The 54901-nt window shown below is 69.4% G+C and carries 60 protein-coding genes (2 of these 60 only partly in view); 42 read left to right on the forward strand and 18 right to left on the reverse strand.

The features are described 5' to 3' along the window. A protein-coding gene (locus FKR81_RS43715) for a hypothetical protein (RefSeq protein WP_186763150.1) crosses the window boundary here: on the forward strand, window positions 1–81 show its 3' portion. The gene continues 93 nt to the left of window position 1, outside the view; only the last 81 of its 174 coding nucleotides appear in the window; its start codon lies beyond the left edge, outside the window; it ends in the stop codon at window positions 79–81. A gap of 9 nt (window positions 82–90) precedes the next feature. Here FKR81_RS43715 and FKR81_RS24505 read toward each other — a convergent pair whose 3' ends face one another. Continuing rightward, entirely contained in the window at window positions 91–372 is a 282-nt protein-coding gene (locus FKR81_RS24505) for a DUF4190 domain-containing protein (RefSeq protein ID WP_146354784.1), read from the reverse strand. A 124-nt stretch (window positions 373–496) separates the two neighbouring features. Between FKR81_RS24505 and FKR81_RS24510 the strand changes: the two genes are divergently transcribed. Both FKR81_RS24510 and FKR81_RS24515 read left to right on the forward strand, forming a co-directional pair. After that, window positions 497–1693, forward strand: a complete 1197-nt coding sequence (locus FKR81_RS24510; RefSeq protein WP_146354786.1) for an acyl-CoA dehydrogenase family protein — start codon at window positions 497–499, stop codon at window positions 1691–1693. Between the two features lie 105 nt (window positions 1694–1798). Beyond that, entirely contained in the window at window positions 1799–2644 is an 846-nt protein-coding gene (locus FKR81_RS24515) for a hypothetical protein (RefSeq protein WP_146354788.1), read from the forward strand. On the opposite strand, the gene ribA is transcribed toward FKR81_RS24515, so the two are convergent. Next, window positions 2633–3280, reverse strand: a complete 648-nt coding sequence (gene ribA / locus FKR81_RS24520) for a GTP cyclohydrolase II (protein ID WP_146354789.1) — start codon at window positions 3278–3280, stop codon at window positions 2633–2635. The two genes, FKR81_RS24515 and ribA, sit on opposite strands and share 12 nt — an antisense overlap. A gap of 88 nt (window positions 3281–3368) precedes the next feature. On the opposite strand from ribA, the gene FKR81_RS24525 reads away from it, so the two are divergent. From FKR81_RS24525 to FKR81_RS24540, 4 genes are read left to right on the forward strand one after another with little or no spacing between them, the layout of a single operon-like run. Then, window positions 3369–3767: a 6-pyruvoyl trahydropterin synthase family protein gene (locus FKR81_RS24525; RefSeq protein WP_146354791.1), complete on the forward strand. Its 399-nt coding sequence runs from the start codon at window positions 3369–3371 to the stop codon at window positions 3765–3767. After that, on the forward strand, window positions 3764–4792 hold the full coding sequence (locus FKR81_RS24530) for a glycosyltransferase family 4 protein (RefSeq protein WP_146354793.1): 1029 nt from the start codon (window positions 3764–3766) through the stop codon (window positions 4790–4792). Before FKR81_RS24525 ends, FKR81_RS24530 begins: the two co-directional genes overlap by 4 nt. Beyond that, window positions 4789–5577 carry a class I SAM-dependent methyltransferase gene (locus FKR81_RS24535; protein WP_146354795.1) on the forward strand — a complete coding sequence of 263 codons (789 nt, stop codon included), beginning with the start codon at window positions 4789–4791 and terminating at the stop codon, window positions 5575–5577. Before FKR81_RS24530 ends, FKR81_RS24535 begins: the two co-directional genes overlap by 4 nt. Then, window positions 5577–6548, forward strand: coding sequence for a lysylphosphatidylglycerol synthase transmembrane domain-containing protein (locus FKR81_RS24540; RefSeq protein ID WP_146354797.1), 972 nt, complete (start codon window positions 5577–5579; stop codon window positions 6546–6548). Before FKR81_RS24535 ends, FKR81_RS24540 begins: the two co-directional genes overlap by 1 nt. Here the strand turns inward: FKR81_RS24540 and FKR81_RS24545 are convergent. Both FKR81_RS24545 and FKR81_RS24550 read right to left on the reverse strand, forming a co-directional pair. Further along, window positions 6471–7166, reverse strand: coding sequence for a creatininase family protein (locus FKR81_RS24545; RefSeq protein WP_146354799.1), 696 nt, complete (start codon window positions 7164–7166; stop codon window positions 6471–6473). The genes FKR81_RS24540 and FKR81_RS24545 overlap by 78 nt on opposite strands. Then, window positions 7163–8137, reverse strand: coding sequence for a zinc-dependent alcohol dehydrogenase (locus FKR81_RS24550; RefSeq protein WP_146354801.1), 975 nt, complete (start codon window positions 8135–8137; stop codon window positions 7163–7165). The genes FKR81_RS24545 and FKR81_RS24550 overlap by 4 nt, the downstream gene beginning before the upstream one ends. 43 nt (window positions 8138–8180) lie before the next feature. On the opposite strand from FKR81_RS24550, the gene FKR81_RS24555 reads away from it, so the two are divergent. Further along, complete coding sequence (locus FKR81_RS24555; RefSeq protein WP_146354803.1) at window positions 8181–8921, forward strand: CDP-alcohol phosphatidyltransferase family protein; 741 nt, start codon at window positions 8181–8183, stop codon at window positions 8919–8921. Further along, a complete protein-coding gene (locus FKR81_RS24560) occupies window positions 8914–9315 on the forward strand; it encodes a DoxX family protein (protein ID WP_146354805.1) in 402 nt (133 codons plus the stop codon). Before FKR81_RS24555 ends, FKR81_RS24560 begins: the two co-directional genes overlap by 8 nt. 13 nt (window positions 9316–9328) lie before the next feature. Here FKR81_RS24560 and FKR81_RS24565 read toward each other — a convergent pair whose 3' ends face one another. Then, a complete protein-coding gene (locus FKR81_RS24565) occupies window positions 9329–12589 on the reverse strand; it encodes a S8 family peptidase (protein ID WP_146354807.1) in 3261 nt (1086 codons plus the stop codon). A gap of 72 nt (window positions 12590–12661) precedes the next feature. Between FKR81_RS24565 and FKR81_RS24570 the strand changes: the two genes are divergently transcribed. The 9 genes from FKR81_RS24570 to FKR81_RS24610 all read left to right on the forward strand — a co-directional run bounded on the left by FKR81_RS24570 (window position 12662) and on the right by FKR81_RS24610 (window position 21452). Then, window positions 12662–13189 carry a general stress protein gene (locus FKR81_RS24570; protein ID WP_186763151.1) on the forward strand — a complete coding sequence of 176 codons (528 nt, stop codon included), beginning with the start codon at window positions 12662–12664 and terminating at the stop codon, window positions 13187–13189. Window positions 13190–13436: 247 nt separating this feature from the next. Next, window positions 13437–14693 carry an ABC transporter substrate-binding protein gene (locus FKR81_RS24575; RefSeq protein ID WP_146354811.1) on the forward strand — a complete coding sequence of 419 codons (1257 nt, stop codon included), beginning with the start codon at window positions 13437–13439 and terminating at the stop codon, window positions 14691–14693. Then, the gene (locus tag FKR81_RS24580) at window positions 14690–15640 is read left to right on the forward strand and encodes a carbohydrate ABC transporter permease (RefSeq protein WP_407936548.1); all 951 of its coding nucleotides are present in this window, start codon (window positions 14690–14692) and stop codon (window positions 15638–15640) included. Before FKR81_RS24575 ends, FKR81_RS24580 begins: the two co-directional genes overlap by 4 nt. Continuing rightward, window positions 15640–16485 carry a carbohydrate ABC transporter permease gene (locus tag FKR81_RS24585; RefSeq protein WP_146354813.1) on the forward strand — a complete coding sequence of 282 codons (846 nt, stop codon included), beginning with the start codon at window positions 15640–15642 and terminating at the stop codon, window positions 16483–16485. Before FKR81_RS24580 ends, FKR81_RS24585 begins: the two co-directional genes overlap by 1 nt. Window positions 16486–16492: 7 nt before the next feature. Continuing rightward, the gene (locus FKR81_RS24590; RefSeq protein WP_146354815.1) at window positions 16493–17674 is read left to right on the forward strand and encodes an ABC transporter ATP-binding protein; all 1182 of its coding nucleotides are present in this window, start codon (window positions 16493–16495) and stop codon (window positions 17672–17674) included. 273 nt (window positions 17675–17947) lie between these two features. Then, window positions 17948–18835 carry an SDR family NAD(P)-dependent oxidoreductase gene (locus FKR81_RS24595; RefSeq protein ID WP_146354817.1) on the forward strand — a complete coding sequence of 296 codons (888 nt, stop codon included), beginning with the start codon at window positions 17948–17950 and terminating at the stop codon, window positions 18833–18835. A gap of 51 nt (window positions 18836–18886) precedes the next feature. After that, complete coding sequence (locus FKR81_RS24600) at window positions 18887–19471, forward strand: type IV toxin-antitoxin system AbiEi family antitoxin domain-containing protein (protein ID WP_146354819.1); 585 nt, start codon at window positions 18887–18889, stop codon at window positions 19469–19471. Continuing rightward, the gene (locus tag FKR81_RS24605; RefSeq protein WP_146354821.1) at window positions 19468–20370 is read left to right on the forward strand and encodes a nucleotidyl transferase AbiEii/AbiGii toxin family protein; all 903 of its coding nucleotides are present in this window, start codon (window positions 19468–19470) and stop codon (window positions 20368–20370) included. The genes FKR81_RS24600 and FKR81_RS24605 overlap by 4 nt, the downstream gene beginning before the upstream one ends. Window positions 20371–20468: 98 nt before the next feature. Further along, on the forward strand, window positions 20469–21452 hold the full coding sequence (locus FKR81_RS24610) for a hypothetical protein (protein WP_146354823.1): 984 nt from the start codon (window positions 20469–20471) through the stop codon (window positions 21450–21452). 159 nt (window positions 21453–21611) lie between these two features. On the opposite strand, the gene FKR81_RS24615 is transcribed toward FKR81_RS24610, so the two are convergent. From FKR81_RS24615 to FKR81_RS24625, 3 genes are all read right to left on the reverse strand, one after another. Beyond that, entirely contained in the window at window positions 21612–22019 is a 408-nt protein-coding gene (locus FKR81_RS24615) for a hypothetical protein (protein WP_146354825.1), read from the reverse strand. A gap of 744 nt (window positions 22020–22763) precedes the next feature. Continuing rightward, window positions 22764–23606, reverse strand: a complete 843-nt coding sequence (locus FKR81_RS24620) for a ParB N-terminal domain-containing protein (protein WP_146354827.1) — start codon at window positions 23604–23606, stop codon at window positions 22764–22766. After that, entirely contained in the window at window positions 23599–24273 is a 675-nt protein-coding gene (locus FKR81_RS24625) for a metallophosphoesterase family protein (protein ID WP_146354829.1), read from the reverse strand. Before FKR81_RS24625 ends, FKR81_RS24620 begins: the two co-directional genes overlap by 8 nt. Before the next feature lie 293 nt (window positions 24274–24566). Here FKR81_RS24625 and FKR81_RS24630 point away from each other — a divergent pair, with 293 nt between their 5' ends. Genes FKR81_RS24630 through FKR81_RS24640 form a run of 3 tightly spaced genes read left to right on the forward strand, consistent with a single transcriptional unit; the run spans window position 24567 to window position 26626 of the window. Further along, window positions 24567–25028, forward strand: a complete 462-nt coding sequence (locus tag FKR81_RS24630; protein ID WP_146354831.1) for a hypothetical protein — start codon at window positions 24567–24569, stop codon at window positions 25026–25028. Window positions 25029–25061: 33 nt separating this feature from the next. Next, window positions 25062–26150 (forward strand): DUF2332 domain-containing protein, encoded by a 1089-nt coding sequence (locus FKR81_RS24635; RefSeq protein ID WP_146354833.1) that lies wholly within the window; start codon window positions 25062–25064, stop codon window positions 26148–26150. Continuing rightward, a complete protein-coding gene (locus tag FKR81_RS24640) occupies window positions 26147–26626 on the forward strand; it encodes a nitroreductase family deazaflavin-dependent oxidoreductase (RefSeq protein WP_146354835.1) in 480 nt (159 codons plus the stop codon). Before FKR81_RS24635 ends, FKR81_RS24640 begins: the two co-directional genes overlap by 4 nt. On the opposite strand, the gene FKR81_RS24645 is transcribed toward FKR81_RS24640, so the two are convergent. Both FKR81_RS24645 and corA read right to left on the reverse strand, forming a co-directional pair. Further along, complete coding sequence (locus tag FKR81_RS24645; protein WP_146354837.1) at window positions 26604–26978, reverse strand: hypothetical protein; 375 nt, start codon at window positions 26976–26978, stop codon at window positions 26604–26606. The genes FKR81_RS24640 and FKR81_RS24645 overlap by 23 nt on opposite strands. A 133-nt stretch (window positions 26979–27111) precedes the next feature. After that, complete coding sequence (corA, locus tag FKR81_RS24650; protein ID WP_146354839.1) at window positions 27112–28179, reverse strand: magnesium/cobalt transporter CorA; 1068 nt, start codon at window positions 28177–28179, stop codon at window positions 27112–27114. Between the two features lie 273 nt (window positions 28180–28452). Here corA and FKR81_RS24655 point away from each other — a divergent pair, with 273 nt between their 5' ends. Together FKR81_RS24655 and FKR81_RS24660 are read left to right on the forward strand one after the other, a co-directional pair. Continuing rightward, window positions 28453–28956 carry a MaoC family dehydratase gene (locus tag FKR81_RS24655; protein ID WP_146354841.1) on the forward strand — a complete coding sequence of 168 codons (504 nt, stop codon included), beginning with the start codon at window positions 28453–28455 and terminating at the stop codon, window positions 28954–28956. 1 nt (window position 28957) lies between these two features. Then, a complete protein-coding gene (locus FKR81_RS24660; RefSeq protein ID WP_146354843.1) occupies window positions 28958–29974 on the forward strand; it encodes a DUF2332 domain-containing protein in 1017 nt (338 codons plus the stop codon). A gap of 11 nt (window positions 29975–29985) precedes the next feature. On the opposite strand, the gene FKR81_RS24665 is transcribed toward FKR81_RS24660, so the two are convergent. Then, window positions 29986–30399: an NUDIX hydrolase gene (locus FKR81_RS24665; protein ID WP_146354845.1), complete on the reverse strand. Its 414-nt coding sequence runs from the start codon at window positions 30397–30399 to the stop codon at window positions 29986–29988. Window positions 30400–30541: 142 nt separating this feature from the next. Here FKR81_RS24665 and FKR81_RS43720 point away from each other — a divergent pair, with 142 nt between their 5' ends. Genes FKR81_RS43720 through FKR81_RS24680 form a run of 4 tightly spaced genes read left to right on the forward strand, consistent with a single transcriptional unit; the run spans window position 30542 to window position 32828 of the window. After that, window positions 30542–30712 (forward strand): hypothetical protein, encoded by a 171-nt coding sequence (locus FKR81_RS43720; protein WP_186763152.1) that lies wholly within the window; start codon window positions 30542–30544, stop codon window positions 30710–30712. Window positions 30713–30745: 33 nt separating this feature from the next. Continuing rightward, the gene (locus tag FKR81_RS24670; protein WP_146354847.1) at window positions 30746–31306 is read left to right on the forward strand and encodes a PH domain-containing protein; all 561 of its coding nucleotides are present in this window, start codon (window positions 30746–30748) and stop codon (window positions 31304–31306) included. 36 nt (window positions 31307–31342) lie between these two features. Beyond that, window positions 31343–32200, forward strand: a complete 858-nt coding sequence (locus FKR81_RS24675; protein WP_186763153.1) for a PHP domain-containing protein — start codon at window positions 31343–31345, stop codon at window positions 32198–32200. A 10-nt stretch (window positions 32201–32210) separates the two neighbouring features. Then, window positions 32211–32828, forward strand: coding sequence for a MarC family protein (locus FKR81_RS24680; protein WP_146354851.1), 618 nt, complete (start codon window positions 32211–32213; stop codon window positions 32826–32828). Here the strand turns inward: FKR81_RS24680 and FKR81_RS24685 are convergent. Continuing rightward, window positions 32825–33148: an arsenate reductase family protein gene (locus FKR81_RS24685; protein ID WP_407936549.1), complete on the reverse strand. Its 324-nt coding sequence runs from the start codon at window positions 33146–33148 to the stop codon at window positions 32825–32827. The genes FKR81_RS24680 and FKR81_RS24685 overlap by 4 nt on opposite strands. A 37-nt stretch (window positions 33149–33185) precedes the next feature. Here FKR81_RS24685 and FKR81_RS24690 point away from each other — a divergent pair, with 37 nt between their 5' ends. After that, entirely contained in the window at window positions 33186–34022 is an 837-nt protein-coding gene (locus tag FKR81_RS24690; protein WP_146354853.1) for a RecB family exonuclease, read from the forward strand. Between the two features lie 204 nt (window positions 34023–34226). Next, window positions 34227–34517, forward strand: a complete 291-nt coding sequence (locus FKR81_RS24695) for a hypothetical protein (protein ID WP_146354855.1) — start codon at window positions 34227–34229, stop codon at window positions 34515–34517. Between the two features lie 19 nt (window positions 34518–34536). On the opposite strand, the gene FKR81_RS24700 is transcribed toward FKR81_RS24695, so the two are convergent. From FKR81_RS24700 to FKR81_RS24710, 3 genes are read right to left on the reverse strand one after another with little or no spacing between them, the layout of a single operon-like run. Beyond that, window positions 34537–35409, reverse strand: coding sequence for an alpha/beta fold hydrolase (locus tag FKR81_RS24700; RefSeq protein WP_146354857.1), 873 nt, complete (start codon window positions 35407–35409; stop codon window positions 34537–34539). A gap of 7 nt (window positions 35410–35416) precedes the next feature. Then, complete coding sequence (locus FKR81_RS24705) at window positions 35417–36700, reverse strand: Rv3212 family protein (protein WP_146354859.1); 1284 nt, start codon at window positions 36698–36700, stop codon at window positions 35417–35419. 5 nt (window positions 36701–36705) lie between these two features. After that, window positions 36706–38337 (reverse strand): DEAD/DEAH box helicase, encoded by a 1632-nt coding sequence (locus FKR81_RS24710; protein WP_146354861.1) that lies wholly within the window; start codon window positions 38335–38337, stop codon window positions 36706–36708. A gap of 181 nt (window positions 38338–38518) precedes the next feature. Between FKR81_RS24710 and FKR81_RS24715 the strand changes: the two genes are divergently transcribed. Further along, window positions 38519–39160: a ferritin-like fold-containing protein gene (locus tag FKR81_RS24715; RefSeq protein ID WP_146354863.1), complete on the forward strand. Its 642-nt coding sequence runs from the start codon at window positions 38519–38521 to the stop codon at window positions 39158–39160. A 55-nt stretch (window positions 39161–39215) separates the two neighbouring features. Further along, a complete protein-coding gene (locus FKR81_RS24720; RefSeq protein WP_146354865.1) occupies window positions 39216–39440 on the forward strand; it encodes a DUF3107 domain-containing protein in 225 nt (74 codons plus the stop codon). 37 nt (window positions 39441–39477) lie between these two features. Here the strand turns inward: FKR81_RS24720 and FKR81_RS24725 are convergent, their stop codons facing one another. Continuing rightward, window positions 39478–39783 (reverse strand): DUF4873 domain-containing protein, encoded by a 306-nt coding sequence (locus tag FKR81_RS24725; protein ID WP_146354867.1) that lies wholly within the window; start codon window positions 39781–39783, stop codon window positions 39478–39480. Then, window positions 39780–40466: a TetR/AcrR family transcriptional regulator gene (locus FKR81_RS24730; protein ID WP_146354869.1), complete on the reverse strand. Its 687-nt coding sequence runs from the start codon at window positions 40464–40466 to the stop codon at window positions 39780–39782. Before FKR81_RS24730 ends, FKR81_RS24725 begins: the two co-directional genes overlap by 4 nt. 63 nt (window positions 40467–40529) lie before the next feature. Here FKR81_RS24730 and FKR81_RS24735 point away from each other — a divergent pair, with 63 nt between their 5' ends. Both FKR81_RS24735 and FKR81_RS24740 read left to right on the forward strand, forming a co-directional pair. Then, entirely contained in the window at window positions 40530–41417 is an 888-nt protein-coding gene (locus tag FKR81_RS24735) for an AurF N-oxygenase family protein (RefSeq protein WP_146354871.1), read from the forward strand. Then, window positions 41390–42184: an alpha/beta fold hydrolase gene (locus tag FKR81_RS24740; RefSeq protein ID WP_146354873.1), complete on the forward strand. Its 795-nt coding sequence runs from the start codon at window positions 41390–41392 to the stop codon at window positions 42182–42184. The genes FKR81_RS24735 and FKR81_RS24740 overlap by 28 nt, the downstream gene beginning before the upstream one ends. A gap of 67 nt (window positions 42185–42251) precedes the next feature. Here the strand turns inward: FKR81_RS24740 and FKR81_RS24745 are convergent, their stop codons facing one another. Beyond that, window positions 42252–42884 carry a TetR/AcrR family transcriptional regulator gene (locus FKR81_RS24745; protein ID WP_146354875.1) on the reverse strand — a complete coding sequence of 211 codons (633 nt, stop codon included), beginning with the start codon at window positions 42882–42884 and terminating at the stop codon, window positions 42252–42254. Between the two features lie 125 nt (window positions 42885–43009). On the opposite strand from FKR81_RS24745, the gene FKR81_RS24750 reads away from it, so the two are divergent. The 9 genes from FKR81_RS24750 to nirD form a co-directional block, all read left to right on the forward strand. Next, window positions 43010–43963 carry an alpha/beta fold hydrolase gene (locus tag FKR81_RS24750; protein ID WP_235921745.1) on the forward strand — a complete coding sequence of 318 codons (954 nt, stop codon included), beginning with the start codon at window positions 43010–43012 and terminating at the stop codon, window positions 43961–43963. 40 nt (window positions 43964–44003) lie between these two features. Continuing rightward, a complete protein-coding gene (locus FKR81_RS24755) occupies window positions 44004–44993 on the forward strand; it encodes a DUF3152 domain-containing protein (protein ID WP_146354881.1) in 990 nt (329 codons plus the stop codon). Between the two features lie 94 nt (window positions 44994–45087). Next, window positions 45088–46260 carry an adenylyltransferase/sulfurtransferase MoeZ gene (gene moeZ / locus FKR81_RS24760; protein ID WP_146355041.1) on the forward strand — a complete coding sequence of 391 codons (1173 nt, stop codon included), beginning with the start codon at window positions 45088–45090 and terminating at the stop codon, window positions 46258–46260. 150 nt (window positions 46261–46410) lie between these two features. Then, a complete protein-coding gene (locus tag FKR81_RS24765; RefSeq protein ID WP_146354883.1) occupies window positions 46411–47208 on the forward strand; it encodes a TIGR02569 family protein in 798 nt (265 codons plus the stop codon). Window positions 47209–47360: 152 nt separating this feature from the next. Beyond that, window positions 47361–49289 (forward strand): molybdopterin oxidoreductase family protein, encoded by a 1929-nt coding sequence (locus FKR81_RS24770; protein ID WP_146354885.1) that lies wholly within the window; start codon window positions 47361–47363, stop codon window positions 49287–49289. Then, window positions 49286–50716, forward strand: coding sequence for an FAD-dependent oxidoreductase (locus FKR81_RS24775; RefSeq protein ID WP_146354887.1), 1431 nt, complete (start codon window positions 49286–49288; stop codon window positions 50714–50716). The genes FKR81_RS24770 and FKR81_RS24775 overlap by 4 nt, the downstream gene beginning before the upstream one ends. 97 nt (window positions 50717–50813) lie before the next feature. Continuing rightward, window positions 50814–52163 (forward strand): MFS transporter, encoded by a 1350-nt coding sequence (locus FKR81_RS24780; protein WP_146354889.1) that lies wholly within the window; start codon window positions 50814–50816, stop codon window positions 52161–52163. Between the two features lie 133 nt (window positions 52164–52296). Further along, a complete protein-coding gene (nirB, locus tag FKR81_RS24785; protein ID WP_146355043.1) occupies window positions 52297–54759 on the forward strand; it encodes a nitrite reductase large subunit NirB in 2463 nt (820 codons plus the stop codon). Between the two features lie 20 nt (window positions 54760–54779). Continuing rightward, window positions 54780–54901, forward strand: the 5' portion of a protein-coding gene (gene nirD, locus FKR81_RS24790; protein ID WP_407936551.1) for a nitrite reductase small subunit NirD. The gene runs 184 nt beyond the window's last position; only the first 122 of its 306 coding nucleotides appear in the window; the start codon lies at window positions 54780–54782; the stop codon falls past the right edge of the window.

The raw sequence follows: 54901 nt of genomic DNA on the forward strand, positions 1-54901 counted from the left end.
CCCGGCTGCCACACCGATGTGCACGTGTTCTTCGACGTCTGCCGCCACTGCGGTGGCGCGCTGGAGCTCCTGGCCAGCTGACCAGCGGCCCTACTGGTTCGGCAGGTCCGACATGACCGGCCAGAACAACACCAGCAGCACGATCCAGGCGATGAAGATCAGCGCCGTGAGCGCGGTCAGCACGATGCCGACTATGAGGCCGGCGGTCGCCATTCCCCAGCCGTCCTCGCCGGTGCGCTTGATCTCGTTGCGCGCCATGACGCCGAGGACGATCGACGCGGGCGCGAAGAAGAAGAGCATGACCAGCGAGATGATCGCGAGCGTGTTCGTCCTGCGCGGCGGCGGGTAGTACGGCGGCGGCTGCTGGTACATCGGCGGGCTCCTCGGGTGTGACGCTGTCTCGGTCAAGCGTGTTGCACTGAGCACAACCTCATTCGCAAACGGGCGTTAACCGGTCCATACTCGCCGGTAACCTCCAGGAACGAAGGGAAGTGCGATGGCGCGCCTCGCCCAGACCGCGGGTCTCACGGACATCCAGGAAGAGATCCTCGCGACCGTCCGGACCTTCGTGGACAAGGAGATCATCCCGCACGCTCAGACGCTGGAGCACGGGGACACCTACCCCACCGACATCGTCGAGGGCATGAAGGAGATGGGCCTCTTCGGCCTGACGATCCCGGAGGAGTTCGGCGGGCTCGGCGAGTCGCTGCTCACCTACGCGCTCGTGGTCGAGCAGATCGCCCGAGGCTGGATGAGCGTCTCCGGTGTCATCAACACCCACTTCATCGTGGCGCACATGCTCAAGCAGCACGGCACGCCCGAGCAGAAGCAGAAGTACCTGCCGCGCATGGCCGCGGGCGAGGTCCGCGGCTCCTTCTCGATGTCCGAGCCCGAGCTGGGCTCCGACGTCGCCGCCATTCGCACGAAGGCGAAGAAGGACGGCGACGACTTCGTCATCAACGGCCAGAAGATGTGGCTGACCAACGGCGGCACGTCCAACCTGACCGCCGTGCTGGTGAAGACCGACGAGGGTGCCGAGAAGCCGCACCAGAACCTCACCACGTTCCTCGTCGAGAAGCCCGAGGGCTACGGCGAGGTCCTGCCCGGCCTCATCATCCCCGGCAAGATCGACAAGATGGGCTACAAGGGCGTCGACACCACCGAGATGGTGTTCGACGGCTTCCGGATCTCCGGCGACCAGGTGCTCGGCGGCGAGACCGGCAAGGGCTTCCGCCACATGATGGACGGCGTCGAGGTCGGCCGCGTCAACGTCGCCGCCCGCGCCTGCGGCATCGCGATCCGCTCGTTCGAGCTCGCCATCGAGTACGCCCAGCAGCGCAAGGCGTTCGGCAAGGCGATCGTCGAGCACCAGGCGATCGCGTTCAAGCTCGCCGAGATGGCCACCAAGGTCGAGGCCGCTCACCTGATGATGGTGAACGCCGCGCGGCTCAAGGACTCCGGCGCCCGCAACGACGTCGAGGCCGGCATGGCCAAGCTCATCGCGTCCGAGTACTGCGCCGAGGTCACCCAGGAGGCGTTCCGCATCCACGGCGGCTACGGCTACTCCAAGGAGTACGAGATCGAGCGCCTGATGCGCGAGGCGCCGTTCCTGCTCATCGGCGAGGGCACCAGCGAGATCCAGAAGACCATCATCAGCCGCGGCCTGTTGCGCGACTACCCGTCACGCGGCTGACACTCTGCCTCAATCCAATTCTGGGGAGGCGAAAGACCGTTCCCATCTCGCTGAGTAAGGTGCTGTGCGCCTGGGGACCGTCGCCGCCCGTTGATGAGGTCGTTGTTGGAGATCCCGTTAGACCTGACCCTCCCGAGACCCGTCACCACGCCGCACGTCGTCCGGCTGGAGATCGACAGCTTCACCGATCTCCGCCGGGACGCGGCGCCGCTGGCCGCGTGGTTCGGCGAGCTGGTCGCCGCACTGCTCGTGCCGTTGTGCCCGGCGTCGGTCGCGGAACTGGTCAGCGTCGCCCGTCAGTACCGTCCGTCGGACACGACGCCGTGGGGGCCGCCGGGGTACGCCCGGCTGCTGCTCAGCTCGGGTGACTTCACCGTCGAGGCGTGGGCGCGCCAGCTCGACCTGCTGAGCGAGGGCGAGCTCGACTTCCTGCGCGTCGTGCTGGTCCGGTTGGACGACCAGGGGCTGCCCGCCGCGGAGACGTGGGCCGCCGAGGTCGTGCTCAAGGACGATCCCGAGTTCCCGCACCAGATCGTCGTCACCGCCGCGCGCGAGGTGTTCGGCGGGTGGATCAGCCGTCCCGTGCAGCAGAACTGGCTCGACCACCTCGCCACCGGCGCGATTCTCGCCAAGGCCGCGCACGGCTGGATCACGCTCGACCGCGTCGGTGCGCGCACGGCACACGAACTGGCCACCGGAACGGGGATCGACACCGCGCTCACCGCCGTCGCGGAGAAGGCGCGCGGCTGCCACTGGGCCACGCTGCTGGGGCCGCGGCAGACGGCCGCGCTCGGCGGTGTCGAGCACGTGCTCCACGAGGCGCCGTGCCTGGAGGCCGACCACCTCGGTGGTGGTCGAATCCTGTTGCGGCTCACCGAGGATCTCGAGAACGTCCCGGAGAACGCCGAGCGCGGCCTGAAGAACTTCCTCGAACCGGTGCTACTGGGCTGAACGTCCACTCTGGACGGTCGGGTACACGTCGACCTGAGGCAGGTCGTGCCCGAGCCGGTCCCGCTTGGCCGTCAGGTAGCCGATGTTGTGGGTGTTCGGCGCCATCAGCAACGGCACCCGCGCGGCGACCGGGATGCCGTGCGCCTCCAGCGCCTCGATCTTGTCGGGGTTGTTCGACAGGAGGCGGACGGTCTGCACGCGCAGGTGCTTGAGGATCCTGGCCGCGGGGGTGTAGTCCCTGATGTCGACCGGCAGTCCGAGCTCGGTCGCGGAGTCGAGGGTGTCGAGGCCCTGCTCGTCCTGGAGGACGTGCGTGCGAACCTTCGCCACCAAACCGATGCCGCGGCCCTCGTGGCCGCGCAGGTACACGAGCACGCCGCTGCCCTCGCGGACGATCGCTTCCAGCGACGCGTCGAGCTGCTCGCCGCACTCGCAGCGCATGGCACCGAAGATGTCACCGGTCATGCACTCGGAGTGAACGCGCACGAGCACGTTCTCGCGCATCCTGATCTTGCCGAACACCAGGGCCATGTGCTCGTGGCCGTCGGCCTTGAAAGCGACGGCCCGGAACGTCCCCCGGCGTGTCACCAGGTCGGACTCCGCGACGTCCTCGTCGTTGAAGGCTTTCTCGTACATCCGGTCCCCTCGTCACCCGACACCGGCCGAACGTCATTACGCTCGGTCGGAAGTTGCACCGTAGCTCGCACATCAGCTGGAGGACACCCTGTTCAGCATCACTGTTCGTGACCACGTGATGATCGCCCACAGCTTCCGCGGCGAGGTCTTCGGACCGGCGCAACGTCTCCATGGGGCAACGTTCGTTGTGGACGCACGGTTCAAAAGGGCCGAACTGGACGCCGACAACATCGTCGTCGACATCGGACTCGCCACGCAGGAACTCCACTCCGTTCTCGCGGACCTCAACTACCGGAACTTGGACGAGGTACCCGAGTTCGAGGGGATCAACACATCGACCGAGTTCCTCGCCAAGCACATCGCGGACCGGCTGGTCGCGCTGGTGCACGCGGGCGCGCTCGGTGAGGGCGCGCGGGGCCTGACCGGCATCGAGGTCACCCTCGCCGAGTCGCACGTCGCCTGGGCGAGCTACGAACGGTCGCTGTGACGTTCCTGCACGTCGTGCTGCCGGGCAACGTCGACGACGTGCCCAGCGGCGGCAACGTCTACGACCGGCGGCTGTGCCGGGGACTGGTGGCGCTCGGCACCGAGGTGCGCGAGCTCGCCGTCCCCGGCGCCTGGCCGCGGCCGGACGACACGACGCCCCTGCACAGGGCTCTGGCGGCCATCCCCGACGACGCCGTCGTGCTGCTCGACGGCCTGGTGGCGTGCGGTGTGCCCGAGGTGGTCGTGCCGCATGCCAAACGCTTGCGCCTCGCTGTGCTCGTGCACCTGCCGCTGGCCGACGAGACGGGTCTCACACCCGAGCTCGCCGCCGGCCTCGACGCGGCCGAGCGCGAGGTCCTGCACGCCGCGCGGGCCGTCATCGCGACCAGCCCCCGAGCGGCCGGGCAGCTGAAGGAGCACCACGGCCTGGCCGAGGTGCACGTCGTCGTGCCGGGCACCGACCCGGAACCGCTCACGCCGGGCACGGACGGCGCCTCGCGGCTGCTGTGCGTCGCGTCGGTCACCCCGCGCAAGGGCCACGACCTGCTCGTCGAGGCACTGGCGACGGTGCGCGACCTGCCGTGGACCTGCGAGTGCGTCGGCCCGTTCGGCGCTGACGCGCACGTCCGGCGGGTGCGCGAGCTGATCGACCGGCACGGCCTCGGCGACCGGGTCGCGCTGAGCGGCCCGCGCACCGGCGCGCCGCTGGCCGAGGCGTACGCGAAGGCCGACCTGTTCGTGCTGCCGTCGCGCGCCGAGACCTACGGGATGGTCGTCACCGAGGCGCTCGCCCGCGGCATCCCGGTGCTCGCGACCGACGTCGTCCCGGACGCGCTCGGCACCGGCGGACTGGCCGTCGCGCCGGACGACACACCTGCTCTCGCGCGCGCGGTGCGGCGCTGGCTGACCGACCCCGGACTGCGCGGAGACCTGCGTCACGCGGCGCTCGCCCGGCGCGCCGAGCTGTCCACATGGGACGAATCCACACGGGACATGGCGGAGGTGCTGGCTAGTCTGCGGGCATGACATTCGCCCCGGAATGGTTGGCACTGCGCGAGAAGGCCGACGCGGACGCCCGGTCGCCCGAGCTCGTTGAGCTGTTGGTCGCATCACTCGTTGAACGCGATCGGCTCGACATCCGTGACATGGGTTGTGGCACGGGATCGATGGGCCGATGGCTCTCCGGACGGTTGGGCGGCGTTCAGCACTGGGTGCTGCACGACCGCGACCCCCGGCTGCTCGACTTGGCCGGTGCGACCGTGACGGGGCCGGATGTGACGACGGAGACGCGGCAGGGTGACCTGACCGCGCTGCGCGCCGCCGACCTCACGGGTGCGTCGCTCGTCACCTGTTCCGCACTGCTCGACCTGCTCACGACCGACGAGATGAACTCACTGGCCGCCGCGTGCGTACATGCCGGTGTGCCCGCTCTGTTCACGCTGTCGGTTGCCGGACGAGTCGAACTCGACCCGTCCGAGCCTCTCGACGCCGAGTTCGAGTCGGCTTTCAACGCGCACCAGAGGCGTGTTGACGACGGTCGCAGGCTGCTCGGACCGGACGCTCCCGAGGCGGCCGCGAAGGCGTTCGAGGACCTCGGTGCCCGCGTTGTCACGCGGCCGAGCCCGTGGCGCCTCGGTCCGGACCAGGCCGCGCTGACCGCGGAGTGGCTGCGCGGCTGGGTGAACGCGGCGGTCGAGCAGGAACCGGGTCTCGCCGCCGAGGCCCCCGCTTACCTGGAACGCAGGCTCTCCGGAGAACTGCGGGCCGTCGTCCACCACACCGACCTGCTAGCGATACCGAGGGCACTCTGATGAAGCGATTTTGGCCGTGGGCTCGGCTGCTGCTCGCCGTCGCCATCCTGGTGGCGCTCGGGTGGCGGCTGGGCACCGACGCCTTCGTCGACGGGCTTCGCGCGATCAACGCGTGGTCGGTGCTCGCGGCGCTCGGCATCGGGCTGATGACCACCGTCTTCAGCGCTTGGCGCTGGTGCGTCATCGCACACGGCCTCGGCCTGCCGCTGCGGCTGCGCACGGCCGTCGCGGACTACTACCGGGGGCTCCTGCTCAACGCGGTGCTCCCGGCCGGTGTCCTCGGCGACGTGCACCGCGCGGTCGACCACGGCAGGCAGTCCGGCGACGTCGGACGCGGCGTGCGCGCCGTGGTGTTCGAGCGGTTCGCCGGGCAGGTCGTGCTCATCGTGATCGGTGCCGTGGTGCTGATGACGCAGTCCACGCTGCCGGTCGACCTCGTGCCCAGCGGCGAGACGGTGGTCGCGGTGCTGGTGGCGCTGGCGGCCGCCGCCGCGGGTGCGGCCATGGTCGGCCGGGTGCGCCGGGCGCTGACGACGACCTGGCTGGACGCGCGGGCGGGCCTGTTCTCCCGCTACGCGCTGCCCAGGGTCACGTTCTTCTCGGCCGCCACGGTCGCAGGCCACATCGCGATGTTCGTCGTCGCGGCCCGCGCCGCAGGCTCGGACGCCACGATCGCGCAGCTCGTGCCGCTGATCGTGCTCGCGCTGCTGGTGATGGCCGTGCCGATCAACATCGGTGGCTTCGGGCCGCGCGAGGCGTTCCTCGCCGTCGCGTTCGGCGCGACCGGGCTGGGTGCGGCGCAGGGCGTCACCACCGCCGTCGTCTACGGCGTGCTGGCCATGATCGCCAGCCTGCCGGGCGTGCTGGTGCTGTTCCGCGGCCGCCGCAGGCAGCTAACCGTCGAGAACCACGAGGTGATCGCGGAAGGCGCCGACCAGCCCCGCGAGAAGGTCCTCGCCCTTGCGGGCTGACGCCAGCGAGGCGCGGCCGATCACCCCGGACTCCGTGTACGGGCCCATGCCGCTGGTCAGCAGGAACCGCCGCGAACCGCCGTCGTGGTCACTCGCCTCGTAGCCGGGTTTCACCAGCTCGGGATGGGCGTGCAGGAGGATCGACGTCTCCAGCTCGCCGCCGTGCATGTCGTCGTAGGCCGACACCTCCATGCCGGCCGCGGCGCGCACGGACTCCCAGTCCTCGAAGGCCGGGAAGAGCGACATCCGGCCGCGCGACTCCTGCACCACGTTCGACAGCACGTAGTTGCCGCCGTGGCCGTTGACGACCACGAGGTTGGGCACGCCGGAGCGCGCCAGCGAGTCCGCGATGTCGCGCACGACGTCGTACAACGTCCGCGCGGAGATGCTCACCGTGCCCGGCCAGGCCGCGTGCTCGTGCGAGCAGGAGATCGTGATCGGCGGCAGCAGCTGCACCGGGTAGGCGGCCGCGATGCGCTCGGCGATCGTGCAGGCGATCACCGTGTCGGTGATCAGCGGCAGGTACCGGCCGTGCTGCTCCAGGCTGCCGACGGGCAGCACGGCGACGCGCTTGTCCCGTTCGTCGGCGGTGGTGGTGAGCGGGAGCAGGTAGGTCATGCCTCGGCACCGTAGTCAACGCGGTGGCACAGGGCCGGGATCTCGCCGTTCGCCAGCTTCGGCATGACGTCCGGCAGCTCGTCGAACCGGCACTCGCCGGTGATCAGCGCGTCGAACACCGGGTCGGCGAGCAGATCGAGCGAGAGCGCCAGCCGGTCGCCGAACGTGCGGTCCGGACGGCCGACCGTGCCGACCTGGCTTGACCGGACCGTGAGGCGCTTGGAGTGGAAGAACTCGCCGAGCGGCAGGCCGATCACCCGGTCGCCGAACCAGCTCAGCTCCACGACCGTGCCCTCGACCTTCAGCAGCTCCAGCGACCGCTGCAGGCCCTGCTCGGTGGCGCTGGCGTGCACGACGAGGTCGCAGTCGCCCCGCGCGTTCTCCGGCAGCGCGAAGCCCACGCCGAGCGCGTCCGCGACGGAGGCGCGTCGCGGGTCCGCGTCGACGAGCTCGACCCGCGCGCCGGGGAACCGGGCGAGCACGGCCGCGACGCTGCACCCGACCATCCCGCCGCCCACGACCGCGATCCGGTCGCCGATCAGCGGCTTCGCGTCCCACAGCGCGTTGACGGCCGTCTCGACGGTCCCCGCGAGCACCGCGCGCTCAGGTGGCACGGAGTCCGGCACCGGCGTGACCATGGTCGCCGGGACCACGTAGCGGGTCTGATGTGGATAGAGGCAGAACACCGTGCGGTCCACGAGATCAGCCGGACCGTGTTCAACGACACCGACGTTGAGGTACCCGTACTTGACCGGCCACGGAAAGTCACCCTCCTGGAAGGGGGCGCGCATGGTCTCGTACTGGTTCTCCGGCACGCGTCCTTGGAAGACAAGGGTTTCGGTGCCCCGGCTCACACCTGAGAAGAGGGTGCGGACAGCGACTTCGCCGGGTGAGCACTGCCCGATCGTTTCGTCGCGAATAGAACCCGTGGCAGAAGCGTTGAGCCAAAATGCCCTTGCCGTACGTGTCACTTAAGGAACCTCCAAGAGCGGGGCACAGCCAAGAGGGGCACCGATGATCACACTTCACCACAACACGGCGTCCGCCGTGCACGAGCAGGCGGCGTGGGCCGGTGCCCAGTTCATCCTGCTCGGCGTTCTCGCGAGCACGATCGGGCTCGGCCCGCTCGGCTGGGCCGCGGGACTCGCGTACGGCTTCGCCACCTGGGCACTGCTGAGCTACGCGCTCCAGCGGTCCCGCACGTCGCTGGGACCCGCCGACCGCGTCACGCTCGGCAGGGGAGTGCTGGTCGGCGGGGTCACCGCACTCGTCGCCGACCGCGCGGGCGAGGGCGTGCCGACGACCATCGTCGTCACGTTCGCCGCGATCGCGCTGGCGCTGGACTTCGTGGACGGCCAGGTCGCCCGCCGCACCGGCACCGCGTCGAAGCTGGGCGCGCGGTTCGACATGGAGGTCGACGCGTTCCTCATCCTGGTGCTGAGCGCGTACGTCGCGCTGTCGTTCGGACCGTGGGTGCTGCTCATCGGCTTCATGCGCTACCTGTTCGTGGCCGCGTCGTGGAAGCTGTCCTGGATGCGCGCCGCGCTGCCGCACTCGATGGCCCGCAAGACCGTCGCCGCCGTGCAGGGCATCGTGCTCGTCGTCGCCGCGTCCGGCATCGTCCCCGGCTCCGGGGTGCTCGTCGCGCTCGCGCTGGCGTCGCTGGTGTGGTCCTTCGGGAGGGACATCGGCTGGTTGTGGCGCTGTCGAGTGGCGGTCACCTCCGTGCCGGTGGAAGGATTCTCCCGTGTCTGATCAGGCAGTTGGCGCACGTGTCGGCAACATCGTGCTGTGGGTTCTGCAGGTGCTGCTGGCCGCGTACTTCGTCTACAGCGGGTTCATGCTGTTCGGTGACGGCCTCGTCAAGAAGTTCGACGACATCGGCTTCGGGCAGTGGCTCCGCTACCTCACGGGTGTGCTGGAGATCGCCGGTGCGATCGGCCTGCTGATCCCGCGACTGTGCGGCCTGGCCGCACTCGGGCTGTTCGGCGTGATGGTCGGCGCGGTGGGCACCGAGCTGTTCCTGCTGGAGAAGGGCGGGCCCGTGCTGCCCGCCATCCTCGGCGTGCTCGCGCTGGTGGTCGCGTACTTCCGCCGCGACACCATCATCACCTTCTACGACCTCATCACCCGCACGTCGCGCGGGTGATGAGGGTCGTGCGTCAGCGCTGCGCGTAGGCGCGGACCACGGTCTGGTCGACGGTGTCGCCGTTCGGGGCCGTGGCGGCCACGCGCAGCGACACGTGCGCGCCCCTGGCGCCGCTCGGCAGCACCAGCCAGTTGGCGCCCGCCTTGTGGACCTGGAGAGCGGTCCACGTCCTGCCGTCGTCGACCGAAGACCAGACCCGCACGGTCTTGGCCGGTCGGGTGAACGACACGGTGAAGGTGCGGTGGCGGTCCATCGTGTTGTCCGGCACCCCGTACTTCACGGCGAGCGGTGTCGTCCGGAACGTCCACGCCGAGTCGATGCGCGTGGACAGCCCCCACCACGGTTGCGTCCGCGACGCGGTCATCTCCAGCTTCAGCGGACCCGGCGGCACGTTCTCGAAGTAGCCGAACGAAGGCATCCGCGACGTGCCGAACACCTGACCGTCGCGGCTCAGCGTCAACGAGCCCCTGTCCACCTCGGGGTCACCGAAGTCCGTCGACGTGGTCGTGGAGAACACGTCCACACCCACGCGGACGACGTTGCCCTCGCGGAAGAGCTGCGGCTCGTTCGGCGCGAACACAGCGGGGAACCACGTGTGCCGGTAGGACTTCCCGCGCTCGAACGCGTACTCCGGACTCACCTGCGGCGCCCACGAGCTCTCGGTGAACGACGTCTGCCGGTGCCACTTCCCCGGCGTGTAGTACTCGGTCCGCTGCTGCGGGAACGTCGTCGGCACACCGTTCGAGAACCCGGTGGAGGTGACGCCGGGGGACCGGTACGTCACGTCCACGCGCGCCAGATCCCGTTGCGACACCGAGTACTTCTTCCCGTTCGGCACGCCCTTCTCGGTGAACTGGACGTGGTAGGAGTACGGGCTCGTGCCGAACGCCCGCACCGACACCGCCGGCACGGTTCCCAGTCGCACGAACGACGACTCGCTCGCGCCGAGCACGGGAATGGGCGCGTCCAGCCCCCACGCGCCGAAGCGGCCGGTCGGGAACACCACCGCCACGGCGCCCGCGGCCACCGCCTCGCGGATCTGCTCCTGCGAGTTCCCGTTGTCCCGCAACAGGAGCAGCTTGCCCTTCGAGTCCGCTGTCGTGGTCGCGACCGGCAGCGTCACGTCCTTCGTGAAGTGCGTGCTGAAGTACCCGTAACCGACGACCGGCTCGAAGTCGCCCGCCGACAACAACACCTGCGGCCGGGCCGCGATGGTCGACGTCCGGTACTCGACGTGGCCCGCGTCGCGCGACATCCCGTAGAACGGCATGTCCCTCGGCCCCTGCGACGCGATGCCGCCCCTGCCGGGCAGTTCGGCACCGTCGCTGCGACTCAGCACCCGTGCGAGCGACTCCCCGGACAGCGCGACGTCGACGGGCTTGCTGTCCGCGCCGTCGATCACCACGGTCGTGTCCGCGTGCACGTCGATTCCGCCGCGCGCGAAGGTGATCACCGACTCGGCGACGAACTCGGGCGTCCGCTCGGGCTGCGTGCCGAACACCGTGTAGGTGCCCGGCCGGACCCGGAGCGTCACGCCCTGCTCGCCGACGACCGGCCAGTCCACCCGCTCGCCGTCGGTCAGGATCAGGTTCGGCAACGACGCGGGCTTTCCGTCGCGCCGCAAGGTCTTCAGCGTCAGGTCGTACTCCTCGGGCGACTGCGTCGCGCCGAGCACGACGCGCGGACCGGCCGACCCGTCCGGCAGCGCCGACGTCAGCGCGCCCTCGAACCGGCCGGGAGCGGTCGGTGTGAACGACACCGACGCCGTCGCGCTGCCACCCGCCGGAACCTCCAGCACCGGAGGCGTGACCGCGCCCATGTCGGTGGACAGCCGCAGCGACACCGCGGGGCCGGTGTTGGCGTACGTCACCTCACGCGTCACCGGCTTGCCGGACGGCGGGTACGGCAGCTTGCCGAAGCTGACGCTGCCGACGGACGTCAGCACCGGGCTGAACTCGACCTGCACCAGACCGGCACCGTGCTCGTAGACCGACCCGCCGGGCTTCGCCGAGCCCATCAGGGCCGCCTTGAGCTCGTTCGCCTTCCAGGCCGGGTTGCGCTGGGCCAGCAGCGCCGCCGCACCCGCCACGTGCGGCGTCGCCATCGACGTGCCGGAGAGCCTCGCGTGCAGGTCGTCCACCGCGACGTCGGCCAGCGTGCCCTCGGCCCGTGCGGCGACGATGGCACCGCCGGGTGCCGTGATGTCCGGCTTCACGGCGTCGTCGCCGAATCGAGGCCCCTTCGCGGAGAACCCGCTCAGCGCGCCGTTCTTCTCCACGCTGCCGACCGTCAGCGCCGACGTGGCGGAACCCGGTGAGCCGATCGTGTACGGACCCCAGCCGTTGTTGCCCGCGGCCACCACGAACAGCGCGCCGGTCTCCGCGGTCAGGTCGTTCACCGCCTGGCTGAGCGGGTCCGTTCCGTCGGTCCGCATGTCCGCGCCGAGGCTCATGTTCACCACGCGGGCACCGGACCGCGCGGCCCACTCCATCCCGGCGATGATCCACGACGTCTGTCCGTAACCGCGGTCGTCGAGCACCTTCCCGACCATCAGCGACGCGGCGGGCGCGACACCCGTGTTCTTCGCGCCGCGCCCGGCGACCGTCGAGGCCACGTGCGTGCCGTGTCCCTGCCGGTCCTGCACGTCGGACTCGCCCGCGTCGGTGAACCCGCGTGACTCGGCGACGGCCAGCTCCGGGTGCTTCGCGTCCACACCCGTGTCGAGCACGGCGACCTTGACCCCTTCGCCGCGCACGCCCTGTTCCCAGGCCGCGGGCGCGTTCGTCATCGGCACGCTCTGGTCCAGCGCGATCTTCACCCTGGCGTCGAGCCAGATCTTGCCGGCTGTCGACGCCTGCGGTCCGCTGAGCGACCTCCAGAAGGTTGCAGCGTCCTTTTTGGACACTTCGCTGGCGGTGCGCACACCACCTGTCCGCAGCAGCGGCAGCTCGGCCGTGTGCGCGTCGTCGTAGCCCTGCTCGACGAGCGCGGTGACGTCGAACAGCTGCTCGTCGAGCCGTCCGGCGGCCAGCAGCGGCAGCGCGTCGTCCGGCACGACCCTGACGTGGTCGCGTTCGGTCCGCCGGTGGAACAGCACCCGCTCGCGACCGGGCGCGGGCGTCACCGAAACGGACGAACCCACCACGGTCACCCGGTCGCCGGAGATCAGCGTGACCGTTGCCGGAGTAGCCGCCTTCTCGGCAGCATCAGCCCCAGGAGCTGCGAGAACGCTCGCCGCGATCGCGGCGGAAAGTAACGAGTTGAGCTTCCCCATGACCGTCACTACGCCGTCGAGGCACCGCGGGTTGCTTGCTGGCAGGATGGGAGTGATCAGGCGCAAGAGAAGGTGGTCATTGTGACGAGTCCGTTCTCCGCACAGAACAGGCCCGGATTGCCCCCGCGCCTGCCGACGCCCCCGACCGGATGGCCCATCGGCTCGTACGGCACGTACGAAGAGGCCCAGCGCGCCGTCGACTTCCTCGCCGTCGAGGACTTCCCGGTCCAGGACGTCACGATCGTCGGCGTCGACCTCATGCTCGTCGAACGCGTCACCGGCAAGCTCACCTGGGGCCGCGTGCTCGCCACCGGTGCCGCGTCCGGCGCGTGGTTCGGCCTGTTCGTCGGCCTCCTGCTCACCCTGTTCAGCAACACCGAGGGCGTCGCGCTCGGCCCGGTGCTCGTCGGCCTGGTCACCGGTGTCTTCTTCGGCCTGGTGTTCGCGGCGGTCGGGTACGGGTCGGCGCGCGGCAAGCGCGACTTCCAGTCGGCCAGTCAGCTCGTCGCGGGCCGGTACGACGTGCTGTGCCAGCCGTCGTCGGCCGAGCGCGGGCGTGACCTGCTCGCGAAGCTGGCGATGCGCCCGACCCCGAGCTGACCGCGCGCAGGCAAGCGCTAACCGGGTGATGCTGACGGGCGTCTGGAGTTCCAGGCGTTCTAGCAAAAGTTCCCGAAAACGGGCCGAAAGTGCCGATTGGTTCTGAATCGTTGCTCCGCTTGGTTGCGGGTCCTGATCACCAGGCCTAGGTTCGGTGCACCGGTCCGCCCGGTGCGGCCGGTGGCACGACGGGGTGCCGGGCGCAGCGGTCTGGCTCCTCCGTGTAGTCGGGAAGGAGGCAGGGCCGATGAGGGGCGCGAAACGGCGTCGCAGGCTGGCCGCCGCAATGGGCGCCGCCCTGGTGGCGGTTCCGGTACTCGCGGCGTGCGGGTCGGGCGACGGCGGGATCACCGTCAACGTCTACAAGTACAACCAGGAGAACTTCCAGGCGATCGTCGACGGCTGCAACGCCAAGGCGAATGGCAAGTACAAGATCGTCTACAACAAGCTGCCACGTGAGGCCGACGGCCAGCGCGAGCAGATGGTCCGCAGACTCGCGGCGGAAGACGACAGCATGGACGTGCTGGCGCTGGACGTCACGTGGACTGCAGAGCTGGCCAAGGCCGGCTGGATCAAGGAGTTCACCGGTTCGGTCAAGTCCCAGGTGGAGAACGGCACCATCCAGACTCCACTGGACACGGCGAGCTACGAAGGCAAGCTCTACGGCGCTCCGGACAACACGAACGTCCAGCTGCTGTGGTACCGCGGTGACCTCGTACCCACTCCGCCGAAGACGTGGGACGAGATGATCCAGATGGCGGAAGACCTGGTGGCGCAGGGCAAACCAGGTCTCATCGCCGCGCAGGGCAAGCAGTACGAGGGACTCGTCGTGCTGTTCAACACCCTCGTCAACTCCAACGGCGGCACCATCCTCGACGAGAACGGCACCAAGGCCATCGTCGACGACAAGGCCGTGGAAGCGTTGGAGGCCTTGAAGAAGCTCGCCACCTCCAAGGCCATCGACCCGTCGTTCTCGAACTCCACCGAGGACCCAGCCCGGCTCCTGATGGAGTCCGGCAAGGCCGCGTTCCAGCTCAACTGGCCGTACGTCTACGCGGCCGCGCAGAAGAAGCCCGACTTCGCCGCGAACTTCAAGTGGGCGCCCTACCCCACGGTCAGCGGCGACAAGTCCAAGGTCACCGTCGGTGGCATCAATTACGCGGTGAGCAACTACACGCTGCACCCGGACGAGTCGTTCGAGGCGGTGCTGTGCCTGCGCGGCGCGGAGAGTCAGAAGCTCGCCGCCATCAAGGACGGTGTGCCGCCGACCCTCAAGGAGGTCTACGACGACCCCGAGATGGCCACCGCCTACCCGATGAAGGACGCGATCCTGGAGACGCTGGAGAACGCGAGTGTCCGGCCGCGGACGCCCGCCTACCAGAACGTCTCGACGGTCATCTCCACCATCCTGTCGCCGCCGGGCAGCATCGACCCGAAGGCCACCGGAGACCGTCTGCGCACGGAACTGCAGAACGCACTCGACTCCAAGGGGGTGCTGCCGTGAGCCAGTCGACCACCGAGAAGCCCGAGGTGGCGACGGAACCCGTTGCCGCGAAGAAGAAAGTCGTGCTGAGCGAGGGCAAGCGCGCTGAACGCAAGCTCGGCTGGTGGCTCTGCGCGCCCGCGGCGATCACCATGGTCGCCGTCACCGGATGGCCGATCATCTACTCGATCTGGCTGTCGCTCCAGCGGTACGACCTGAAGTTCCCGGACCGCACCGAGTTCATCGGGTTCGACAACTACGTCACCGTCCTGGCCAGTCCGTACTGGTGGAACGCGGTGTGGGTGACGGCCGTGCTGACCGTCATCTCCGTGGCGATCGAACTGGTGCTGGGCATGGGACTCGCGCTGATCATGCACCGGGCGCTGGTCGGCCGCGGCCTCGTCCGCACGACCTCGCTGATCCCGTACGGCATCGTCACGATCGTCGCCGGTTTCTCCTGGCGCTTCGCCTGGACGCCCGGCACCGGTTACCTGGCGGAGCTCGCGGGCGGCGAACCCGTGCTGACGGAGAAGCTGCCCGCGCTGATGGTCGTCATCCTCGCCGAGGTGTGGAAGACGACGCCGTTCATGGCACTGCTGCTGATGGCGGGTCTGGCACTCGTGCCGGACGACCTGCTGAAAGCGGCCGCGATGGACGGCGCGGGCCCGTGGCAGCGGTTCGTCAAGGTCACCCTGCCGATCATGAAGCCCGCGATCCTCGTCGCGCTGCTGTTCCGCACGCTCGACGCGTTCCGCATCTTCGACAACCTGTTCGTGCTCACCGCCGGTTCGCAGGGCACCTCGTCGGTGTCGATGCTGACCTACAACAACCTGATCAAGGGGTTGAACCTCGGCATCGGATCCACGATGTCGGTGCTCATCTTCCTGATGGTGGCGGCGATCGCGTTCATCTTCATCAAGCTGTTCGGCACCGCTGCCCCCGGTAGCGACGACGGGGGGAAGCGCTGATGGCCGGCATCGGTGGCGCCGACACCACTCAGAAGAAAGTCGGCTGGGGCCTTCTCAACGCGGTCGTCGTCGCGTACGCGTTGTTCCCCGTGCTGTGGATCCTCTCGCTGTCGCTGAAGTCCTCGAAGACGCTCGCGGACGGCAACCTCATCCCCCGCGAGATCAGCTTCGAGAACTACTCGAACATCTTCGCGACGACGGAGTTCATCAGGGCGCTGGCCAACTCGATCGGCATCGCGATCATCGCGACGGTGGTCGCGGTCGTGTTCGGCACGATGGCCGCGTACGCCATCGCCCGGCTCGACTTCCCCGGCAAGAACCTGCTCGTCGGGGTGTCGCTGCTGATCGCGATGTTCCCGCAGGTCTCGCTCGTGTCCCCGCTGTTCGAGATCGAGCGCGGTCTCGGCATCTTCGACACGTGGCCCGGCCTGATCCTGCCGTACATCACGTTCGCGCTGCCGCTGGCGATCTACACGCTGTCGGCGTTCTTCCGCGAGATCCCCTGGGAGCTCGAGAAGGCGGCCAAGATGGACGGCGCGACGCCAGGTCAGGCGTTCCGCAGGGTGATCGCCCCGCTCGCGGCACCAGGTGTGTTCACCACCGCGATCCTCGTGTTCATCTTCTGCTGGAACGACTTCCTGTTCGCGATCTCGCTCACCTCGACCGAGCAGTCGCGCACGGTTCCGGCGGCGCTGTCGTTCTTCACGGGCAGCTCGCAGTTCGAGGACCCGGCCGGGTCGATCTCCGCGGCAGCCGTGGTGATCACCATCCCGATCATCCTCTTCGTGTTGTTCTTCCAGCGCCGCATCGTCGCGGGCCTGACCTCCGGCGCCGTCAAGGGGTGAGTTGCACATGGCAGAAATCGTTCTGGACAAGGTGACCAAGAGGTATCCGGACGGCGCGCTCGCCGTGCAGGAGGTCAACCTCGAGATCGCCGACGGCGAGTTCGTCATCCTGGTCGGACCGTCCGGCTGCGGGAAGTCCACCACCCTCAACATGATCGCGGGGCTGGAGGACATCACCGAGGGCGAGCTGCGCATCGGCGGGCAGCGGGTCAACGAGAAGGCGCCCAAGGACCGCGACATCGCGATGGTGTTCCAGTCCTACGCGCTGTACCCGCACATGACGGTGAAGGAGAACATGGCCTTCCCGTTGCGGCTGGCCAAGGTCGACAACGCCACCGTCGAGAAGAAGGTCGCGGACGCCGCGGAGATCCTGGACCTCGCGCAGCACCTCGACCGCAAGCCGGCCAACCTGTCCGGTGGCCAGCGCCAGCGGGTCGCCATGGGACGCGCGATCGTGCGCAACCCCAAGGCGTTCCTCATGGACGAGCCGCTGTCCAACCTGGATGCCAAGCTGCGCGTGCAGATGCGCACGTCGGTGTCGCGCATCCAGAAGCAGCTCGGCACGACCACGGTGTACGTGACGCACGACCAGACCGAGGCGATGACCCTCGGCGACCGCGTGGTCGTCATGCGCGGCGGCATCGTCCAGCAGATGGGTGCGCCGCAGTTCCTGTACGAGCACCCGGCGAACCTGTTCGTCGCGGGCTTCATCGGCTCACCGTCGATGAACTTCGTGCCGGCTTCGCTGGCGGACAACAAGCTGCAGTCCGTGCTGGGCGAGGTCACGCTGACCGACCGGATCCGGCGGCTGCTCGAGGGTGCCGACGCGCCGCGCGAGGTGATCGTCGGCATCCGGCCGGAGCACTTCGAGGACGCCTCGCTCGTCGACGCGACCGCGAAGACCGACGGCGGCGTGTTCACCAGCCAGGTGGAGGTGCTGGAGTCCATGGGCTCCGACAAGTTCGCCCACTTCCTCCTGTCCGGCGAACAGGCCACCTCGGCCGACCTGGCCGATCTCGCCAAGGACACCGGCGACGACACCTCCGTGGGTGGTATCTCGCTGGTGACCAGGCTCTCGGCGTCCTCGGGCGCGAAGGAGGGCGAACCCTCCGAGATCTGGTTCGACGCCGACAAGGTGCAGTTGTTCGACCCGTCCACGGGTAAGAACCTGACATACACGGAACGCTGAATTCTCGTTTAGGATGGGCCGTCTTCCGTTCTCGGGGGCGGCCCATCCTCTTTTCACACGAACGGGTGAGGTCGAAAGACCGAGGTCAGTGGGGCCGATTAGTCGGGGCCATCGGCCGGGCCGAACTCCACTCGCCATTGGGCGCATCCGAGCTACATCTCGTCGAAACCTCACCGTTTCCACTCTGGATTCTCCGCAGGCTTGTCGCAGGCGGGTACAACCCGTGACCGCAGGGGGGCCGGGGCTGCCGCCGAGGACGAGAGAGAGTGCGCGATGGGGATCCTGGACGGAAAAGCTGTCGTCATCACCGGGGCGGGGCGTGGGCTCGGTGAGGCCTACGCCATGCACGCCGCTCTGGCCGGCGCCTCCGTGGTGGTCAACGACGTCGACGGCGACCTCGCGGAGAAGGTCGCCGTGCACATCAGGGAGTACGGCGGACGTGCTGTAGCGAGCACGCACACCGTCGCCGACCCCAGCGAGGCCGGGAAGATCATCGATCTGTGCGTCGACGAATTCGGGCGCATCGACGGCCTCGTGAACAACGCGGGACTGAACTACGAGGCGGTGCCCTGGGAGGACGACCCGTCCACGATCAAGGAAGTCGTCGAGGTGAACATCCTCGGCGTCATCTACACCGGAATCGCGGCGATGAGGGTCATGCGGTCCACCGGTGGCGGCTCCATCATCAACATTTCTTCTGGCGCGTCCTTCGGCCAGCGCAAACTCGGCACGTATTCGGCGACCAAGGGCGCGGTCGCCTCGCTGAGTTACTCGTGGGCGCTCGACCTCGAGTCCGAGGGCATCCGCGTCAACGCGGTGTGCCCGGTCGCCCACACCAGGATGGTCTGGAAGTCCGAGCGTTCCCTGCGCGCCATTCCGGCCGACCGCACGCCGGGCAAGGTGGCGCCGCTCGTGTTGTTCCTGCTCTCCGACGCCGCGCGGGACATCACCGGGCAGATCATCCGCTGCAACGGCCGTCAGCTGCACATCGTCGGCCAGCCGTACTTCAAGCAGCCGGTGCTGGAGAGCGACACCTGGTCGACGGAGTCGGTGGAACGCGCCTTCACCGGCCTCCTCCAGGCCCACCTGGAGCCGTACGGCCTCGAGAAGCGAATGCCGCCGCGCCTGCGCGCGCTCGTGGAGCCCTCCCAGACGGCGTGAACTTGGACAAAAGTGTTGCCAGCCTGGCTGGTGTTGGCGACACTTTTGTCCATGGCGCTCGACCAGCTCCGAGACACGTTCACCACGGCCGCCGCGCTGGGCAGCGGCATGCACCGCCGTGACCTCTACGGACTGCGTGACGAGGGCGCGCTGGTCGAGCTGTCCCGCGGCGTGTTCCGCAAGGCGGACGCGCCCACGCCCACCTGGCCCGACCTGCTGGCGGTGTCGCTCCGCGCGCCGGCGGCCGTCGTCTGCTGCGTGTCCGCCGCGGTGGTCCACGACCTGACCGACGAGATCCCGCGGGAGGTCCAGATCGCCGTCTCGCGCGAGCAACGGCCACCGCGCATCGAGCACCCCCCGACCGAGGTCTTCCGGTTCAGCCCGGCGACGTTCGAGTCGGGTCTCACCCACGTCGAAGCCGCGCCGGGGGAGGAGGTTCGCGTCTACAGCCCGGAAAGGACCGTCGTCGACCTCATGAGGCTGAGGTCCAGGCTCGGTGAGCCGCTCGCGCTGTCGGCGCTGCGGAGGTACCTGCGCGGCCGGAGCGCCAGGCCGGGGGAGGTGCTCGCACTCGCGCGCACGCTCGGTGTGCTCGGGCCCGTGCGCACCGCGGTGGACGCGGTGATCGCAGAGTGAGCCGGCCGACCAGGGACACGCCGGGCGGACGGGCGTACCTCGACCTGCAGAACCAGGGACGCCGGGACAAGCGGCCGACCCAGGAGCTGCTGACGTTGTACGTGCTGGAGCGGTGGCTCGCCCGGCTCGCGGTGTCGCCGTGGGCGGACTCGTTCGTGCTGAAGGGCGGCGTGCTGCTCGCCGTGTTCTCGGCGCGCCGCCCCACGGCCGACGCCGACCTGCTCGCGCGGAACCTGTCCAACGACGAGACGACGGTCGTCGCGCGGGTCGTCGAGGTGGCCTCGCTCGCGGTCGATCCCGATGACGGCGTGCGGTTCCTGACGGACACGGTCGTCGCCCAGTCGATCCGCGACGACGACCTCTACACGGGCCTGCGCATCGCCATGGACTGCGTGATCTCCACGGCTCGGGTGAAGCTCAAGCTGGACGTCAACTTCGGCGACCCGGTGACGCCGTCGCCGGTGTTGCTGGAGCTGCCGTCGCAACGTCCGGGGACGCCCGCGGTGCCGGTGCTCGGCTATCCGCTCGAAACCGTGCTGGCGGAGAAGACCTCGACGGCGATCGCACTCGGCGAGGCCAACACGCGCGTGCGCGACTACGTGGATCTCTACACGTTGACCGGACGGCAGGAGCTGTCGTTCGCCGCGGTGCGGTCGGCGCTGGTGGCGACGGCCGGTCATCGCGGTGTGGTGCTGCGGCCGTTGTCCTCGGTGCTCGGTGACCTCGTGTCCGCGCGGGCGTCGGCGTACCGGGCGTATCGGCGGCGGCTCGGCGTGGACGGCGAGCACCTGCCGGACGACTTCGGCGGGGTGGTCGCGGCCGTGGTCCGGTTCGTCGACCCGCTCGTCGACGGTGGTGCGGTGACGAGCTGGGAGCCCGGTTCGCGAAGCTGGGACTGAGCGTTCATCCGATCACGTGTTCGGGTGAGCGGGTGATGTTTGCGCACGTCACACGTTCGGCCCCCGTTTTTGTCAGACCCTCCTGTCACTATCGGGGCATGGCCGAACGTAAACCCAGAGTCACGGACTGGCGACTCATCGTGCAGTCGCGGTTGGACCGTGTCCGCGCGGATCTGGCCGCGCTCGGCCCGCCCGATCCGGTCGATCCCGAGGGCGACGTGTGGCGGCGGACCGCCGAGGAGCAGGCCGCCGTCGTCGACGACATGCTCACCCGCGAGGACCGCTGGTTCGCCAAGGTCGCGTCGTGGTGGTCGGGCTGGCACATCGAGCGCGCGTGGCGCGCTCTGCACGAAGCCGAGGTGGCCACGATCTCGGCGGAACGAGGGTTCCTCGGCCGACTACCCGGCCTGCAGGCACGTGCGGGCCAGTACCTCGACGAGGACGACCCGCGGCGCCGCGCTCTCGAGCAGCTGCGCCCCGGCGAGTTCACCCCTGCCGTCGAACGGGCCATCGTGGTCGACGCACTGCGCGCCGCCTACGACAACTCGGACTTCGCCCACGCGGGCTCCCGCGCCCTGCGCAACAAGCTGATCGCCGCGTCGCTGGTGCTGTTCGTCATCAACACCGTGCTCGGCGTCGTCGGCATCATCAAGCCGGGCATCATCCCGCTGTGCGTCGACCCGAAGGAGAACGCACTCCCCACGGTCTGCCCCGGCGGCTCGACTCGCGCGTCCGGTGTGGACGTGTGGCTGGTGCAGGTGCTCGGCTCGTTCGGCGCGGTGCTGGCCGCCGTCGTGCTGCTGCTGCGCCGCCGCCCCAGCCTCTCGCCGTACGTGATGATCGGCTACCAGGCCCTGATCAAGATCATGCTCGGCGCGGCGCTAGCGGTGGTCGGCATCCTCGCACTGGGAGCGGGCGTGACGTCCGGCCTGATCGGCATCCCGTCAGCCGCCGCCCTGCTGCTGTGGGCCGTCATCTTCGGCTACGCCCAGCAGATCGGCACCCGCCTGCTCGACAAGTACACCGACGAGGTGCTGGACCAGGCCCGCCCGATGCCACCCGACGCGGAGGCGCCGAGGTGACCCGCACCCTGCTGGAAGGAGAGACGAACCTGGCCAACACCCACAACTGAATCAGGCCTCGCGCACCGCTGAGCGCGGCCGGCCTGCGGAACCGGGCCGGGTCTCACCGCGCCCAGGACGCTGAGTTGCACCGGCCGACCAGGCATCGGCCCGCCTCACTCACCGTCCTGGCTCGACCAGGCACGGCGTGGTGGTACAGCCGGTAGCTCGCACCGGTGTCTGCGTCCAGCGCACCACGGTGCCGAGGCGCCGTCGGCCAGGCATCGGCAGCACGCCGCGCGCGGCGACGCTTGTGCTGGCCAGCACGACGCGGAACAGCCTGTGCTGCACCACGTAGTCGTGCTCGGCACGGTGCCGGTGGTGGGGAGTCGCGTACGGCGGCGGGCATCTGGCGGCTCGGCCCGTGGCACGCGTCGAGCGCGGGCGGGTCCCGGCGCGCTGGTGTGGTGACCCGTCGACGGCGTCGTCGGTTTCGTGCTGGCCCGCGTACCGGCGGCTGCCGGTGCGGGTGAGGTGGTGGCGGGTGTTGCGCGGCCGTGGGCCCCTTGTGGCTCGGCCCGTGGGCACGGGGCGAGCCTTGGTGAGGTGGCGGGCATCTGGCGGCTCGGCCCGTGGTACGCGTCGAGCGCGGGCGGGTCCCGGCGCGCTGGTGTGGTGACCCGTCGACGGCGTCGTCGGTTTCGTGCTGGCCCGCGTACCGGCGACTGCCGGTGCGGGTGAGGTGGTGGCGGGTGTTGCGCGGCCGTGGGCCCCTTGTGGCTCGGCCCGTGGGCCACACGGCGAGCCTTGGTGAGGTGGGGCGTTGCGCTGGGTGGCAGCGCGGGGAGTTGTGCGCGGCGGCGGGCACCCTGGTGGCGCGGCACGCGGCGAGCTTGGCGAGGTGGCGCGTTGCCTTGGGGGCAGCGGGAGCCGCTCACGGCGGCGGCCAGTTGTGGCTCGGCCCGTGGCAGGCGGCGAGCCTTGGCGCGTGGCGCGTCGCGCTGGTTGGCAGCGAGGGAGGTTGCGCGCGGTGGTGGGCATCTGGTGGCTGGCCCGTGGCACGCGTCGAGCGCAGCCGAGCCCCTGGCGAGCCAGCGCGGCGACCTGACACCGGAGTCGTCGATCTCGCGGCTGCCGTGCACCATCGGCTGCTGGCCCAGCGCACGAGTTCGCCGAGGGGCTGAACGGCCCGCCGGAGCACCAGTGCTCCTGACCCGCGACGCCGCCCAGCCCCCGCGCTATCCACCTGTCCGACGACGACCGTTCGGCTACTGGGCGACACCCACCGGTGGGCGCACGCGGCCCAAGGGCGGACACCGCCCGCAACCAGGCCTAACGCCGCGAGGAGTCGCGAACAGCGCTGAGCACGTCGGGATCCCACCGGTGCGTGCGGATCAACCGGTACCGCTCCCCGGCCACCCACATGTAGGCCTCGGTCTCGGTGCGATCGCCCACCATGTCGGCTTGCCGCAGCATCCCGACGACGGGCGTGTACTCGTCGGTGTACCAGCGCCGGGCCACCTCGGCCCGGTCGAGGAGTTTGCCCTCGTCCTGCATGAGGCGGAACCCCCAGGCCTCGACGTGCTCACCGAGCTGGGCGTAGTCCCAGGGATCCGAGACGACGACGGCCGCGCGGGCCTCGCCGGTCAGCGGCACGCGCTCGAGGAACAGACGGCGGTAGTCCTTGACGATGAGGTCGCCGCGGTACCGGATGCCCGCCGCGTTGATGCGGGTGACGACCTCGGTGACGTAGGCGTCGATCGTGGTCAGGCCCAGTGCGTGGGCGACGGACACGCGGTGGTGGCCGTCGATGATGAAGTGCAGCTCGCCGATGCGGTACACCTCGATCGGCGGGACGGACTCGCCGCGGCGCTGCGCCAGCGCCAAGCGTTGCCACCGCTCGCGCACGCGGCCGGAGGTGGGGCGGAAGCGGCGGTCGAAGTCGCGGGTGCGGTCGACGCTGCCGACGATCGAGTCCAGGCGGATCGATCGCAGGCCCAGGCGGTTCTCGGACCGCATGCCCAGCGCGTCCACGACCTCGTGGAACGGCAGCATGATGTTGACGTCGTCGGGTTCGCGGCGCAGCCACGTGGCGAGCCGCGAGAGCACCTGGCGGCGGCGGGCGCGGAGGAAGTCGTTCTCGGCGTCCGCCAGCGGGAAACCCGTGTCACGCATGTCTGACCCCCACTGCGGTAGGAATCTCCAGCACCTTGTGACCGACAACGTTCACCACGCGGGTGTCGCCGAGGTGGCGGTCGGGTTTCAACGAGCCGTGCGGGTGGATGTGGCCGTGCAGCATCAGCGGCGGCCGCAGGCGCGAGACGAGCGGGTGCAGGCACGCGAAGCCGCGGTGCGGCGCGTCCGGCTCGTCGCCGCAGTCCAGCGGTGGTGAATGGGTCAGCAGCACGTCAACGCCACGTCCGTCCCGCAGTCGGCGCCACCCGGCGAGCCGGGCGACCCGGCGCGCGCGGCGCGCCTGCTGCCGTTCGGTCCACTGGTTGGGCCCCTTGTTGTAGCGGATCGAACCACCGAGGCCGGCGATCCGCAGCCCGGCGACGTCGACGACCCGCTCGTCGGCGTTCACCGCGCCCGTCGGGCCGGGCCAGCGGGTCGGGAGGCCGTCCTTCGTCCAGAGGCCGCGCACGTTCGAGTAGCCGGTCAGGTCGGTGTCGTGGTTGCCCGGCACGAACACGAGCGGTCTGTCCAGCGCGTTGGCGAGGTGCTCCAGGTAGTCGAAGGGGAGGTCGCCTGCGGCGACGATCAGGTCCACCTCGTAGGAGTGCACCTGGTCGGTCCACAGCTGTTCGACGACCTCGTCGGCCACGGCGAGAACCTTCGGCATCTTTCCGAGGGTAATCCTGTCGACGGTGACAGCGGGAGGACAGCCGAAACTCATCCGAAGTGGACAGTCTGTGGCACATGAGATCTCTCTTGATCGCATCGCATCGCGTCGCATCGCATCGCATCGCATCGCGGCCGTGCTCGTGCTGCCGGTGACTGCTCCTCGGCACCTCGCCCGGCACGCCCGCGCTCGGGCTGAAGATCGACGACCGGGGCCGGCTGTTCGTCGCGGGCGGACGGGCGGGCAACTTCCGGGTCGTCGACAGCCGGGACGGCACGATCCTCGCCAGCTACGTGCTCGCGCCGGCTGGTGACCTGGTCAACGACGTGTTCGTCACCGACGACGCCGCGTACGTCACGAACTCCGACCGGCCGGAGATCTACCGGTTGCCGCTGCGCGGCGGCAAGCTCCCGACCCAGGGTCAGGTCCAGAAGATCCCGCTGACCGGCGACATCGTCTTCGGCACCGGCGTCACCACCGCGCTCGACCTCGGGGGCCTGGGCCGACGGCCTGCTCAAGGTCGGCAGCACGCTCCACGTCGTGCAGAACCGGCTGAACATGATCGCCGAGCTCAGGCTCAACCGCGACGAGACGCCGCCACCGTGGTCCGCAAGATCACCGACCCGAGCTTCGACGTGCCGACGAACGTCGTGCTCCACCGGGACCGGCTGTGGCTGCCGAACGCGCGCCTCACGACCCCGCAGACACCCGAAACCCCTTACGGCGTCGTGTCGGTCCCTCGTCCGGGTTGGTGACGGCAGCGGGCGGAACGCGTTAGTTTCGGAGGCGTGCTAGCCGAGCTGTTCGCCGATGCCGCGCGTGGTTGCCGCGAGAGCAGCCCGCTGACCCACCGACTGCTCACCGACGCCGCCGCCGACCTCGTCAGCGGCGGCGTCACCTCGAAGGTCATGGCCGGCGCCGAATGCGACCGGCAAGGCACCGTCCCCGGACTGCGCTTCGCCGGGGCGGTGCACCGGCTCGTGCTGGAGGGCAGAGCACCGAGCCTGGCCAAGCACTACCCGTCCGTCGGCGGTCAGCCGCACCTGCCGACGCTGTGGCAGGACGCGCTCCCCGCGCTGCACGCGCACGCCGACGAGCTGCACGCCCGGATCGCCGCCACGGTCGTGCAGACCAACGAACCCGGCCGCAGCGCGCCGCTGTTCGGCGGCCTCCAGGTCGCCGCGCACGAGGCCGCGAAGGCGGCGGGCAGGCACGTGCCGTTCTCCGTGCGGCTGCTGGAGATCGGCGCCAGCGGAGGCCTCAACCTGCGCCCACACCACGTCGGCTACCGCATGCCGGACGGCACGACGCACGGCGACGCGGACAGCCTGCTCGTGCTCGACCCGCGCTGGACCGGCCTGCCGGACGTCGACCTGGCGCACCGCCTGCGCATCGTCGGCCGCGCGGGCTGCGACATCCACCCGGTCGACGTGTCCACTGAGGACGGACGGCTGCAGCTGTGCTCGTTCGTCTGGGCCGACCAGCTCGATCGCTGGAACCGGCTGCGCGACGCGCTCGACCTCGCCGCCGTCGACCCGGTCAAGGTGCAGCAGGCGTCCGGGCCCGAGTGGCTCGCCCAGCACCTCGCCCGCACTGAAAGAGACGTCCTTACGGTGGTGTGGCATTCGGTTGTCTGGCAGTACGTTTCACCCGCTGACCGCGCGATGGGCCGCGCGGTGCTGGCCGACGCCGCCGCCAAGGCGACGCCGACGGCACCGCTCGCGCTGCTCGTGTACGAGCCGCGGCGCACCAGCGCACCCGAGAAGTACCAGTTCCACCTGCTGCTGAAGCTGTGGCCCGCCAACCTGTCCCTGCACCTCGGGCACGGTGCGGGGCACGGCATTCCGTTCACCTGGGAGGCCAAACCTTGGTCGTGAAGAGCAAGTTGTTCCAGCGGTTCGCCGGCAACCCGAAGATGCTGCGCATGATGATGAAGTCGGCACCCGCGATGGATCGGCTGGCTCACCGGCTGACCGGCGGCCGCTTCACGATGTCCGGCAGCGTCATGCCGATCATGGTGCTCGACACCATCGGCAGCAAGAGCGGGCAGCCGCGCAGATCGCCACTGCAGTACGTCAAGCACGGCAACGACTTCCTGGTCATCGGCAGCAACTTCGGCGGCACGGCGCACCCCGCGTGGAGCACGAACCTGCTGAAGACCCCGGACGCCGCCGCATCGGTGGGCGGCAAGAGCTTCCCCGTCACGGCACGGCTGCTGGCCGGGGCGGAACGCGACGAGGCGTGGCGGGTGGCGCTGGAGCAGTGGCCGCCGTTCGAGAACTACGTGGCGCAGGCGGGTGGCCGCGAGTTCCGGATCTTCCGGCTCGAGCCTACGGAGCGACCACCGGCGTGATCCGCCAGCGCCCGTCGGTCTCCTCGACGGGCATGGTGACGGTGCCGGAGGTGCCGTCGACGCGGACGAACTCCACGACGACGGCACCACCGGAGAACCTGGCCGAGACGACCCGCGCACCGGTGAACCGGGTGGTCGTCTCCTGCGCGATCTCTTCTCCGCCAACGGAGAACAGCGGCGCGAGCTTCTTCGCGTCGTGCGCGCGCAACGACTCGGCGACCCGCCCGGCCAGCTCGTCCGGCGACGCGGCACCGGGATCCGGCCACTGCGAGATGAACAGGGCCACCATCACGAGCCAGCCGAGCGGGAACATCAACAGCCAGAACCGCAGGTTCCTCAGCTGGCGACGCACGTCAGGGCGTTCCTGAGATGAGCACGAACACAGCGGTGATCCAGCAGAGCAGGAACGTGAGCATCCAGAACCGGATGTTGGTCAGCATTCTGGTCATGACGAGAACCTCCAGCGAACGAAAACCGAACGGGAATCAGAGCCAGCGATTCCGTCGGAGTATTCGATAGAGCGTCAGACAGGCCACCAGAATGAGGCTCATCACGATGGGGTAGCCGTATTTCCAGTGCAGTTCCGGCATGTAGTCGAAGTTCATGCCGTAGATGCCGACCCCCATGGTCGGCACGGAGATGATCGCCACCCAGGCGGTGATCTTCCGCATGTCGGTGTTCTGCTGCAGCGTGATCTTCGCGAGCGTCGCGTCCACCAGCGTGGTCAGCAGCTCGTCGAACGCCGTGACGCGTTCGGACACCTCGGTGAGGTGGTCGTCGACGTCGCGGAAGTACGAGCGCACCTGCTCGGGGATGAGCGGGGTGTAGCCCTCTGCCAAGCGCCGCAACGGGTTCGCGAGCGGCATGACCGCGCGGCGCAGCTCCAGCACCTCGCGCTTGAAGAGGTAGATCTGCTCCGCGCTGACGTTGCTGCGCGGCGCGAAGATCCGCTCCTCCATCTGGTCGATGTCGGTCTCGATGTGCTCGGTGACGTCGAGGTAGTTGTCGACGACGTGGTCCGCGATCGCGTGCAGGACGGCGGACGGGCCGATCTGCAGCCGCTCCGGCTCGTCCTCCATCTCGTGCCGCAGCTTGGACAGCCCCGAGTGGTTGCCGTGCCGCACGGTGATCACGAAGTCCTTGCCGAGGAACACCATGATCTCGCCGCTCTCGACGATCTCGTTGGCGGTGTCCGGGGACTCGTTGGTCACGTAGCGGACGGTCTTGAAGACCATGAAGAGCGTGTTGTCGTACCGCTCGAGCTTCGGCCGCTGGTGCGCGTGCACCGCGTCCTCCACGGCGAGCTCGTGCAGGCCGAACGTGTCCGCGATGCCCTGGATCTGCTCCTCGTCCGGCTCGTGCAGACCGATCCACACGAAACCGTCCTTGCGCTTGCGCACCTCTTTGACGGCGTCGGTGTGCGTCCAGCGGCCGGGCAGGCGCTTGCCGTCGACGTAGACCGCGCAGTCGACCACGTACGCCGACAACGGCACCGGAATGGGTGCCATCGGGCGCTGCGGGCCGCGACCGCGGATCGAGGGCAAGCTGGGCATGGTGAGTTCCTCCAGGCGCGCACGTCGTCACAAGGCACGAACATGACGGGGCGTCCTACACCGGGGAGCTCAGAGCAGAATTGCCCCTCCGATGAGGACGCGCTTGGTACTGGCAGGGTGGGGGTCGTTCTTCATCTGGACGTCCTCACCTCCTCTGGGCGAAGTTCACTGGTGGTGGATTGGCTCACACACCGGTTGCCGAGAGTACTCCCCCTCCGATCACACTGTCTCCCCAACCGAGACGGATCTCGATCACAGCCAGCGGAGGCAGTAGTGCAGTTCGGTCGTTACTACGAGGAGTTCGAGGTCGGCGCGGTCTACAAGCACTGGCCTGGCAAGACGGTGACGGAGTACGACGACCACCTGTTCTGCCTGCTCACGATGAACCACCACCCGCTCCACATGGACCTGAACTACGCGGAGAACACGACGGACTTCGGCAAGAACGTCGTCGTCGGCAACTACATCTACTCACTGCTGCTGGGCATGTCTGTGCCCGACGTCTCAGGCAAGGCCATCGCCAACCTGGAGATCGAGTCGCTGCGGCACGTGAAGCCGACGTTCCACGGTGACACCATCTACGGCGAGACCGAGGTGCTCGACAAGACGCCGTCGAAGTCCAAGGACGACCGCGGCATCGTCTACGTGGAGACTCGCGGCTACAAGCAGGACGGCACGGTCGTGTGCATCTTCCGGCGCAAGGTCATGGTGCCCAAGACGTCCTACGGTGAAGCACGCGGCGGCGAACAGCCCGGCCGTCCCGAGCCCAAGGAGTGAAGTGACCTCATCGGATCTGGTGCAGCGCAGGCTTCGCGAGTTCGCGGAGGAGGCGGCCGGGGTCTCACCGCTCTACGAGCACCTGGCACGGCGCGCTGCCGACGATCCGGAGGTCGCCGGTCTGCTGACGGCGGCGCCGGAGGCCACCGCCTCCGGCGCGCTGCTCCTCGCGGCCGCCCACCGGCTCGTGCAGGCCGAGCCGTTCCACCCGCTGTCGAACTACTACCCGTCGCTCGGCGGCACCTACGGCGTCGACGAGCGCACGTGGCCGCTGTTCCGCGACTTCCTGCTCGAACGCGCCGAGCGCGTGCGCACCCTGGTGTCAGCCCGCGCGACGCGGTCGAACGACGTGCGCGGCGCCGCGCTGCTCTACCCGGCCGTCGCGATCGCCGCCAAGCAGGCGGGCGCCCCGATCGGCCTGCTCGAGGCGGGCACGAGCGCGGGCCTGCTGCTCGGGCTCGACCAGTACTCGTACCGCTACCAGACCCAGCAGGCCGGTCAGCTCGTCGCCGGACCGGCCAAGGCCGCGCTCGGCCTGCACTGCGCGCTGGAGCTCGCGCCGGGCGCGGAGCTGCCGAAACTGCCGAAGGTGCTCAAGGTCGCGGCCAAGGCCGGTGTCGGTGAGTCACCGGCCGACCTGGCGGACGAGGACGAGTACGCCTGGTTGGAGGCATGCGTCTGGGCCGACCAACCGGAACGGCTGCGCCTGTTCGGGGTGGCTGCCGGCGTGCTGCGCAAGAAACCGCCGCGCATCGTCGCGGGCGACCCGGTCGCCGATTTGGGCAAAGCCGCGGAGCTGATCCCGGCCGAGGTGCCGCTCGTCGTGCTCACCAACGGCTCCGGTCTGGATCTCGCACCCGCACTCGCCGCGCTGGGCAGGCCCGCCTGGTGGGCGGCGCTCGAGGGCGGCGAGCTCAGGCTCGTCCGGTCGAAGGATGGACAGACCGAGACGAGGGTGCTCGGGACGACCGAGGCCCACGGACAGCGTCTTGTATGGCTCGCGGCGGCGACTCGATAGAGGGAACCCGATCACGTCCTCGGGAGGCATTGCCAGCTGGAAAGCGCTTCCAGCAGGCCTTCGGTGAGCGGAAGTGTGGTCAACATCGCACTGTCGACCCAGCGGGCATCCGATGCGTCGTCCCCCGCTCGGAGCACACCCCCGCTGACCTGGCACGTGTAGTCGAAGATCAAAAAAACACCGTTCTTGAACGGTCGAGTGACGCTGCCGGCGAGCGGGCCGACGGTGACGGAGAGTCCCGTTTCCTCGAGGAGTTCCCTCGTCAACGCCTGCTCGTCGGTCTCGTCTCGCTCCACTCGGCCGCCTGGTATCGACCACAGTCCCTCACCAGGCGCGTTGGCTCGTCGCACGAGCAGTAGTCGCCCAATAGCGTCATGCAGGATGCCGCCGACACAGCGGACCGTGGCTGGATGGCTCTCCGTCACGAGTACGGAGCGTAGTCACCCCGGATCGGCGGTGCAGCTCGCTCGCCCATGCGCGGTACAAATTCTCCACGGCGCTGGGCGTTGCTGTACAACGGTGACGAACGGCGCCAAACGGGTGCGGAAGTTGGACGGGGTGGGTACCGTGAACTTGAAGAAGCTTCTCATTTTCGCCGGCGTCGCCTTGCTGCTGTTCTTCCTCATCGCCGAGCCGCAGCAGGCCGCGCAGCTGGTCCAGAACATCCTCAACTCACTGCGGGCGGCCGCTGAGTCGATCGTTCTCTTCGTGAGGAACGTCTTCTCCGGCGGTGCGTAGGCCATACTCGTCGTAACGAGAGGCGGGTGAGGCATGTTCGCACCACGGGACCCTGACGACTACCTGCTCAGCAGTGAGCGTCGGGTCATCAGGGTGCGCCGCCACTGGTCCTACCTGTTGTGGGACGTGCTCGAGGCGGGCGCGCTGCTCGCCGGCGCCATGATGATCTCGTACCTGCTGCCGGACAACGCGGGCGTCATCCAGAACGTGCTCTGGTACGTCTCGCTGCTCGTCCTGCTGCGGTTGGCCTACTTCATCATCGAGTGGTGGGTCGAGCGGATCGTCGTGACCGACAAGCGGTTCATGCTGACATCGGGCGTCTTCGAGACCAAGGTCGCGATGATGCCCATCAGCAAGGTCACCGACCTCACCTACGAGCGCACGGTGGCGGGCCGCATGTTCGGGTTCGGCACCCTCATCGTGGAGTCGGCCGGTCAGATCCAGGCGTTGAACCGCCTGGAGTACCTGCCGGACCCCGAAGAGGTGTACGACGCCATCTCGGAGCTGACCTTCGGCGACAAGAAGGCGCAGGCCGAGCGCTTCTCGATGATCAAGGCGCAGCGGGCAGCCCGCGGCAAGAAGATGGTCCCGTAGCGGGTCTCGCCGAGCACGTCGTCCACACTGGACGACGTGGTCATCGATCTGCACACCCATTCGACCGAGTCCGACGGCACCGACACCCCGGCTGAGCTGGTCGCGGCAGCAGCCGCGGCGGGCTTGGACACGGTGGCGATCACCGACCACGACACGGCGAACGGCTGGGCGGAGGCCGTTGCCGCGCTTCCCGCCGGTCTGCGGCTGGTGCGCGGCTCCGAGCAGTCCTGCACGTCCACGGACGGCACCGGCAGGCGCGTGACCGTGCACCTGCTGGCCTACCTCTACGACTCAGCGTCGCCCGTGATCGTCGCCGAGCAGCAGCGGCTGCGCGCGGAACGGCGCGAGCGGCTGCACAAGATCGCCGGGAAGATGCGCGACGACGGCTTCCCGATCGACCCCGATGAACTGCTGGCGTCCGTGCCCGACAGCGCGACGGTCGGCCGCCCCCACCTGGCGATGGCCCTGATGCGCGCGGGCGTGGTGTCGTCGGTCGACGAGGCGTTCGCGACCTACCTGGCAGGCGGCCGCTACTACGTGGCGCGCACGGACACGCCCGTCGAGCACGCCATCGAGATGATCAACGCGGCGGGCGGCGTGACCGTGCTGGCGCACCCGTTCGCCTCGGCGCGCGGCCCGATCGTGACGGCCGACGTGATCCGTTCCCTGGCCGCGGCCGGCATGGCGGGCGTCGAGGTCGACCACCCGGACCACGACGCCGACACGCGGCTGCGGTTGCGGAGGCTGGCCGATTCGGCTGGGCTGGTGGTCACCGGCTCGAGTGACTACCACGGCACGAACAAGACGATCCGGCTCGGCGCGGAGTCCACCGCGCCGGAGATGCTGGATGCTCTTGCCGACCGGGCCACCGGGTGCAAGATCGTCGTCGGCTGAGAGGTGCCGGATGTTCTTCGACACGCGGCTGTTCATCGAGGCCACGATCACGCTGATCGTGATCATGGATCCGCCCGGCACGATCCCCGTGTTCCTGGGTCTGGTCGGCCGCAAGTCCCGTGACCAGCGCCGCCGGGCGGCACGTCAGGGCGTGCTGGTGTCGTTCCTGGTGATCACGCTGTTCGCGGTGGCCGGCAACTCGATCCTGGCGTACATGCACATCGGCATCCCGGCCCTGCAGGGCGCGGGCGGCCTGCTGCTGTTGCTGATCGCGCTGGACCTGCTGACCGGCAAGGGCGACACGAACCACCCCGAGGTCGAGGACGTCAACATCGCGCTGGTGCCGCTCGGCACGCCCCTGCTGGCCGGGCCCGGCGCGATCGCGGCGACCATCGTGTTCGTGCGCCAGGCGGACGGCGCACTCGGCTCCTACCTGGCGCTGGCGGCGGCGATCGTGGCGGTGCACCTGGTCCTGCTGGCGTGCCTGCGCAGCGCGGGTGTGCTGATCAAGGTGTTCAAGGAGAGCGGCATCCTGCTGATGGCCAAGATCGCCGGTCTCCTGCTGGCCGCGATCGCCGTCCAGCTCGTCGCTTCGTCCGTGCAGGGCTACATCTCGGGTGCCTCCTAGCGCTCGACGCTCGCGCTGTCGTCCCTGATGACGATGGGGCGTTCGATGAGCACCGGGTTCGCGCTGAGGATCTTGATCCACTGCGCGCGGTCGAGGGGCTCGTCCTTGAGGTTGAGCTCCTTGTAGCGCGGTTCGCCCTTGCGCGTGATCTCCCACGGCTCCTTGTCGAGGAGGGTGAGGACGTGGTCGAGCTCGGCTTCGGTGGGCGGGGCGTCGAGGTAGCGGCGCTCGGTGTACTCCACGCCCGCGTCGTCCAGTGCCTGCTTGGCGGCGCGGCTCTTGGAACACCGCGGGTTGTGCCAGATCTCCATGGGTGCCATTCGAACACTGTCAGACCCCTTGAGTAACTTGGGGTGAGTGGAACAGCTCGGGTTCGACTTCGGCAGCGCCCCCAAACGTCTGGTTCGGGTGACGCCGGCCAAGCTCGCCACGTGGACCGACTGTCCGCGCCGCTATCGCATGGCCTACCTCGACCGTCCCTCTCCACCTCGCGGTGGCGCGTGGGCGCACAACACCCTGGGCGCGGTGGTGCACAACGCGCTGAAGGCGCTGTTCGACCTGCCGGTGGAGAAGCGGACGCCGGAGCAGGCCGTCGCGCTGGTCAACCGGCAGTGGAAGAGCGAGGGCTTCCGCGACGTCGACCAGGCCGCCGAGTACCGCAACCGGGCGTGCGGCTGGGTGCACGACTACGTGGCCGAGCTCGACGTGACGATCGAGCCGCTCGGCGTCGAGCGCTGGGTGTCGTCACCGACCCAGAAGATCGTCGCCGAGGGCCGGGTCGACCGCATCGACCTCCGCGACGGCGAGCTGGTGATCGTCGACTACAAGACCGGGCGGCACGCACTCACCGTCGACGACGCCCGCGGCTCGCAGGCACTGGCGCTGTACGCGCTGGCCGCGCGGCGGACGCTGCGCAAGCCGTGCCGCCGCGTCGAACTGCACCACCTGCCGACCGGCGAGGTGGCGGTGTGGGAGCACACGGAGGAAAGTCTCGCGCGGCACGTGACCCGTGCCGAGGAAGCGGCCGACGAGCTCGACCTGGCGGCCGAGACGCTGAAGGCGGGAGGGAACCCGGAGATCCTCTTCCCGCCGAACACAGGACGTCAGTGCACGTGGTGCGACTTCCGGCGCAGCTGTCCCGAAGGCCAGCAGGCAGCACCTTCGCTGGACCCCTGGGCACTGCTCGCGCCCTGAAACGCATGGGTTGCTGTTTTGATGGCCGCTGCTCCGCAGACGGCGGCGAGGTCGCCTGGGAAGTCGGTCGTCCGGCCGCTCGCTCTCGCCGAAATGGGCTTCGCCGATTCCGGCGAGACCGGGCGTCCGGACGACCGACGCGACCTCGCGCAACCCGGCGGGGGTTCGGACGTCGCAAGTAGAGTGGTGGAAGTGAAAGCAGCGGTGGAAACCAAACGGAAAGTCGGGTTCGGAATCCTGCGTGCCGTCAGCGGAGTACTCGCGGTCGGCATGGTGCTGCTGGCACTCGGAAACATCGGCGTGCAGTTCTACGCCAACTCCCGTGACCTGCCCGGACCAGGCGTTCTCGCCGTCACCTCGCACATCGTCGCCGCCGTGCTCGTGATCGGCGCCCAGGTGGTCGCCGACCGCTTCAACGACTGGCGCGCACCCGTGAGCTGCCTCGCCGTGCTCCTGGTCAGCGCGGCCACGCTGTGGCTCTTCTGGTGGGCCTAGCCCGAGGCTTGACCCGGACTCAGCTCAGCCAGGCCCGCCACGTGGGCAGCAGGGTCGCCAGCAGCTCGACCGGGGCCTCGGTGTTGGGAGAGTGCGCCGCACCGGGCAGCACGGCGAAGTCGGCGTCGAGACGCTCGGCCATGTCGCGCTGAGAGGCGGGGCTCCACGCGTCGTCCTGGTCGCCGCACACCACCAGGCACGGCGTCCCGCCTGCCCGCAGGGCCCGTCCCAGCTTGGCGACGAGGTCGGGCTCGTGGCGCAGGCCGTTGCCCATGCCGACCAGGCCCGCCGGTGACGACCTGAGGAAGCGCTCCTTCAGGAAGTTCTTGAGCTCGTCCGGCATCGCGGCGTAGCGGGGGTTCGCGACGGAACGCAGCTCGTGCAGCTGCTGCGCTCCTTCGAACCCCCTGGCGGCGAGGATCTGCTCGCCGATGTCGAGCGCCGTGCGGCGTTCACCCGCTGGCAGCTCGGACGGGCCGGACGACAGCAGGGTGAGGCCGGCGACGGGAGCGCCCGCGAGCACCGCGGCACGCGAGACGAGGCCGCCGTAGGAGTGGCCGAGCAGCAGCACGCGGCGGCCCTCGGCGGTCAGCTTCTCGACCAGCTCGGCGATGGCCGCACCCAGCGGGGCGGGCCGGTACTCGGGCTCGGTCAGCGGGCCCGCCGACTCGTACTGGCCGGGCAGGTCGATCGCCAGTGCCTCGAAACCCGCGTCGGCGATGCCGTCCAGCACCGGCGCGAAGTCCTCTTTGGACCCCGTGTAACCAGGGACGAGGAGTGCTGTCGCCTTCAGCGCGTCACCGACGGCGGGCACGCGCAACGCGGCCACGGGGCCGTAGCGGCCTTGGAGGTCGACACGTTCCGCCCGGTGCGGGCTGATCTGCGAGTACACGGAGGAACTATCGCAGTGCGACCAGGGTTTCGCCACGTTGCTCCAGCACTACCGGGCCCGCTGTGGCGAGGCGCACAGGACCGTCGTAGCCGTCTCGTTTGACGGAGATCGTGCCGATCTCGGCGCCGGTCGCCTGGTCGAAGACCTTCAGGCCGTCGCGCACCGGGATCAGGATGCGACCGGCCAGCGTGGTGCCGGAGCCGAGCGTGTCCTTGACCGTCCACATCGGAGCGAGCGTCTCGTTGTTCAGCGCGACGGTGCGGGAACCGGTGTGCCAGAAGACGTTCGACGGCGTCACGGTGGTCGGGGTGACCTGGTTCGGCGGGTCGGTGATCTCGCTGTCCGGCATGTCGAGCGGGGTCTCGGAGATCTGGTTGCCCGTCTCCGAGTCGAAGATGACGAGACGCGCGGGGCCGGGCAGCGCGACGGCGACGAAGCGGCTCGTCACGGCCACCACCTGGGCGCCGCGGCCGCCGACGACGACGCTCGCGAACACCTTCGGCTCGTCGGCCTTCTCCGGGTTCGGCTTCAGTACGGTGATGCGGTCGCTCGAGTCACCGGCGCAGCGCTCGAGGATCGCGAACTTGCCGCCGGTCACCGCGAACGAGCTGAACGTGCAGCCGGTGCGCGGCTGCTTGTTCGGGTTCACGATCGCGCGCAGCTGGCCGTACTCCAGCGAACGCACCAGGTCGTCGCGGCGGTACACCTCGACGAACTTCGTGCCCGTGGTGATCACGTGCGAGCCCTCGTCGAGCAGGCGCGTGCCCAGCTCGGCGTCACCGTTGCGCTGGGCCTTGCGCTCGCCGGTCACGCCGTCGACCGTCGTGACCTCGGAGCAGTTGTCGTCCTTGCGGTACACGCCCACCGCGCGGCCCCACGCCGAGGACACCGTGCACAGCGCCAGGTCGCGCTGGTAGCTCCAGCGGACGTCGCCGGTCAGCGGGTCGCGGCCGGCGACCTCGCCACCGTCACCGGTGACGACGGTCGACTCGACCACGACGGGGACCTGCGTCGAGCCGCTCTTCGCGCGCCACACCTCGCCGAGCGACGGCGGTAGTGCGGAGACGGGCGGCAGCTCGGCCACCGAGGACGGGCCGGTGCGCACGGTCGTGGACCGCGCGTCGCTGTTCTGCCACACCACGAGCCCGGTGACGAGCACGCCGACGGTGATCACCGCTACCGCGATGAAATCACCTCGGGTGCGCCAGGTCCGGGCTGGTGGGCGCGGCTGGACGACCTCTTGTTCGGGGTCGCCCAGCACGTCCTCGATGTCGGCGATGTCAGAAGACATGGCTCTTAGTCTGCCGAAGGTGCGGCCTGCTCCGCACCGGCCCTGCGCCGACGGCGGCGCTTGGGCTTGTCGGCACCGCTGTTCTCGGTGCTCGGCGTGGCCTCGGTCTCGCCTTCGACGGGCACGCCCGCACGGCTGCGCCGCCTGCTGCGACGAGGCCGCGACTCCTCCTGGGAGTCCTTCGGCGTGGAACCCGACTCGGGTGCCGGAGCGTGCTCAGCCGCACCGGCGGAGCCGGCGCGGCCGCTGCGCCTGCGCTTGCGCGGCGCCTTGCGGTCGAACTTCTCCTCGACCTCGGCGTCCAGACCGGCCCGCGTGCGCAGGCCGAGCGGCAGCCGCCCGGTCGAACCGGACGGGATGTCCAGGTCGGAGAACAGGTGGTCCGACGTCGAGTAGGTCTCGACCGGCTCGGGCTTGCCGAGGTTGAGGGCGTCGCTGATCATCTTCCAGCGCGCTTCCTCGTCCCAGTCGACGAACGTCACCGCGACACCGGTGCGCCCGGCGCGGCCCGTGCGGCCGATGCGGTGGACGTACGCCTTCTCGTCCTCGGGGCACTGGTAGTTGATCACGTGCGTCACGTCGTCGATGTCGATGCCGCGCGCGGCGACGTCGGTCGCGACCAGCACGTCCACCTTGCCGGTGCGGAACGCGCGCAGCGCCTTCTCGCGACCGCCCTGGCCGAGGTCGCCGTGCACCGCCGCGACCGCGAAGCCGCGCTCGGTGAGGTCGTCCGCGATCTTCTGCGCGGTCCGCTTGGTGCGCGCGAAGATCATCGACAGACCGCGGTCGCGCGCCTGCAGCATGCGGGCGAGCATCTCGATCTTGTCGAGCGAGTGCGCGCGGTAGACGAACTGCTCGGTGCGCTCGTGGATCGCGCCCGCGTCGTTCTCCTCGGCCCGGATGTGCGTGGGCTGCTTCAGGAACGTGCGCGCGAGCGTGATGATCGGGCCCGGCATGGTCGCCGAGAACAGCATGGTCTGCCGCTCGTCCGGAACCATGGTCAGGATGCGCTCGATGTCGGGCAGGAAGCCCAGGTCGAGCATCTCGTCGGCCTCGTCCAGCACCAGGTTGCGGACCTTGCCCAGCACCAGGTGGCGCTGCTCGGCCAGGTCGAGCAGGCGGCCGGGCGTGCCGATGACGACGTCGACGCCCTTCTTCAGCGCCGCGATCTGCTGGTCGTAGGGGCGGCCGCCGTAGATCGACGTGACCCGCACGCCGAGGTGCTTCGAGGCGTCGGTGAGGTCGTGGGTGACCTGGAGACACAGCTCACGAGTGGGAACCACCACAAGTGCCTGCGGGGTGCCGTCGCCAGGCGTGATGACGCGCTGCAGCAGCGGCACGCCGAAGCCGAGGGTCTTGCCGGTGCCGGTGCGGGCCTGGCCGATCACGTCGTCGCCCGCGAGCGCGATCGGGAGCGTCAGCTCCTGGATCGCGAAGGTCCGCACGATGCCTGCTTCGTTCAGCGCCCGGACGATCTCGGGGCGCACCCCCAGCTCCGCGAACGTGGGGGCTTCCTCGCTCACCGGGGCGTCTGCCAGCAGCGGGTGCGACGTGTCTTCCTCGGGGACACCGGCTTCGCTGTGTTCGAGCGCTACCGGGTCGAGATGTGCGTCAGTGATGTCGGTCAGGATGATCAGCCTCTCTCAGCCAGCGCGCACGCCCTGGTTGAGGGCCTCTCGACCGCGCTCGCAAGGCTGCGGGAAAGGTGTGCACGCACCATTTCGGACGCCGCTCTGCGTGATCACGTTCGTGTTCCTCACGCCGGGCGTCGGACACAGTCTACCTGCCGAGACGGTTCTGACCATTAGGCTTCGTCACATGGGTGTCGCGGAGGGTGTTGTCGATCTTCTCGGAGCGCTCGCGTACGGCGAGCTCTCGGCGTTCGACCGGATGACGGAGGACTCGAGGGAAGCGCCGACGCTGGCGGGCCGTGCCGCGCTGGCGCAGATGGCCGCGGCGGAGATCGGGCACTTCACACTGCTGCAGAAGTACCTGGCCGAGCAGGGCGTGCAGGTCGAGGACGCGATGGCGCCGTTCGTCACGGGCTTCGACGCGTTCCACGAGAGCACCCGGCCGAAGTCGTGGCTGGAGTCGCTGGTCAAGGCCTACGTCGGCGACGGGCTGGCCGCGGACTTCTACCGCGAGATCGCCGAGTGGCTCGACGAGCCGACGAAGGAGCTCGTGCTCGCCGTCCTGGCCGACACGGGCCACTCCGCGTTCGCTGAGCGCGAAGTCCTGGCCGCCGTCGACCTGGATCCGCGGGTCCGCGACCGGCTCGCGCTGTGGGGTCGCAGGCTCCTCGGCGAGGCGCTGACGCAGGCTCAGTACGTGGTCGCGGAACGGGATCCGCTGGCAGAGCTCATCGTGCACGGCTCGGGAGACCTCGCCGGGATCGCCGCGTTGTTCCGCAGGCTCCAGCAGACCCACGCCCGCCGGATGTCACAGCTCGGTCTGGGCTAGTGCGACCGCTGGGCTAGTGTTGTGATCAGAGTTTCTAGTTCTCACGGAGGTCAGCGTGGAGGTCAGGATCGGCGTCGCGGAAAGCCCGCGGGAAATCGTCGTGACCAGTGGGCTCACCCCGGACGAGGTCGAGGCACTGGTCGCTGACGCGGTGCAGGGCAAGTCCGGTTTCCTGACGCTGGTGGACCAGAAGGGCGCGCGCTTCGTGGTCCCCGCGCACCGGGTCGCCTACGTCGAGATCGGCCCGCAGGACTCGCGCAAGGTCGGCTTCACCTCGTAGCAGGTGACACAGCTCGCCGAGGCCCTCTGACTTCCCGTCAGGGGGCCTCGGTGCTGTACGGGGGAGTGGAGATGCCGCCGACGCGGTAGCGGCCCCACGGGTCCGGATCGGTCAGCGCGCCGGTGGCCTCGCCCTCGGGCGTCCTGAGCACCGCGGTGCGGGCTCCCGCCTCGACCAGCGCGGTGACCTGCTCGTTCTGCTTGATCCGGCCGTACCAGTGGTAGCGGCCGTCGATCGGCTGGAAGTAGCCGCGCAGGTCGACCTGGACCGGCACCTCGGTCTGCTCGAACACCAGCGTGGCCTCGCCCGAGTAGCCCTCTTCGTCGTGCGCGTGCTCGCTCATCTCTCCACCAATCGCAGCGGGGCCAGCGGTCGTTCGGGATCGGCGTGCACGCCTGCCGAGCGCAGCAGCCCGTCGATGGCGTGCCAGATGATCGTGGCCAGGTAGTCGCTCAGGCTCTCCCGCGACATGGACTGCCGCTCGAGCCACCAGTCACCCGCGTTCTGCACCATCCCGACCAGCGCGTGCGCCCACGGCTCCGCACCGCCGGAGTCCATTTCGTACGAACGCAGGTAATCGCCGAGCAGCCGGGCGAGGCTCGTCGCGATGAGCTCCTTGTCCTCGCTCACCACGTCCTTCTCGACCGGACGGTCCACGAAGGACCCGCGCACGACGAACCGGTAGAGGTTCGGGTTCTCCTCGATCACCGTCAGGTAGGCGTCGACGATCCGCTTGATGCGCTCGCGGATCGGGCCGTCCTCGGCGATCGCCGGGCCCAGCCGGTCCATCAGCATCTCGGTCGCGCGCTGGCCGACCGCGAGGTACAGGTCCGACTTGTCCGCGAAGTGCCGGTACAGCACGGGCTTGCTGACGCCGGCCTCCGCGGCGATGTCGTCCATGCCGACGTCGGGCCCGAGCCTGGCCACGGCCTTGATCGTCGCTTCGACGAACTCCGCCCGCCGGGCCTCCCGGTGGCCCTTCCAGCGTTCCCGCCTGGCGTCCGGGCCCTTGACAGTGGGTGCCATGTGCCGCACGCTACCAGAAGTAACCGTTACCTCAAGTAACACTTACGCCGGGGAGGGCAACCGATGAAGGTCGCCGATCGCGAGAAGACCGCGGAACGGCTGCTCAAGTCGTCCGCGGACAAGTTCTACGACCCCGAGGTCGACATCGACTGGTCCGCGCCGCTCGTCGAGGGCAAGTTCTTCGTCCCCGAGCACCGGATCTCGCTCTACGGCACGTCGCTGTACGACTCGCTGACCCACGAGCAGCGCATCGAGCTCTCGAAGCACGAACTCGCCAGCGTCGCGTCCGTCGGACTGTGGTTCGAGCTCCTGCTCATGCAGATGCTGGTGAAGGTCGTCTACAACACCGATCCGACCACCCGGCACGCCCAGTACGCGCTCACCGAGGTCGCGGACGAGTGCCGCCACTCGACGATGTTCGCGCGGCTGGTCGAGCACGTCGGCTGCCCCGCGTACGGGCCGGTCCGCCAGGTGCACCGGCTCGGCAAGCTGCTGCCGACCGTCGGCTACGGGCCCGCGATGTACGGCTCGATCCTGGTGGCCGAGGAGGTGCTCGACCGGCTCCAGCGCGAGGCGATGGCCGACGAGAACGTCCAGCCGGTCGTGCGGATGGTCAACCGGATCCACGTGCTCGAAGAGGCGCGGCACGTCCGGTTCGCGCGCGAGGAGCTGCTGCGCGGCAGGGCGGAGCTGCGGTCGTTCGAGCTGCCGTACCAGAAGTGGCTGCTCGCGAACGTGTCCATGATGGTCACCCGGTCGATCATCAACCCGGCCGTCTACGCGGCCGTGGGGCTCGACCCGGTCGTCGCCCGCCGCGCGGCCATGGGGAACCCCGCGTACCAGGAGACGATGCGCTGGTCCGGCGAGCGGATCATGTCGTTCCTGTCCGAGGCCGGACTCGTCGGAAAGCCGGGGATGCGCGCATGGCGCCGCTCGTTCTTGATCGGCTGAACGTCGTCGAGTCCGGTGCCTGCTCCGGGACCGGTGACGTGACGGCGGTGCTGCTGCACGCCTGGACCATGGACCTCACCGCGTGGGACCGGGTCGCCCCGGCGCTGCCGGGGCGGGTGCTGCGGTACGACCACCGCGGGCACGGTCGTTCCGGCGCCGGACTTCCCGCGCGGATCTCCGAGCTGGCCGACGACCTCGCCGCGGTGCTGGAGGAGCGCGTTCCGTCGGGGCGGATCGTGCTCGCCGGACACTCGCTCGGCGGCATGACGATCATGGCGCTGGCCGAGTCACGACCGTCGCTCTTCGAGCGGGTGTCCGGGGTCGTGCTGGTGGCGACGTCCTGCGGCGACCTGCCCGCGATGCACCCGGTCGAGCGCTTCGCGGGCCGGTGGCTGGCGAAGCGTCCTCGGGTCGGGTTCGCGCGGGTCATCGCACCCGGTCTGCGGATCGGCGCGTTCGGGCGCGGTGCCTCGTGGGCCGATGTGCGGGCCAGTGCCGAGATGGTCGGCCGGACGGACGGGGCCACGCTGATCGGGATCCGCGAGGAGCTGACCGTGCACCAGCGCCGCTCGGCGCTGGACGTGCTGTCGGACATCCCCACCGCGGTGCTCGCCGGGGGCGCCGACCGGCTCACCCCGTTGCGGCACGCCCGCGCGATGGCGGCCGCGCTCCCGCACGCCGAGCTGGTGATCTACCCGCGGGCCGGCCACATGCTCCCGCTGGAACGCTCGACCGACGTGGCCCACCGCATCGCGTCACTGATGTAGCTGAAATGGCGTCGGGGGCACATTCGCGGACCTCGAGTCCGCGAATTTTGACCCGACGGCATTCGCGTCAGTGCTGCTGGAGCGGGAAACCGCCGCCGATGCCGCGCCACGTCAGGTTGGAGATCAGCGCGACGGCGTCGTCCTTGGAGACCCTGCGGCCGTCGGCGAGCCACTGGCGCGCCGTCACCTGGGACAGGCCGACGAGGCCGACCGCGAGCAGGCGCGCCCGGTCCGGCGGGAGGCCGGCGTCCGCGGTGATCGTGTCGGTGATCGCGTCGACCGAGTCCGTGGTGGCCCGCTCGACCGCCTCCTGCACGGAGGGCTCGGAGCGCAGGTCGGACTCGAAGACCATGCGGAACGCCTGGCCCTCGCCGTCGACGAAGTCGTAGAACGCGGCCACGGTCGCGCGGACGCGCAGCTTGTTGTCCGGCGAGGACGCGATGGCGGCGCGCACGCGGCCGACCAGTTCGTCCACGTGCGACTCGAGCAGCGCCATGTACAGCTCGAGCTTGCCGGGGAAGTGCTGGTAGAGGACCGGCTTCGACACGCCCGCGCGCTCGGCGATCTCGTCCATCGCGGCGGCGTGGTAGCCGTTGGCGACGAACACGTCCTGCGCCGCGGCGAGCAGTTGAGCGCGTCGCGCGGTGCGTGGCAAACGAACGCCACGGCCCGCGGGTGCGCTCTGAGCCGTCTCCGTCATGGTGCCTCCAGCAAGGTCATCTCTGCCGGGAAAGGGGTTGCCCGTCCCCAGCGCGCACGCAACCTTACTCGCTAGTAGCCCAACTCTGGGAACCACTTGAGTGCCTTTTCCCGCATCCTGGTGTGGTGAGCCCCCTGACTGGTGTGAACCTCTCGACGGTGGACCTGCCTCCACTGGACAACACGACCGCGCCGTGGCCCGGCACCTTCCACGAGGTCGACGGGCATTCGCTGCACGTCAGAGAAACGCCTGGACCAGGGCCGACGGCGGTGTACGTGCACGGGCTGGGGGGCTCGGCGACGAACTGGACGGACCTCGCGCAGCAGCTGAGCAACCACGTGCACGGGTACGCGATCGACCTGCCCGGCTTCGGTCGTTCCGAGCCGATCCCCGGCTACGACTTCAGCCTGTCGGCCCACGCCGAAACGGTGACGCGGTTCGTCGAACGGCTGGAGAAGCCGGTTCACCTCTTCGGCAACTCGATGGGCGGTGCGATCTCGGCGTTGGTCGCCGCGCAGCGGCCGGACCTGGTCAGGACTCTCACGCTCATCTCGCCCGCGGTCCCGGACCTGCGCCCGCACCTCAGCCGAGTCTCGGACCCGCGCCTGCCGCTGGCCTACGTCCCGTTCGTCGGCCGCCGGGTGCGCAGGCAGCTCGCCCAGCTCACCGCCCGCGAACGCACCGACCAGATGCTGCGGCTGTGCTTCGCGGAACCGGGCAAGGTGCCCGAGCACCGGGTCGAGGAGACCATCAGGGAGAACGAGGAACGCGCCGCGCAGAAGTGGGCGGAGGCCGCGCTCGGGCAGAGCACGATCGGGCTCATGCGGGCCTGGTTCGCGCCGCGCGGCCGGTCGCTGTGGAACGTCCTGCCGAGGGTGCAGGCGCCGACGCTCGTCGTGTGGGGCGTCGAGGACAAACTGGTGACTGTCAACAAAGGCCCGCGGACGGTCCGGTCACTGCGCGACGGACGACTCCTGGTACTGCCCCGGACCGGCCACGTCGCCCAGATGGAGCGCCCTGCGACGGTCGCCAGGGCCGTTCTGGGCATGTGGGAAGCACTCGATCGACACACATGGTGATGGCAGACGGCTATCCGGGCGATGTGGGACCCTGTTCGGCGTGAACCGGGCGACCGAGAGAGCTGCGGACGAGGTGGACCGCTACCGGCGTGGCGCCCGCCGCACGAGCGCTGAGCCGCTCGCCGCGTCGTGGGAGCCGGAAGGTACTCGACCTGCGCCGCGCAAGCGGAAGAGCGCGAAGAAGCTCGTCGCGAGCTACGGCTGGCGCATCTACGCGATTCCCGTGCTGCTGGTGCTGACCGCGCTCGTCGTGCTGGACACGGTCCAGCCGGGTGGGAGCGCGCCCGCGTCGGGCACGGACAGCAGCGCGTCGGCCCCGCCGACGTCGCAGTCGCCGGACGCGACCGAGATCCAGGCCCCGAAGCAGAACCTGAACATCCCGACGGCGGATCTGCCCGCCGGTCCGGACTACTCGACGGACGGCGCGAAGACGTGGCGCGCGCTGGCGGGCAGCGGGCCCAGGCTCGGTGACGCGGGCGCGAAGAACTTCAAGAAGTACGCCGTCGCGATCGAGGACGGCGTGAAGGCGTCCGACTACGGCAACGACGACGCCGCGTTCGCCAAGTCGGTCGACGACTTCCTCGCGGACCCGCGCAGCTGGATCGGCACGAAGCAGGTCGCGCTGCAGAAGGTCGAGGCGAACCAGAACCCCGACTTCATCGTCAGCCTCACCTCCAGCAAGACGACCCAGCAGATCTGCGGCGCGCAGATCCCGTTCGAGACCTCGTGCTGGGACGACCCGAGCAACCGCGTGGTCATCAACGCGGCCCGCTGGGTGCGCGGCGCGAAGGCGTTCAACGGCGACCTGGCGCTGTACCGCAACTACCTGATCAACCACGAGGTCGGGCACGCGCTGGGCAACCAGCACGCGGCCTGCGGCGAGAACGGTGCGGCCGCGCCCGTGATGATGCAGCAGACGTTCGGCGTCTCGAACAACTTCGTCTCCCAGCTCAACGGGGGAACGGACGTCGTTCCGGCGGACGGCAAGGTGTGCACGCCGAACGCGTTCCCCGCGAACGTGGCGCCCTGATCCCGGCCCTTGGGACGGCTTCCCATCCGGGAAGACAGCAGGCAGGGTGGGTGTTGTCCTGGCCAGGGACATGCTTTTCGTCGAGGAGGACCAGATGGCGCTTCCGCCGCTCGTGGAGCCCGCAGCGGAGCTGACCAAGGAAGAAGTCGCGCGCTACAGCCGGCACCTGATCATCCCGGACGTCGGGGTGGACGGTCAGAAACGACTGAAGAACGCGAAGGTGCTGGTCGTCGGCGCGGGAGGCCTCGGAAGCCCCGCACTGCTGTACCTCGCTGCCGCCGGTGTCGGCACGCTCGGCGTCGTCGACTTCGACGTCGTCGACGAGTCGAACCTGCAGCGCCAGGTGATCCACGGTCAGTCCGACGTCGGCCGCGCGAAGGCCGAGTCCGCGCGCGACTCGGTCGCCGAGATCAACCCGTTCGTCAAGGTCAACCTGCACCAGACGCACCTGAACTCCGAGAACGCGCTGGAGATCTTCCGCGACTACGACCTGATCCTGGACGGCACGGACAACTTCGCCACCAGGTACCTGGTGAACGACGCGGCCGTGCTGCTCGGCAAGCCGTACGTGTGGGGCTCGATCTTCCGGTTCGAGGGCCAGGTCAGCGTGTTCTGGGAGGACGCGCCCAACGGCCAGGGCCTCAACTACCGCGACCTCTACCCGGAGCCGCCGCCTCCCGGCATGGTCCCGTCGTGCGCCGAGGGCGGCGTGCTGGGCGTGCTGTGCGCGTCCATCGGTTCGATCATGGTCACCGAGGCGATCAAGCTGCTGACCGGCATCGGCGACCCGCTGCTCGGCCGCCTGATGGTCTACGACGCGCTGGAGATGTCGTACCGGACCATCAAGATCCGCAAGGACCCGGACTCGCCGAAGATCACCGAGCTGATCGACTACGACGCGTTCTGCGGTGTCGTGTCGGACGAGGCCGTCTCGGCCGCCGCCGGCAACACGATCACGCCGCTCGAGCTCAAGCACAAGCAGGAGTCCGGTGAGGACTTCGTGCTGATCGACGTGCGTGAGCCGCACGAGTTCGAGATCGTGCGCATTCCGGGGTCCGTGCTGATTCCGAAGGACCGGATCCTGTCGGGCGAGGCGTTCGCCGAGCTGCCTCAGGACAAGCCGCTCGTGCTGCACTGCAAGTCCGGGGCTCGGTCGGCCGAGGCGCTCGCCGCGCTGCACAAGGCCGGGTTCCGCGACGCCGTGCACGTGGGTGGCGGTGTGCTCGCGTGGGCTCGCGAGGTCGACCCCTCACTGCCCACTTACTGACGGTGTTGAGCGTGAAAGCCACCTTCACCACGCAGAAAGTGGTGAAGGTGGCTTTCACGAGACATGCACTGGGCTGTTCGGGTGGTGGGCTGAATCACGGCGTGTCGGCCTCCACCACCCGGACGGCGTAGGCAGGTAGCGTGCCTGGCCGTGACCCGTTCTCCCGAGCCGCCCCCAGCGCACGTGCGTGCGGCGTTCGGGGCACGTGACGCAGAGCCCGAGCTGATCGACGGCGGACCGGCCTGGAAGTGCGGCGACGCCACCATCCGCCCGGCGGGCAAGCCGGCCGAGGCGACGTGGGTCGCCAAGACGCTCGACGGCCTCGACGTGCCGGGCCTGCGGATGGGCAGACCGCTGCGGTCCACCGACGGCCGGTACGTGGTCGGTGGCTGGTCCGCGACGAAGTACCTCTCCGGGCGCGCCGAGCCGCGGCACGACGAGGTCGTGAGCGTGGCGGTGCGCCTGCACCAGGCCACCGCGGACCTGCCGAAGCCGAGGTTCCTCGAGACCCGCACGGACATCTTCGCCGTCGCCGACCGGTGCTCGTGGGGCGAGGACGACGTGCCGCTCGACGCCGGGCTCGGCGGGCGGCTGTTCGAGATCCTGGCGGAGCTGCGGAAGCCGATCACGCTCAAGCCGCAGGTCGTGCACGGGGACCTGTTCGGGAACGTGCTGTTCGCCGGGGACGCGGCGCCCGCCGTCGTCGACTTCACCGCGTACTGGCGGCCCGCCGAGTGGGCTGCTGCCGTGGTGGTCGTGGACGCGCTCGCCTGGGGTGGCGCGGACGAGGGCATCCTGCAGCGGTGGGGGCACCTCACCGAGTGGTCGCAGTCGCTGTTGCACGCGTTGCTGTTCCGGCTGGCCGTGCACGCGTTGCACCCGTTGTCGAACGCGCAGTCGCTGGCCGGGCTGGAGCGGGCGGCGCACCAGGTGACCAACCTGCTGTGAGGTAGATCAAACCCGCGGCGATTTCACCAGTGGCCACTTCACGCTGGGCGGCCAAGTTCGTCTGGACGAAACATTCCATGCTTTCGGGTTAACGGGACCTACTTAGCGTCCTCCCTGTGACCCATTGCCCCTACTGCGCACTGCAGTGCTCCATGACGGTGACCGGCCAGCGCGTGCTGCCCGGTCCGGGTGGGCTGTGCCAGAAGGGCTGGACGTCCGCGCAACTGCTGAACACTCCGGGCCGCCTCACCACCCCGCTGATCCACGGCGAGCCTGCCAGCTGGGACGAGGCGCTCGACTTCGTCGCGACGAAGATCAAGGAGTATGAACCCGACCAGGTCGCGGTGTTCGGCGGCGGCGGGCTGACCAACGAGAAGGCGTACCTGCTCGGCAAGTTCGCGCGGGTCGCGCTGAAGACGTCGCAGATCGACTACAACGGCCGGTTCTGCATGTCGTCGGCCGCCGCGGCGGGGAACAAGGCGTTCGGGCTCGACCGGGGCATGCCGTTCCCGCTCGCGGACCTGCGGAACGCCGACGCCGTGCTCCTCGCGGGTTCGAACCCCGCGGAGACGATGCCGCCGTTCATGAAACACCTGACCAACGCCCAGTTGATCGTCGTCGACCCGCGGCGCACGGCGACCGCCGAGATGGCGGCGCTGCACCTGCAGCCCGCGCCGGGCACGGACCTCGCGCTGGCGCTGGGGCTGCTGCACACGGCGTTCATCAACAGCGCGATCGACAAGCAGTACGTGCACGAGCGCACCACCGGGTTCGACGCGGCGTGGCGGGTCGCGGCCGCGTGGTGGCCGGAACGGGTCGAGCGCGTCACCGGGGTGTCGGTGCAGGACCAGCGCGCCGCGGTGGAACTGTTGCGCGGCAACGCCTTCATCCTCAGCGGGCGCGGCACCGAGCAGCACGCCAGCGGCACGGACACCGTGTCCGCGTGGATCAACCTGGCGCTGGCGCTCGGCCTGCCGGGCAGGAAGTACTCCGGGTACGGCTGCCTGACCGGGCAGGGCAACGGGCAGGGCGGGCGCGAGCACGGCCAGAAGGCGGACCAGCTCCCCGGCTACCGCAAGATCGACGACCCGGCGGCCCGCGAGCACATCAAGCAGGTCTGGGGTGTCGACGACCTGCCAGGACCGGGGCGCAGCGCGTACGAACTGCTCGACGCGCTCGGGCAGGACATCAAGACCTTGCTCGTGTTCGGCAGCAACCCGGTCGTCTCGGCGCCGCGCGCGAAGCACATCACGAAGCGGCTCGAGTCGCTGGACCTGCTGGTGGTGGCGGACTTCGTGCTCTCCGAGACCGCCGCGATGGCCGACGTCGTCTTCCCGGTCACGCAGTGGGCCGAGGAGGACGGCACGATGACCAACCTCGAAGGCCGGATCCAGCGGCGCACCAAGGCGCTCAGCGCACCCGAAGGCGTGCGCAGCGACCTGGAGCTCATCAACGGCCTCGCGACCCGACTCGGGCAACCGGAAGAGCGGTTCCCGACCGAGCCCGAAGACGTGTTCACCGAGCTGCGCAGGGCATCACAGGGCGGCGCGGCGGACTACTCGGGCATCACCTACGCACGGCTCGAGACCGAAGAGCTGCACTGGCCGGTGCCGAGCGAGGACCATCCCGGCACGCCGCGCCTGTTCCTCGACCGCTTCGCCCACCCGGACGGGAAAGCGCGCTTCGTCGCGGTCGACCACCGGGGGCCGGCCGAACCGCCGGACGACGAGTTCCCCTTGTACGCCACCACGGGACGCGTGCTCCAGCACTACCAGTCCGGTGCGCAGACGCGGCGGATCCAGGAGCTCAACCAGGCGGTGCCGGAAGCGTTCGTCGAGATCCACCCGGACACCGCGCACCGCGCCGGGCTGGAGGCAGGCGGCACCGCGAAGGTCGTCTCCAGGCGAGGCGAGATGCAGGCCAAGGTGCGGTGCGTGTCGTCGATGCGCCCGGACGTGGTGTTCCTGCCGTTCCACTTCCCCGGCGACGGCAGGGCGAACGTGCTCACCAACCCCGCGCTCGACCCGACGAGCCGGATGCCCGAGTTCAAGGTCTGTGCCGTCCGATTGGAGCCAGCATGAGGCGCGTCGTGATCGTCGGCTACGGCATGGCCGGAGCACGTCTCGCGGACGAGATCCGCCGCAGGGACAAGGAAATGCACGTCACGGTCGTCGGCGACGAGCAGCACGCCGCGTACAACCGCGTCCTGCTGTCCACCGTGGTCGCCGGCACGATGACGCCGGAGTCCGTGAGCCTGCACGACGAGCAGTGGGCGCACGACCACGGCATCGACCTGAGACTCGGCACCACGGTCAGGTCGATCGACCGCAAGGCGCGGACGATCACCATCGACGACGAGGAAATCCCTTACGACGCACTGGTTCTCGCGACCGGCAGCAAACCGTGGGTGCCTCCCACGGAAGGACTGCTCGACCCGGACGGCACGATGGCGCCCGGCGTCGTCGCGTTCCGGTCGCTGGACGACTGCGCCCGGATCGTCGAGAAGGCGGGCCCCGGCATGCCGGTCGCGGTGCTCGGCGGCGGGCTGCTCGGCATCGAGGCGGCGCGCGGCCTCGCCGGTCGCGGCTGCCTCGTCACCGTCGTGCATCCCGTGGGACACCTGATGGAACGCCAGCTCGACGCGGGCGCCGGACGGGTGCTCGCCCGCACGCTCGGGACGCTCGGCATCGAGTTCCGGCTCGGTGTGCTCGCGACGAAGTACCTGGCCGGGGACGGGCTGGCGCTCGACGACGGCTCGCACGTGCCCGCCGAGCTGGTGGTCGTGAGCGCGGGCGTGCGGGCCGACACGAGGCTCGCCGAAGAAGCCGGCCTGACCATCGACCGCGGCATCGTCGTGGACGACGCGCTGCGCACCAGCGACCCGCGCATCCACGCGATCGGCGACTGCGCGCAGCACCCCGGCACGGTGTCCGGACTCGTGCAACCCGCGTGGGACCAGGCATCCGTGCTCGCCGACCGGCTCACCGGCTCGGCGCCGGGCTCCCGCTACAAGGGCACGTCGGTGATCACGCGGCTGAAGGCGCGCGACGTCGACCTGGCCGCGCTCGGCGACGTGCACGTCGACGTCGACTGCCCCGAGTCGGAAGTGCTGTGCTTCACCGACCCTGTGCGCGGCCGGTACGCGAAGCTCGTGCTGCGCGACGACAAGGTCACCGGCGCGATCCTGCTCGGCGCACCCGACGCGGCCGCGACGATCACCCAGCTCTACGACCGCGGCCAGCCCGCGCCGACGGACCGGCTCGCGCTGTTGCTCGGGCGCGCGCTGCCCGGTGAGGCCGCCAGCCCGGCCGACCTGCCCGCGAGCGCGGTGGTGTGCCGCTGCAACACGGTCTCCAAGGGGCAGATCGTCAGCGCGTGGCGCGCGGGCGCGGAAACCGTGTCAGCGCTGGCGGAAGTGACACGCGCCACCACCGGTTGTGGCGGTTGCAAGGACGCGGTGTGCGGTCTCGTCGACTGGCTCGAAGCCTCACAACCGCGGTCCGCGTGATGTGCGACGGAGTTGCCGTTGCCGCAACCCGATCGCACGCACAGGTAATGAGCCGTTCCTACGGTCTTCGCATCCCACGATCCCCCGGAGGTCGGCAATGAGCGCAGTTCTTGAGAAGCCGGAGCAGAAGCCCGCAGCCCGGAGTGGGCGCTGGATCGACCACTGGGAGCCGGAGAACCCCGAGTTCTGGGAGAAGTCCGGCAAGAAGGTCGCCCGCAAGAACCTCATCTTCTCGATCCTCGCCGAGAACCTGGGCTTCAGCGTCTGGGTGCTGATGAGCATCGTCGTCGTGAGCCTCGGCTCCGTCGGCTTCAAGTTCACCATCGGCCAGCAGTTCTGGCTGCTGATCGTGCCGAACCTCGTCGGCGCGACGCTGCGCGTGCCGTACACGTTCGCGGTGCCGAAGTTCGGTGGTCGCGTGTGGACGACGATCAGCGCGGGCCTGCTGCTCATCCCGTGCGCCCTGCTGATCTACGCGGTCACGACGCCCGGCACGCCCTACTGGTTCTTCCTGCTGACCTCGGCCGCGATGGGACTCGGCGGCGGCAACTTCTCGTCGTCGATGGCGAACATCTCGTTCTTCTACCCGGAGGGCAAGAAGGGCCTCGCGCTCGGTCTCAACGCCGCGGGCGGCAACCTGGGCGTCGCGATCACCCAGCTGGTCGTGCCGATCGTCATCACCATCGGCACCGGCATCAACCTCGCCTACGCCGCCGTGATCTGGATGCCGTTCATCGTGCTCGCGACCGCCTGCGCGTGGTTCTTCATGGACAGCCTCACCCAGGCCAAGCCGGACGGCCAGTCCTACAAGCTGGCGCTGTCCAACAAGCACACCTGGGTCATGTCGTTCCTCTACATCGGGACGTTCGGCTCGTTCATCGGCTACTCGTTCGCGTTCCCGTCGCTCATCAAGATCAGCTTCGTCGACTACAAGGGCTGGGTCGCGCTCGCCTTCCTCGGCGCGCTGATCGGCTCGGTCGCGCGTCCGCTCGGCGGCTGGCTGTCCGACCGCATCGGTGGCGCCAAGGTGACGCTGGTGACGTTCGTCGGGCTCGGGCTGGGCACGGTCGGCGTGATGCTGAGCGTCGACGTGAAGAGCTTCCCGCTGTTCTTCGGCTCGTTCATCGCGCTGTTCGTGCTCGCGGGTGTCGGCAACGGCTCGACCTACCGGATGATCCCGGCCATCTACTCCGCGCAGACCGACGACATCAAGTCCGCGAAGCGGCAGGCCGCGGCGGTCGTCGGCATCGCCGGTGCGATCGGCGCGCTCGGTGGCGTGCTGGTGAACCTCGTCTTCAAGTTCTCGCTCGAGGGCAGCAAGACGCTCACCCCCGCGCTGATCGCGATTCTCTTCTTCTACGGGGCCTGTGTCGTGACCACGTGGTGGTTCTACCTGCGCAGCAGGGTGTTCGCGCGGGTGCCGAGCCTGGCCTACGCCGGCGTGTGACGCACAACTCAGCTACCTGCGAAGAGAGTTTCCTTTAACACGGCGGAAATATCGCCGACCTTGGGATGACATGCCGTCCGCTGAGCATAGCGGGCGGAAGGAGGTGTGCCCGATGACCCTGCCAAACAATCCAATGCAGCTAGTTGTGATCGGCCATGGCATGGTCGGCCACCGGCTCGTGGAAGCCCTCCGCGCCAAGGACGTTTCAGGAACCTGGCGGATAGTGGTCTTCGGCGAGGAGAAGCGTCCCGCCTACGACCGCGTCGCGCTGTCGTCCTATGTGGACACCTGGCGCTCCGAGTCGCTGGAGCTCGCACCTCTCGAAGGCGCGGACATCCGGCTCGGCGAGACCGTGGTCAGCGTCGACCGCGAACGCCGGGTCGTCACGTCCGCCAGCGGTGTCGAGGTGTCCTACGACGCACTGGTGCTCGCGACCGGCTCCACGCCGTTCGTGCCGCCGGTGCCCGGACGCGACCTGCCCGGCTGCCACGTCTACCGCACCATCGACGACCTCGACGCGATCCGCGAGACGGTCAAGTCCGCGCACGGCTCCGGCCGGCGTGCGGGCATGGTGCTCGGCGGCGGCCTGCTCGGGCTCGAAGCGGCGAACGCGTTGCGCGGCATGGGGATCTCCCCGCACGTCGTGGAGCTCGCTCCTCGCCTCATGCCCATCCAGGTCGACGAGGGCGGCGCCGGGCTGCTGAAGCGGCTGGTCGAGAAGCTCGATCTCACCGTGCACACCGGCACGTCCGCGTCGTCGATCGAGCGCGACGGCTCGCGGCTGATCGCCAAGCTGGCCAACGGGGTCGAGCTCGACCTCGACGTGGTCGTGTTCTCCGCGGGCATCAGGCCGCGCACGGATCTGGACCTGGGCCTCGAGCTCGGGCCGAGGGGCGGCTACGCGGTCGACGAGGGGTGCCGCACCTCGGACCCGGACGTGTACGCGATCGGTGAGTGCGCGGCGATCGGCGGCACCGTCTACGGTCTCGTCGCGCCCGGCTACTCGATGGCCGAGGTCGTCGCGGACCGGCTGCTCGGCGGTGCGGCCGAGTTCCCCGGTGCGGACCTGTCGACGAAGCTCAAGCTGCTCGGCGTCGACGTGGCGTCGTTCGGCGACGCGCACGCCACGACCGAGGGCGCGCTCGAGGTCGTGGTCAACAACGCCGTCGCGGGCACGTACAGCAAGCTCGTGGTGTCCGACGACGCGAAGACGTTGCTGGGCGGCATCCTCGTCGGCGACGCGGCGCAGTACGCGATGCTGCGCCCGCTGGTGGGCAAGGAGGTTCCCGCCGGACTGCTCGAACCCGGTGGCAACGCCGAACTGTCGCTGCCCGCGGACGCGCAGGTCTGCTCCTGCCACGCGATCACCAAGCAGACGATCACCGACGCGATCTGCGCCGGTGTGTGCACGGACGTCCCGACGATCAAGGCGTGCACGAAGGCCGGAACCGGTTGTGGCTCCTGCGTGCCGCTGCTCAAGCAGCTGCTCACCGAATGCGGTGTCGAGCAGTCGAAGGCGCTGTGCGAGCACTTCGACCACTCGCGCGCGGAGCTGTTCGAGATCGTGCGCGCCACGCGGGTAACGTCGTTCTCCGCGCTGGTCGAGAAGCACGGTCGTGGTCGCGGCTGCGACATCTGCAAGCCCGCGGTGGCGTCGATCCTGGCGTCGCTCGGCAACGGGCACGTGCTCGGCGGCGAGCAGGCCTCGTTGCAGGACACCAACGACAAGTTCCTGGCGAACATGCAGCGCAACGGCACGTACTCGGTGGTGCCGCGCATCCCCGGCGGTGAGATCACGCCGGAGAAGCTGATCGTGATCGGTGAGGTGGCCCGCGACTTCGGGCTGTACACGAAGATCACCGGCGGTCAGCGGATCGACCTGTTCGGCGCGACCGTCGACCAGCTGCCGCAGATCTGGCGCCGGCTGGTGGACGCGGGCTTCGAGTCCGGGCACGCGTACGGAAAGGCTCTGCGCACGGTCAAGTCGTGCGTCGGCACGACCTGGTGCCGCTACGGCGTGCAGGACTCGGTCGGGCTGGCCATCGACCTGGAGCTGCGGTACCGGGGACTGCGGTCGCCGCACAAGCTCAAGTCCGCCGTGTCGGGGTGTGCGCGCGAGTGCGCCGAGGCGCGCGGCAAGGACTTCGGCGTCATCGCGACCGAGAACGGCTGGAACCTCTACGTCGGCGGCAACGGCGGGTTCACGCCGCGGCACGCCGACCTGATCGCGTCCGATGTGGACACCGAGACGTTGATCCGCTACATCGACCGGTTCCTGATGTTCTACATCCGCACCGCCGACCGGCTGCAGCGCACGTCCGCGTGGGTCGAGGGCATGGACGGCGGGCTCGACCACCTGCGTGACGTGATCATCAACGACAGCCTCGGCATCTGCGCCGAGCTGGAGGAAGCGATGGCCGCGCACGTGGGCGGGTACGCCGACGAGTGGCGCGGCGTGCTCGAGGATCCCGAGAAGCTGGCTCGCTTCCAGTCGTTCGTCAACGCACCCGGCACTCCCGACCCGACCATCTCGTTCCGCGAGGAACGCGGTCAGAAGGTCCCTGTCCAGCTTGGAATACCGGAGGTGGCCAGATGATTCCACGCTGTGTGACTCCCGTGTGCGCATTGAGCGCGCTTCGTCCTGAACAGGGCGTGGCGGCGCTGTTGCCGGACGGCTCGCAGGTGGCCGTGTTCCTGACTCATGAGGGTGCGGTGCACGCGCTGGACAACATCGATCC

Origin of the sequence: Lentzea tibetensis, from assembly GCF_007845675.1 — a bacterium.
GTDB classification, from domain to species: Bacteria; Actinomycetota; Actinomycetes; order Mycobacteriales; family Pseudonocardiaceae; genus Lentzea; species Lentzea tibetensis.

What these genes read in the sequence shown, in the direction of transcription:
- FKR81_RS24600 (WP_146354819.1), top strand. Translation starts at nt 18,887, where the DNA reads ATGGCGCTCGACCAGCTCCGAGACACGTTCACCACGGCCGCCGCGCTG.
- FKR81_RS24685 (WP_407936549.1), bottom strand. Translation starts at nt 33,148, where the DNA reads ATGGCACCCATGGAGATCTGGCACAACCCGCGGTGTTCCAAGAGCCGC.
- FKR81_RS24575 (WP_146354811.1), top strand. Translation starts at nt 13,437, where the DNA reads ATGAGGGGCGCGAAACGGCGTCGCAGGCTGGCCGCCGCAATGGGCGCC.
- FKR81_RS24590 (WP_146354815.1), top strand. Translation starts at nt 16,493, where the DNA reads ATGGCAGAAATCGTTCTGGACAAGGTGACCAAGAGGTATCCGGACGGC.
- corA (WP_146354839.1), bottom strand. Translation starts at nt 28,179, where the DNA reads ATGCCCAGCTTGCCCTCGATCCGCGGTCGCGGCCCGCAGCGCCCGATG.
- FKR81_RS24545 (WP_146354799.1), bottom strand. Translation starts at nt 7,166, where the DNA reads ATGACCTACCTGCTCCCGCTCACCACCACCGCCGACGAACGGGACAAG.
- nirB (WP_146355043.1), top strand. Translation starts at nt 52,297, where the DNA reads ATGCAGCTAGTTGTGATCGGCCATGGCATGGTCGGCCACCGGCTCGTG.
- FKR81_RS24735 (WP_146354871.1), top strand. Translation starts at nt 40,530, where the DNA reads ATGAAGGTCGCCGATCGCGAGAAGACCGCGGAACGGCTGCTCAAGTCG.
- FKR81_RS24680 (WP_146354851.1), top strand. Translation starts at nt 32,211, where the DNA reads ATGTTCTTCGACACGCGGCTGTTCATCGAGGCCACGATCACGCTGATC.
- FKR81_RS24670 (WP_146354847.1), top strand. Translation starts at nt 30,746, where the DNA reads ATGTTCGCACCACGGGACCCTGACGACTACCTGCTCAGCAGTGAGCGT.
- FKR81_RS24585 (WP_146354813.1), top strand. Translation starts at nt 15,640, where the DNA reads ATGGCCGGCATCGGTGGCGCCGACACCACTCAGAAGAAAGTCGGCTGG.
- FKR81_RS24535 (WP_146354795.1), top strand. Translation starts at nt 4,789, where the DNA reads ATGACATTCGCCCCGGAATGGTTGGCACTGCGCGAGAAGGCCGACGCG.
- FKR81_RS24555 (WP_146354803.1), top strand. Translation starts at nt 8,181, where the DNA reads ATGATCACACTTCACCACAACACGGCGTCCGCCGTGCACGAGCAGGCG.
- FKR81_RS24595 (WP_146354817.1), top strand. Translation starts at nt 17,948, where the DNA reads ATGGGGATCCTGGACGGAAAAGCTGTCGTCATCACCGGGGCGGGGCGT.
- FKR81_RS24620 (WP_146354827.1), bottom strand. Translation starts at nt 23,606, where the DNA reads ATGCGTGACACGGGTTTCCCGCTGGCGGACGCCGAGAACGACTTCCTC.
- FKR81_RS24770 (WP_146354885.1), top strand. Translation starts at nt 47,361, where the DNA reads ATGACGGTGACCGGCCAGCGCGTGCTGCCCGGTCCGGGTGGGCTGTGC.
- FKR81_RS24610 (WP_146354823.1), top strand. Translation starts at nt 20,469, where the DNA reads ATGGCCGAACGTAAACCCAGAGTCACGGACTGGCGACTCATCGTGCAG.
- FKR81_RS24715 (WP_146354863.1), top strand. Translation starts at nt 38,519, where the DNA reads ATGGGTGTCGCGGAGGGTGTTGTCGATCTTCTCGGAGCGCTCGCGTAC.
- FKR81_RS24780 (WP_146354889.1), top strand. Translation starts at nt 50,814, where the DNA reads ATGAGCGCAGTTCTTGAGAAGCCGGAGCAGAAGCCCGCAGCCCGGAGT.
- FKR81_RS24625 (WP_146354829.1), bottom strand. Translation starts at nt 24,273, where the DNA reads ATGCCGAAGGTTCTCGCCGTGGCCGACGAGGTCGTCGAACAGCTGTGG.
- moeZ (WP_146355041.1), top strand. Translation starts at nt 45,088, where the DNA reads ATGGCGCTTCCGCCGCTCGTGGAGCCCGCAGCGGAGCTGACCAAGGAA.
- FKR81_RS24745 (WP_146354875.1), bottom strand. Translation starts at nt 42,884, where the DNA reads ATGACGGAGACGGCTCAGAGCGCACCCGCGGGCCGTGGCGTTCGTTTG.
- FKR81_RS24705 (WP_146354859.1), bottom strand. Translation starts at nt 36,700, where the DNA reads ATGTCTTCTGACATCGCCGACATCGAGGACGTGCTGGGCGACCCCGAA.
- FKR81_RS24775 (WP_146354887.1), top strand. Translation starts at nt 49,286, where the DNA reads ATGAGGCGCGTCGTGATCGTCGGCTACGGCATGGCCGGAGCACGTCTC.
- FKR81_RS24740 (WP_146354873.1), top strand. Translation starts at nt 41,390, where the DNA reads ATGGCGCCGCTCGTTCTTGATCGGCTGAACGTCGTCGAGTCCGGTGCC.
- FKR81_RS24725 (WP_146354867.1), bottom strand. Translation starts at nt 39,783, where the DNA reads ATGAGCGAGCACGCGCACGACGAAGAGGGCTACTCGGGCGAGGCCACG.
- ribA (WP_146354789.1), bottom strand. Translation starts at nt 3,280, where the DNA reads ATGTACGAGAAAGCCTTCAACGACGAGGACGTCGCGGAGTCCGACCTG.
- FKR81_RS24505 (WP_146354784.1), bottom strand. Translation starts at nt 372, where the DNA reads ATGTACCAGCAGCCGCCGCCGTACTACCCGCCGCCGCGCAGGACGAAC.
- FKR81_RS24540 (WP_146354797.1), top strand. Translation starts at nt 5,577, where the DNA reads ATGAAGCGATTTTGGCCGTGGGCTCGGCTGCTGCTCGCCGTCGCCATC.
- FKR81_RS24730 (WP_146354869.1), bottom strand. Translation starts at nt 40,466, where the DNA reads ATGGCACCCACTGTCAAGGGCCCGGACGCCAGGCGGGAACGCTGGAAG.
- FKR81_RS24565 (WP_146354807.1), bottom strand. Translation starts at nt 12,589, where the DNA reads ATGGGGAAGCTCAACTCGTTACTTTCCGCCGCGATCGCGGCGAGCGTT.
- FKR81_RS24510 (WP_146354786.1), top strand. Translation starts at nt 497, where the DNA reads ATGGCGCGCCTCGCCCAGACCGCGGGTCTCACGGACATCCAGGAAGAG.